Raw genomic sequence first — 57,318 nt, 5'->3', positions numbered from 1 at the left:
CCGCCGCCGAAGCGGGCGGCCCGGACTGGGACGCGCCCGCCGGACCGCTGGAGTGGAGCTGCCGGGACACCGCCGCCCACATCGCCCACGACCTGCTCGCCTATGCCGGACAGCTCGCCGCCCGGCCCGCCGACCGCTATCTGCCGCTGGACCTCACGGTGCGGCCGGACGCCGGACCTGCCGAGGTGCTCACCGTGGTCACGGCCGCCGCGCAGCTGCTGGCCACCGCCCTGGACGCGGCGCCGCCCGGGCTGCGGGCCTGGCACTACGGGCCGTGCGACCCGGCCGGCTTCGCCGCGATGGGTGTCACCGAGACCCTGCTGCACACCCACGACATCACCCTCGGGCTGGGCCTGGACTGGCGGCCCCCGGAGCGGCTCGCGGCGGCGGCGCTCGCCCGGCTCTTCCCCGAAGCGCCCGCCGGGGAGCCGGTGGACGTGCTGCTCTGGTGCACCGGCCGGGGCGAACTCGACGGCCGCCCGCGCCGGACCTCGTGGACCTGGCGGGCGGCCGTCGAATAGCCGACCGGGGCGGCGTGCGGCCGCTCAGGCGGTGACGGCCCGCTCGGCGGCGCCGCGCTCCACGCAGAACTCGTTGCCCTCGATGTCGGTGAGGGTCACCCAGCCCGTGCCGTCGGGTCGGCGGTGGTCCTCGAACGGCTTCGCGCCCAGGGCGACGAGGCGCTCCACCTCCTCGTCCCGGGTGCGGTCCTTCGGCGCGAGGTCGAGGTGGACCCGGTTCTTGACCTCCTTGCCCTCCTCGACCCGGATGAAGAGCAGGGAGACGCTCTCCGAGTTGACCTCGATCTCCGAGTCACCGGGGGCGTCGCCCTCGCCCAGGGCGCCGTCCACCACCTCCGCCCAGAAGACGGCGAGGGCGTGGGGGTCGGCGCAGTCGAACGTCACATGTCGCACAAGAGAAGCCATGCGCCCACTGTGGCTCGTCGGGCCCCTCTCGTCCAACCGGGTTTCGCGGCCGCCGGCGGTGGCCCGGCGGCCGCTCCGGAGCGCCTACTTGAGGCCCTCCCAGCCCCAGCGCGGGGTGGGGCCCGGGTCACCGAGGTCGGTGCCGGCCGGCGAGGCCGAGACGTCCCTGGCGATCCGGGTCCCCCAGTCGAAGTACTCCAGGACACGCCGGCGCAGCAGTTCACCCTCGGGGAGTTCCTTGTGCACGGCCTCGGCCATCAGCTCCATCCAGCGGGTGCGCTGCTCCTCGGTGATGGCGAGGCCGAGGTGGGCGCGGAGCAGGGACTGGTGGCCTCCGAGGTCGGTGGTGAACCGGTCCGGCCCGCCGAAGATCTCGGCCAGCCAGACGGCCACGTGCTCGATGTGGGTGGGCGTGAAGTCGGCGAAGACCGGCGCGAGCAGGGGGTCGGCGAGCACGCCCTGGTAGAAGGTGTCGCTCAGTCTCCGGAGGGCGTCGAGGCCCCCGATCGCGTCGTAGAGGCCGTCGGAACGGTGGTCGGTCATCGGTGTTTCTCCCCGTGCGGATGTCCTTGCGGTCCTGCCGCCCTTCCTAGCAGCGGAACGGAGGCCGCGCCTCCCCCACGGCCCCTGTTCGCCGCCGGCTCAGCAAGAGGAAGTCCCGGCTCCGGCTCGCGCCCACTGCCAGGACCCGTCCTGGACCCCGTCGTTCACGGAACGGCGCTTGACCTTGCCACCGGCGTCAGGGTCGCAGGCTTGCGGGCATGAACGGAACGACGGGAACGGACGAGGCTGTGGCAGGGCGAGGACGGGGGGTGGTGGTCACCGGCGCGGGGACCGGGATCGGGCGGGCGACGGCGTGGGCCTTCGCCGAGCAGGACCCGCGGGCGCGGGTGGTGGCGGTCGGCCGACGGGCCGAACCGCTGGCGGGGACGGCGGAGCGGGCGCCGGGGCGGATCGTGCCGCTGGTCGCCGACGTCACGGCGTCGGACGGCCCGGCGGCGGTCGTCCGGGCCGCGCTGGAACGGTTCGGCCGACTGGACGTCCTGGTCAACAACGCGGGCATCGCCCCGCACGCGACGCTCGGCGGTTACACCCCGGAGGGCATCGGCACGCTGCTGGCGACCAATCTGACGGCGCCCGTCCTGCTGACCCAGGCCGCGCTGCCCGCGCTCACCGCCGGCCGGGGTGTGGTCGTCAACGTCAGCACGGCCGTCGGCCTGCGCGGCTGGCCCGGCAACTCCGTCTACGCCGCGAGCAAGGCCGCCGTCGACACCCTGACCCGCAGCTGGGCGGTGGAACTGGCCCCGCGCGGCATCCGGGTGGTGGCCGTGGCGCCCGGCGCGATCGAGACACCGATCGCCGACCACGCCGGGATCGGCCCCGAGCAGCGGGCCGCGCTGCGCGCCTGGCAGCTCGCGCACACCCCGCTGGGCCGGATCGGCGAGGCCGCCGAGGTGGCCTGGGCCGTCACACAACTCGCCGCGCCCCAGGCCTCCTTCGTCACCGGCGTAGTCTTGCCGGTGGACGGGGGCGCCGTGGTCGGATGAGCGCCGGGGAAGGACGGGGGCCGCGCAGGTGCGGATCGGCGAGCTGGCGCGGGCGACGGGGACCACCGCCCGGGCACTGCGGCACTACGAACAGGCCGGACTGATCGGCTCCGGGCGGGCCGCCAACGGCTACCGAGTGTACGAGGAGTCGGCGGTGACCCGGGTGCGCAACATCCGCTCGCTGCTGGAGGCCGGGTTCACCCTGGAGGACGTCCGGCCGTTCCTCGGATGCCTGGACCAGGAGGCGTTCGGGCCGCCGTCGGCCGGCGCGCTGCGGATCGCCCGGGACCGCCTGGCGGTGCTGGAACGCCGGATCGCCGCCCAGGCCGAGACCCGGGACAGGCTCGCCGCGGCGATCGCCGGCGCCGAGGCCGCCGCGGCCGCTACCGGGGCGGCCCCGGCTCCTTACGGGTGACACCCCCGATCGGGGGTGTGCAGGGGGCGGTGGGCGGAGGACAGTGGGCGCATGCAGATTCCACTCTCCGTGATGGACTTCCTCGACCGGGCCGAGCTGGTCTACGGCGACCGGGTCGGCATCGTCGACGAATCGGCGCAACCGGCCGAGTACTGGGGCGATCTGACGTACCGACGGGTGGCCGAACTGGCCCGGGCGCAGGCGGCCGGGCTGGACCGGCTCGGGGTCGGCCCCGGCGAGCGGGTGGCGGTCGTGTCGCACAACTCGGCGCGGCTGCTCACCTCGATGTTCGGGGTCAGCGGGCACGGCCGGGTGCTGGTGCCGGTGAACTTCCGCCTCAAGGCGGAGGAGGTGTCGTACATCGTCGAACAGAGCGGCGCCTCGGTACTGCTGGTCGACCCGGAGCTGGCCGAACCGCTGGCCGGGGTGGTCGCCAAGCACAAGTTCGTGATCGGCGCGGACAGCGACCGGCTGCTGTACGACTTCGAGCACGCGCCCCGCCGGTACCCGGTCGACGAGAACGACACCGCCACCGTCAACTACACCAGCGGAACCACCGCGCGCCCCAAGGGCGTCCAGCTCACCCACCGCAACATCTGGCTGAACGCGAACCTGATGGCCCTGCACTTCGGGGCGAGCGACCGGGACGTCTACCTGCACACCCTGCCGATGTTCCACGCCAACGGCTGGGGCCTGCCGTTCTCGCTCACCGGACTCGGCGCCCGGCACGTGGTGCTGCGGAAGGTCGACGGCGCGGAGATCCTGCGCCGGGTCGAGCGGCACGGCGTGACCTTCCTGTGCGGCGCGCCGGCCGTGGTGCAGATGGTGCTGGACGCGGCGGCCGAGTGGGAGGGGCCGGTCCCCGGCCGGGACCGGGTCCGGATGGTGGTGGCCGGAGCGCCGCCGCCCACCTCGGTGGTGCAGCGGATGGAGTCCGAACTCGGCTGGGAGTTCATGCAGATCTACGGTCTGACCGAGACCTCGCCGGTGGTGACGGTCAACCGCACCCGGGCCGAATGGGACGAACTGCCCGCCGAGCGGCGGGCCGAGAAGCTGGTGCAGGCCGGCGCCCCGGCGCTCGGCAACCAGGTCCGGGTGGACGAGCAGGGCGAGGTGCTGGTCCGCTCCAACGTCGTCCTGGAGGGCTACTGGCAGCAGCCGGAGGCCACCGCCGAGGCAGTCCGGGACGGCTGGTTCCACACCGGCGACGGCGGCACCCTGACCGACGGCTACCTGACCATCTCGGACCGGAAGAAGGACGTCATCATCAGCGGCGGGGAGAACGTCTCCTCGATCGAGGTGGAGGACTGCCTCTACGACCACCCGGCGGTGGCCGAGGCCGCGGTGATCGGCGTACCGGACGCCAAGTGGGGCGAGACGGTCAAGGCCCTGGTGGTACTGAAGCCGGGCACCGAGGTCGGCGAGGCGGACCTCATCGCGCACTGCAAGCAGCGGCTGGCCGGCTACAAGTCGCCCACCTCGGTGGAGTTCCGGGAGTCCCTGCCGCGCACGACCACCGGGAAGCTGCAGAAGTTCCGGCTCCGCGAGCCCTACTGGGCGGGCCGCGAGCGCCGCGTCAACTGACCGCTCCGGGAGTGGCGTTCAGTGCCGCGTTCAGCACGGCGTTCAGTCCAGCAGCCCGGACAGCCGGGCGGCGAGCGCGAGTTCGGTGCGGTTGCGGACGCCGAGCTTGTGCATCGCGCTCTTCAGGTAGCCCGTCACCGTGTTGCGGGTGAGGCCGAGCTGGGCGGCGATCTCCGGGTTGGTCCGGCCGGTCGCCGCCCAGCGGAGCACCTCGTGCTCGCGCCGGGTGAGCGGCGGGGCGGGGTTCGGGGCGCGCCCCGGGGCGGGCGGGGCCGGCCGGGCGGGCGGTCCCGGTCTTCGCGGCGCGGGATCGGCGGCCGGCGCTCCGCACCAGGCGGCGGCCCCGGCCAGGGCGCGGGTGGCGGCCTCGGCGAGCCTGGCCACCGCGCCGATCCGGACGTCCCCGAACGACACCACCGCGCGCAGCGAGGCGTACACCACGCCGTGCACCGCGCCGTGGTGGAGCAGCGGCACGGTGAGCATCGCGTAGAGGTCCTCGGCGGTGACGGCGGCGTCGTAGTGGTGCGAGATGGTGGTGGCCGCGCGGTAGTCGGGCACCCAGTTGGGCGCCCGCTCGGCCAGCGCCAGGCCGCCGAGGCCGGTCCCGGCCGGCACGGCGAGGCCGTGCAGCAGTTCCGCCCGGGTGCCGTACCAGTGCCGCAGCACCATCCCCTCGGTGCCCGGCCCGGCCCCTCCCCGGTCCGGTACGCCGACCAGGCCGACGTCGGCGCCGCAGTCGGCGACCACCCGGCGGGCGAGGTCGCCGAGCACGGCGGCCCGGACCAACTCGGCGGCCCGGGCGGCGAGGTCGTCCGGCGCGGCGAGGTCGTCCGGCGCGGCGGGGCCGTCCGGCGCGGGCACGCCGTTCCTCGGTGCACCGTTCTTCGGTGCACTGCTCGTCGGCGGGCCGCTCGTCGGCGGACCACTCGTCGGCGGACCACTCGTCGGCGGGCCCGGGGCGGTCGGGGCGGTCGTCACCGCGCGATTGTCACACGGGCTCCCGCCCGTGGGGAGGGGTGCGGAGCGCTGGTCCGGTGGAGTACCGGGCACGGGCGCGCCGGGCGGCGTAGGGTGCGGGCCCGAGGTTACCGGCGGGTCACCAGGGGTGGCGCGCCGCAGTGTGTTCCAGGTTTCCGAACTCGCGAGAGGGAGATCCATGACGGACCCGAACGTTCCCGGGAAGTCGTCCGTGCTGACCGGACTGCTGGCCGACCTGCGCGCCGAGAGCGAGGTGCTGGACGGGCTCGTCGCCGCTCTGGCGCCGGACGGCTGGGCGCTGGACACGCCCGCGGCGGGCTGGACGGTGGCCCATCAGATCGCCCACCTGGCCTGGACGGACGACTGGTCCGAGCTGGCCGCGCGCGACCCCGGGGCCTTCGTCGCGGACTCCCGCCGGATCTTCGGCGAACTGCTGGCGGCCGGCACGGACCCGGTCGAGGACGGTGCGGCGCACGGGGCCGCCGAGCAGCCGGCCGCACTGCTGACCCGCTGGCGGACCGGCCGGGAGCGGCTCGCGACGGCTCTCGCGGCGGTGCCGCCGGGGACCAGCCTGCCGTGGCTGGGCCCGCCGATGAAGGCCGCGTCGATGGCCACCGCCCGGCTGATGGAGACCTGGGCGCACGGGCAGGACGTCGCGGACGCGCTCGGCGCCGTCCGGGAGCCGAGTGCCCGGCTGCGGCACGTCGCGCACCTGGGCGTGCGGACCCTGGGGTTCGCGTTCACGGTGCACGGACTGCCCGCTCCGCAGGCCCCCGTGCGGGTCGAACTGACGGCACCGGACGGCGGGTTGTGGACCTGGGGCCCGGAGGGGGCGACGGACCGGGTGGGCGGTCCGGCGCTGGACTTCTGCCTGCTGGTCACCCAGCGCCGGCACCGGGACGACCTCGCACTGACCGCCGTCGGCGAGGTGGCGACGGCCTGGCTGCCGATCGCCCAGGCCTTCGCGGGCCCGCCCGGGAAGGGACGGCGGAGCGGATTCTCCCTTTAGCAGATCAATCGTCAAATACCCTCGCCAGAACGGTAAACCACACGTTCCAGCGATATACAGAGTTCGTCGGCGAATGATGGAATCCGGCTATGAAGCGAATGAACCCGAGGCGCACCGCCCTGGCCGGCTCCGTCGCCCTGCTCGCCGTCGGCGGTCTCCTGGCCGCCTCCGCCCAGGCCGCGTTCGCGCTGCCCCCGGGACCGGCCGCGGCGGTCGCGGCGGCCCAGGTCCGGGCGGGGACGCCGGCCGCGCATCAGGTGGTCACCTTCTTCGAGGAGTACCGGCGGGCGGTCCTGGGTACCAGCGGCGAGCAGCCGTCCGAGGTACGCAAGCGTTTCCTCCTCCCGGCCCTCGACCACCGGCTGGACGTCTGGGCGCAGGAGCACGACGCCGATCCGGTGTTCCGCGCCCAGAACGTCCCGGTGGACTGGTCCGTCCAGCAAGTGAAGGAGGAGTACGGGTACGCCTCCGTCCGGCTCACCGAGTTCTGGGGCGGGGGCGGCAGCCAGGAGGTCTGGTTCACCGTGCGGGTGCGTGATCTGAGGATCGTCGAGCTCAACGACCAGCCCGCCTTCTGAGCAGGCCGCCTTCTGATCAGGCCATCTTCTGATCAGGCCATCTTCTGAGCAGGCCATCCAGTGACCAGGCCGCTTTCTGACCGGCTCGCCTTCTGACCGGTCGGATCCGGTCACCGGTCCCCCATGAACTCCGGCGCGGCGCAGGCACCCCCACGACTGCGCCGCGCCGGTCATCCGCGCGCGGTCATCTGGACCAGGGGGCGACGCCGAGCCGGCCGGTGGTGCCGAGGTCGAGATCGGCCGGGACGGTCAGCCGGGGGCGGCCCGGCAGCGGGGCCACGTCGAGGTAGCGGCCGTTGCCGGGAGCCTGGTTGCCCGCCGCCACGGTGTTGCGCCAGACCAGCTGGAACTCGGCGTACTCGAGGGGCTGCAGGGTCAGCGGCTTCGGGGCCGCGTCGAAGTTCGCCAGGGTGGCGATGCCCGCCGAACCGCGCTTGACGGTGACGGCGAGCGGGGCGCGTTCGGCGTCCAGGACCCGGACGGCGGGGTGGCCGTTGAGGCTGTAGGGGCGGGTGCCGCAGTTGGTCAGCCGGACCGGCATCACCCGCAGGCCCGACGCGGCATCGGCCTCGCCGACGGTCAGGGCGACGCCTTCGGGCGAACAGGTACCCACCGGGGCGGCGGTCGGCGCGGTGCCCGCGCCCGGCCTGGGAACCGGCGCGACGGGCCCGGGGTCGATCCCGGCGACCGTGGGTGGAACGGGGGTGGGTACCACCGGGAGGGGCGCGTCGCCGATGCTGCGCGCGGGGACCGGCGCTCCCCCGCCCGCCCCGGTCGCCGGGGTGCTGCCGCATCCGGCCGTCACGAGCACACCCGCCACGAGCAGCAGCCCCACCCGGACGGAGGTCCGGGTGGCGACGGTGCGCGGGGGTGGGGTCGGCGACGGCGTCGATTCCATGGGGACGATCATGGCACGAGCCGATCCGGCGCCGTCACAGCCCGATCCGCAGCGGGGCGAGCCGGGTGGCGACCAGATTGGTGGCGCCCCGGTCCCGTTCGATGTGCCCGTGGACCAGCAGTCCGGCCCGGTCGAGGGCGGTGCGGCGCTGGGACTCCCAGACCGGCCGGCTGCAGATCACGTTGATCAGCCCGGTCTCGTCCTCCAGGCTGAGGAAGAGCACTCCGCCCGCCGTCGGCGGCCGCTGCCGGTGGGTGACCAGGCCGCCGACCACCACCGCCGCCCCGTCCGGCAGGTCCGGGAGCCGCTCCGCCGGGAGCGCGCCGCCGCGGTCCAGATGGGCGCGCAGGTGCTGGAGCGGGTGGCTGGTCGCGGACGTCCCGGTGGCCCAGAGGTCGGCGATGGTCTCCTCGATCGGGGTCATCGCGGGCAGGTCCGGCGCCTCGGTGCCGGGCGTCGTGCCCGGGATGAGGTCCGCCGAGACGCCCGCGAACGCGCCCGCCGCCCAGAGCGCCTGCCGCCGTCCGAGCCCGAAGCAGCCGAACGCGCCCGCCGCGGCCAGCGCCTCCAGGCCCGGCGCCGGCAGGCCGGTCCGGCGGGCGAAGTCCTCCAGGTCCGCGTACGGGCGCCCGGCCGCGATCGCCTCGGCCTGCGCGCTGCCGATGCCGCGCACGGTGTCCAGGCCGAGCCGGATCGCGGGCTGCGGCAGGCCCGCGGTCAGCGGCGGCGCGGGCGTAGGCCCCCGGTACGGCTCCAGGGTGGGCGCGGGGCCACTGGCGTTGACGTCCACCCCGCGCACCCGCACGCCGTGCCGCCGGGCGTCCGAGATCAGGCTGAGCGGCGAGTAGAAGCCCATCGGCTGGTTGGCCAGCAGGGCGCAGGTGAAGGCCGCCGGATAGTAGTACTTGAGCCAGGCGCTGGCGTACACCAGGTAGGCGAAGCTGATCGCGTGGCTCTCCGGGAAGCCGTAGTTGGAGAAGGCCTCGATCTTCAGATAGACGTCCTCCGCCACCTCCTGCGGGATGCCCCGCTCGGCCATGCCGCCCAGCAGCCGTTCCCGCAGCCGGGCGACCCGTTCGTGGGAGCGCTTGGCGCCCATCGCCTGGCGCAGCCGGTCCGCCTCGGCGGGGGTGAACCCGGCGCAGTCGATGGCGAGTTGCATCATCTGCTCCTGGAACAGCGGCACCCCCAGAGTCTTGCCGAGCGCGTTCTCCATCAGCGGGTGCGGGCAGCCGGCCGGCTCCACCCCGGCCCGGCGGCGCAGGTAGGGGTGGACGGAGCCGCCCTGGATCGGGCCGGGTCGGATCAGCGCGACCTCCACCACCAGGTCGTAGAAGTGGTCCGGCTTGAGGCGGGGCAGGGTGGCCATCTGGGCACGCGACTCGACCTGGAAGACCCCGACCGTGTCGGCCCGCCGCAGCATCGCGTACACGCCCGCGTCGTCGTCCGGGATGGTCGCCAGGTCGTAGTGCCGACCGTGGTGGCGCGCGACCAGGTCGCAGGTGTCGTGCAGCGCGGCGAGCATGCCGAGGCCGAGCAGGTCGATCTTGACGAGTCCGGCGCCGGCCACCGACTCCTTGTCCCACTGCAGCACGGACCGCCCCGGCATCCGGGCCCACTCGGTCGGGCAGATCTCGGCGATCGGCTCCCGGGTGAGCACCATGCCGCCCGAGTGGATGCCCAGGTGGCGCGGCAGTCCGTGGAGTTGTCCGGCGAGGGAGAGCACGTCGGCAGGGATGACGGCGTCCTCGCCGGGCGGCGAGCGGAAGTCCGCCTGCCGGCTGAACGCGTCGACCTGCCCCTGCGGGTAGCCGAGCACCCGGGCGGCGTCGCGCAGCGCCAGCCGGGGCCGGTAGGTGATCACATTGGCCACCTGGGCGGCGTGCTCGCGCCCGTACCGGCGGTAGACGTACTGGATGACCTCCTCGCGGCGGCGGTTCTCGATGTCCAGGTCGATGTCCGGCGGCCCGTCCCGGGCGGTGGAGAGAAAGCGTTCGAAGAGCAGCTTGTAGTGCACCGGGTCGACGGCGGTGATCCCGAGCGCGAAGCAGACCGCCGAGTTCGCCGCCGAGCCGCGCCCCTGGCACCAGATGTCCTCGCGGCGGCAGAAGTCGACGATGTCGTGGACGATCAGGAAGTAGCCGGCCAGGTCGAGGTCCTCGATGACGTCCAGCTCGCGGGCGAGTTGGCGGCGGGCCGGACCGTTCGCCGGTCCGAACCGGGCCGGGCCGCCCTCGGCGACCAGCGCGCGGAGATGGCCGATCTCGGTGCGGCCGGGCGGGACGGGGTAGCCGGGCAGCTCCGGGTCCAGGGTCGCGAAGTCGAAGGCGCAGGCGCGGGCGAGGTCCACAGTCGCCTCCCGGACGCCGGGGAAGCGGGCCAGCCGGGCCGCCATCTCCCGGCCGGAGCGCAGGTGGGCGGTACCGGCGGCCCGCGTCCAGCCCGCCGCCCCGGCGAGGGTGCGGCGGTCGTGCAGGGCGGCCAGGCCCTGGGCGAGGCGGCCCTGGGCGGGGCTCGCGTGGTGGGCGTTGGTGGAGGCGACGGCGGTCAGCCGCAGCCGGGCGGCGAGCGCGGCCAGGGCGTCGTTGCGCAGGTCGTCGCCGGGGAGCCACTGGTCGATCAGCTCGACGTGGACGTTGTCGCGGCCGAACGCCTCGGCGAGGGCGCCGAGTTGGCGCTCGGGGTCGAGGCCGGGGGCGGCGGGAGCGCCGTCGTGGTCGACCGCGGTGGCGGCGGCCAGGGCGGCCGGGACGCGGCCGAGGCGGCATCCGGTGAGCACCGCCCAGTGGCCGCCGTGCGCGTCGGCCAGCGCGGCGAAGTCGTAGACCGGACTCCCCTTGGCCCCGCCCGCGAGTTGGGCCGCACCGATGACGGCGGAGAGGCGGCGGTAGCCCTCGGGGTCGCGGGCCAGCACGAGCAGGTGCTCGACACCGCCACCCGTCTCCTGGCGGAGCGTCAGTTCCGCGCCGAAGACAGTCGCCACGCCCGTGCCCCGAGCCGCCTCGGCGAACCTGACCACTCCGTAGAGGCCGTCGTGGTCGGTGAGCGCGAGTGCCTCGACCTCCAGTCGGGCGGCCTCGGCGACCAGCGCCTCGGGGTCGCTGGCGCCGTCCAGGAAGCTGAAGGCGGAGTGGACGTGCAGCTCGGCCCAGGCGGGCCCGGCGGAGGCGGCCGGCTCGGCGGGACGGTCGGGGGCGGCGGGACGGCCGGAATCGGCGGGACGCGCGGGGTCGGCAGGAGGCGTGGGGTCGGCGGCCTCGGCGGTCGGGCCCGGGCGCAGCGGCACGACCTCGCCGCCGGCACCGGCGGCCATGCGCCGGTGCAGCTCGCTCCAGGGGACGGAGGGATGACTGGTGAATCCCATCGGGGTGGTGCCTTCGATCTCTCGTTCGTTCTCCAGTCCCCCCGCTCGGACGGCCGTGTCGTCCGCGCCGCCCCCGCCCGGGTCGTCCGGGCCCTCAGTCGTACCCAGCCTCGACGAACCAGGTGCCCCCCTCCACCGTGAGCAGCAGCGCCCGCCCGCCCGCCACCGTCACCTGGAAGCGGGCCCGGCGGCGGGCCCGGGCCTGGTCCCACCAGTACTCGACCGCCGGCCAGGGCCCGGTCCAGCCCTCCACCGGCAGCTCCCGCCCGCGCACCGCCACGGTGGACGGCCGGGCCGACACCCCCGCCCGGCCGTCCACCGTCACCGGCCGCCCGTCCGCGTCCAGGACCGTCGCCGGCACCGGGACCCGGTGCACGACGGACGGCCAGACGTCCCGCAGCCCGCCGACCCGGCCCGGCCACGGCGCGTCGGCGGGCACCGCCGGGTCGTACGGCTCGCCCCACGGCACCCGGACCGCCTGGTCGTCCGGTCCCCGTCCGCCGGCCGGTTCGATCCGGCGCAGTCCGGCATGCCCGAGCACCGCCTGCACCCGGGCCACCGCACGCTCCACCCGGTCGTCGGCCACCGCCTGGCCCCAGAGGGCGAGTTGGCGGCCCTGGTCGGGGGTGAGGTCGTCGGGGACGAGGCGCAGCGCGGTGAAGCCGCCCGGCTCGGGGCCCGCGCCGGGGTGGTCCGCACCGGAGTGGTCCGCACCGGGGTGGCCCTCCCCGGGGCGACTCTTCCCGGGGCGGTCGAACGTGCCGGTGCTCTGCCAGGCCTGGAGCTGCCAGCGGACCCGTTCGGCGAGCGCCGTCGCCGAGAGCCGGCCCTCGTGCCGCCACAGCCGGGCGACCGTCCGGCCGTCCGCGCACACCACCTCGACGGCGACCCGCTGGCAGGTCAGCCCCGCCCCGGCGAGCCGCTGATGCAGCCGCTCGGCCAGGGTCCGGGCGACGAACACCAGTGGTTCGGCGAGCGGCTCCGGCGGATCGAAGCGCTGCTCGACGGAGAGGTCCGGGCCCTCGGTACGCGGCACCAGCGGGCGCGGTTGCAGCCCCCGGGCCAGCCGGTGCGCCGTCGCACCGGCCGGGCCGAAGCGGTCGGCCACCGACTCGGCGGGCAGCGCGGCGAACGCCCCGACCGTGGGCAGGCCCAGCCGGTCCAGCAGTTCGGCCAGCCCGGCGTCACCGAGCGCGGCCACCGGGTAGGGCGCGAGGAACTCCGCCGTCCGCCCGGCGGGGACCAGCACCCCGGCCCGGGCGGCGAGCACGGCGGCGAACAGGCCGTCGGCCACCCCGACCAGGCCGAGGGGCGGCACGACCGCAGGAGCCGCAGGCGCTCCGGGTACTCCAGGCGCTCCAGGTACTCCGGGTACTCCGGGTACTCCGGGCGCCGGTCCGGAGGGAGGCGCCGACGGATAGACGGGCGGGCGCGCGAAACCGCCCCGGGCGCCGTCCCGGGCGGGCGGCGCGGCGGAGAACAGCTCCTCCGCGCCGGCCGTCCGCCGCCGGGCCCCGGCCCGCTCGGCATCGGCGGGGTGCGCGGGGGCGGTGGGACGCAGGGGAACGACCTCGGCCAGGCCGTCCCCGTCACCGCCACGGTCCCTCGCCGCACCCGCGACAGCCGCCGCCTCCGCGTCCGCCGGCTGCTCCTGGGGCCCGACGACCGCCGCCGTCACGTCCTCCGCGACCGCCGCCGCCGACACCGCCGACACCGCCAGGGCAGCCGTGACCGCCGCCCGGACCTTCGCCGCCAGGGCCTCCTCCCCGCCGAAGTAGCGGGCCGGCCCCTTCACCGGGATCGCGCACAGCCCCGGGCGCAGCACCTCCACCCGAGGGGTGAACGACTCCACCGCGGCGGCCACCGGTTCGAACCGCCGGGCTTCCGCCTCCGGGTCCCGGTCCCGCAGTTCCAGCGCCGGGCAGAGCCGCTGGGCCAGCTTGAGCCGCTGCCCCTGCCGCACCCCGGCCGCCCGGGCCGCCGCCGAACAGGCCAGCACCCGGCCGCCCTCGACCACCGCCACCGGGACGTCCCGGTCCTCCCCCGGACGTTCCACGGCCGCCACCGGCCAGTCCGGACACCACACCACCAGCACCCGGGGGGTGACCGCGCCACTCGCCGCGCCACTCGTCCCGGGGGAGCCGGCGACCTCTCCGCCGGTCAACTCGCACCACTCATCTCGGACCACTCATCTCAGACCACCGCCATACGGTCGAGACCCGTCCCGGGCCCCGCCACCGCGTCCTCCCCCACCACGTCCGCCCCCACCACGTCCACCGTCCCGGCGCCGACCGTCTCCTCCACGGTCCGCACCGCACCGTGCGCGTCCGGCAGCCAGAGCCTGGCCGCCCGCCCGCGCACCGCCGAGCCGCGCCCCTCGGCCACCACCTCCACCTGCCGTCCGGTGAGCTGCCCGTGCCCGTTCCCCAGCCCGAACCAGCGTCCGGCCCGCACCCCCAGCCGCAGTCCGGCCCCCGGCCACGGCCCGGCCACCAGCAGCACACAGCCGCTGCGCCGCAGTACGGCGGCCAGGCGGGCGGCCAGGTTCGGCGGGACCGGGCCGTCCGGGCGCAGCATGACCAGTTCGACGGCGCCCGCCAGCACCGACACCACCTCGGCCCAGTGCGGGCCGGGATCGTCGGCCACCAGCAGCCGTCGCAGGTCCAGCCCGTACCCGGCGGCGGCGGCCAGTCCGAGGTCGGGCAGCCCGACCGCCGCCGCCCATCCGCCGTCGGTCTCCCGCACCCCGGCGGCCAGCGCCAGCAGCAGCCCCGCGTCCCCGTCGGCCACCGACACCGCCGTCCCCCGCCTCAGCCCGCCCTCCGGCAGCACCCCGCGCAGGGCGGGGACCACCGGCAGCAGCCCCCGGCCGGGGGCGGCCGGCGACGCCACCGGTCGGAGCGCGGGCTGACGCTCGACGGTGGATTCGAAAACAGATTCGATAACGGGCACACCCCCAGGATCGAACATCTGTTCGTAAAGATTCAAGTCCGAATCCTCGCCCCACCCGTCACCCTCCGTGTGCCCGGCTCGGGACGGCTGCCACTGGAACAGGCCGGCCGCCCCCGTCCGCGCCGCCGAACTCCCGTCGCCCCACGCCGAGAACAAGCTCACCGAGGACGCGGCCGAGGCGCGGAGCGCCGAGTGTGCAACGTCCGGTTTCCTACTGCGGGCGAGGGCACGCGTCGGCGCTCACACCTCGACGACGGCGGGACACCCGGGGCCGCACCGAGAAGATGCCGGGTTCGGTGGGGTCCGGCCGGCCGCAACGCCCGGGCCCGTAACCGGATGGGTCGAACATATTCGGATTCGCAGGCGCCGAACGTGGTCGCGCTGCTACTTTCCGCTCATGGCAGACTTCAACGGCATCGCTCAGGCCTTCGTGAGCCACTACTTCGGATCCTTCGACGACTACGCCGCGCGGGACCACCTCGCGAGCCTCTACCGGCCGGAGTCGATGCTCACCTGGGAGGGCAGCCAGTCCCAGGGCGCGAACGGCATCCTCGACCAGCTCAAGAAGCCCGAGCTGAAGGTCGTCAAGCACCGGGTCACCTCGGTGGACTCGCAGCCCGGCGCGAACAACAGCGTCGTGGTCCTCGTCACCGGCAGCCTCGTCCTCGACAACGCCTTCGACAGGCCGCTGCAGTTCACCCAGGCTTTCACCCTGGCCCCGATCCCGGGCCAGTCCGGCGGCTACTTCATCTACAACCAGATCTTCCGCCTCCTCCTCGGCTAGCCGACCAGGCCCCGGGTGCCCGCTGCCGCGACCGGCAGCGGGCACCTGCGTCCCCCCACGCCCGGACCGGGCCGGGCCGGATCACGACAAGGACGCGACATGCTGACACTGCGCGAGCTGACCGGTCACGACACCGACGCCGTCCGCCGCGTCTACACCGGCCGAGCGGTCGCCGACCTGTGGTTCGGACAGATGACCTCCGCCCAGGCCCGCGACTACGTGCGCGAAGCCGCCGACAGCAGCCGGAGACACCCCCGCACCCTGCACGTGCTCGGCATCGACCTGGACGGTGACCTGCTCGGCATCGTCCGGCTCCGGAGCACCGGCAGCACCGGCCACCTCGCCTACATCCTGCGCGAGGACGCCTGGGGCCACGGCTACGCCACCGCCGCCGTGCGTCTCCTGCTGACCGGCACCACGGTCCGGCGGATCACCGCCGAGCACCGCGTCGGAAATCCCGCCTCGGGCCGCGTGCTCACCAAGGCCGGCTTCGTCCGGACGAGCACGACCGCCGAGCTCGTGCGCTACGAGATCATCCCCTCGGAGCCGGCCGCCACAAAGTGGAACGGGTCCGTGAGGGCCTCGGTGGCAGTCGTCGGAGGTCACTGAGACGGCTCGAACCTCGGCGGAACGGGACATCCCTCATCGCGGCCGCTACGACGCGGCCGGCCCGGCCTCCGTCCGGCGGCCTGCGTTCAGTGGGCGGCCGCGAAGTGGGCGAGGGTCTCCGCGAGTTGGGAGTGCCGGGGCTCGGGCAGGTCGTCCGGGGCGAACCAGTCGAGGGCGTCGAACTTGTGCGGCTCCCCGATGACGACCCGCGCGGGGTCCACCTCGACGGCGAACAGGACCGCGACCCAGTGCGAGACCGGGTCGCCGCGCAGGATGTTGCGCACACCCAGGGTCTCGATCGCCAGGGCCTCGGTGCCGTACTCCTCCAGGACCTCGCGCCGCACGGCCGACTCGAAGGACTCGCCGTGCTCCAGCGCCCCCGCCCCGGTGTCCCAGGTACCCGGCTCGTCCCGGGCGCCGGCGCTGCGCCGGGCCAGCAGGACGCGGCCGTTGCCGTCGTGGCAGACGAAGACGCAGGACACCGTGGGGGCGGTGAGCGCCCGTTCGGCGGGGCGTCCGGTCGGGGCGGGGTTCATACGGTGGTTCCTCCGGTGTCGGACTCGGGCGGAAGCAGTTGAGAGCGGCCGAGAGCGGCCGAGAACAGTCGAAAGCAGCTCTGCCTGCTCAGAAGTGGTCGAGCAGCTCGCGGAAGGCACGCAGGTGCAGCACCGCCTCGTCGGCCGGGTCCAGCTCGCTGTGCTCGAGCACCCAGGTGTGGTCGTTGGGGATGAAGACGGCGTTCATGCCCGCGGCCCGCGCCGGCAGGATGTCCGACTTCGGCGAGTTGCCGATCATCCAGCTGCCGGCGGGGGTGAGACCGTGCGCCGCCACGAAGCCCCGGTAGGTCGCGGTGTCCTTCTCCTCGACGATCTCGATCGCCCGGAAGTGGTGCGCCAGCCGGGAGGCGTCGATCTTGCGCCGCTGCTCCTCCGGGTTGCCCTTGGTCAGCATCAGCAGGGTGTGCCGGCCGCCGAGGACGGCGAGGGTCTCGGCGACGTCCGGGATGAGCTCCACCCGGTGGTCGGCCAGGACGGCGGCCAGCTCCTCGATCTCGGCGAGCTCCTGGCCGGTGGCGGGCCTGCCGCGCAGCTTCTCGACGCAGTCGCCGAGGCTGCGCAGCAGCATCCGGCTGCCGTAGCCGTGGGTGACGGCGTTGGCCCGCTGGACGTCGTCGAGCACGGCCCGCAGCCCGGCCCGGTCGAGCGTGGGGTGCCGGAGCCAGTCCAGGTAGTCGTGGATGACGCGCTCGAACAGCACGTTGTTCTCCCACAGCGTGTCGTCCGCGTCGAAGACGAGTACCTGCCCGTTGCGCTGCATCGAAGCCCCCGAGGATCACCTGACCGGTCGTCCGCGACCCTAATCGGAACCGCGGCCGCCCGCCTCGGATTTTTCCGGTCCACCGGAAGCCCGCCGGAGGCGCCCGGATGTCCCCGGAGGCCGCCCGTGCCCGCCCGGGGCCTCGCCCTGGTGACATGTCGACAGTACCCCGCGCATAGAGTGGCCACCGTCCGTCCACGGAGGGGTTGACGGACCGTCGGGGTATCCGGAAGGGAGCTTTCGGTGCCCACGCCAAGTCGGTGTTTAGTCCCGACTGGCAGGGTCGGTCGGCGCGACCGAGGCCCGACCCGGGGCCACCTGGCGGCGGACGCGACGACAGAACGAGGTCGAGGAGAATCATGCGTGGCACCACACTCGGTGACCGCTACCGGCTGGGCGAATGGCTCGGCGGTGGCTCGATGGGCGATGTCTGGCTCGCCGAGGACCAGGTGCTCGACCGCCGGGTGGCTGTCAAGGTCCTGAAGCCCGCACTGCTGGACGAACCCGGCTTCGCGGAGCGGTTCCACGACGAGGCCCGGGTGATGGCCCGGTTGCGGCACCCCGGCATCGTCGGCGTGCACGACTTCGGCCCCGGCCGGACGGCCGACGACGTGCCGTCCTGGGGCGCGCCGACGGCTCCCTCCACCCGCCCGGTCGCCTACCTGGTCATGGAACTGATCACCGGCGAGCCGCTCAGCACGGTACTGGAGCGGCGCGGCCCGCTGACCGTCCTGGAGACCCTGGGCCTGGCGCTGGAGGTACTGGCCGCGCTGCAGGCGGCGCACGAGGCCGGCATCGTCCACCGGGACATCAAGCCGGCCAACCTGATGGTCCGGGACGGCCATGTGGTCATCACCGACTTCGGCATCGCCCGGCCCGGCTGCGACGCCCGGCTCACCGTGCCCGGGATGGTGCTCGGCACCGCCGCCTACCAGGCCCCGGAACAGGCCTCCACCGGCACGGTCACCGCCTCCGCGGACCTGTACGCGCTCGGGGTCGTCCTCTACGAGTGCCTGACCGGGCGGCTGCCGTTCGAGGGCGAGACCGCCCTCGAACTGATCCTCAAGCACCTGACCGACCCGGTGCCGCCGCTGCCGGCGGACGTCCCGGCCCCGGTCCGGGCCGTGGTCGAGGGGGCCATGGCGAAGGACCCCGCCCTGCGCTGGCCGAACGCCGACGCGATGGCCTCCGCCGTCCGGGCGGCACTGGCCGGGGAGCCGGTCGCGGGTCCGCCGCCCACCGGAACCCTGGGCGGCGCGGCGGCCGGAGCACTGGCCGGAGCGGCGGCGGTACTCCGAGCCACGGGAACGGGAACAGGAACGGGTGCCCGGGCGGGAACCGGTAGGGGGACCGGCAGGGGAACCGGAACGACGACGCTCGGCCGGGTGGTGCTCGACCCCGCCGGGTCGATCGGCACCGGGTCGCTCCTGGCCGGGACGGGGTCCCATCCGCTCGGGACCGCGGCGCGCGAACTGCTCCTGGTCGAGACCGTCGCCCCGCCGGGGCGCGCGGCCGGATGGCGGGCCGCGCTCTTCGGCAGCCGCCGCCGGACCCTGCTCGTGGTGGGCGCGGCCGTACTGTGCTGCGCCGTCACCGCCGGCACGGCCGTCGTGCTGCACCCGGACGGGAAGCGGGCCGGCGTCGTCGCGGGGGCCGCCGCCGGATCGGCCGGCGACCCCGCCCGGGCGGACCTGCCGCCGGCGGCCTCGGCCGGGCCGGGGACCGACCCGGGCACGGCCTCGCCGTCCCCGTCCGCCTCGCCCGCCGCCTCCCTCCCGCCCGGGACGCCGGGCGCCCCGCTCGCCGAGACCGGGGCCGGGGCCGGGGCGGGAGCTGTCGGCGGGACGGGTGTCGGAGCTGTCGGCGGCGCCGGGGGCCCGGCGACCGGGTCGACGGGCGGTTCCACGGGCGGTTCCGCGGGCCTGGACCCCGCGCCGAACGCCTCCGGCGCGACGGCCCCCCGAGCGTCCGGCAGCCCCGCCGCCCCCCAGGCCCCGGGCTCCGCGGGCGGACCGGGCGCACCCGGTGCCGCCACCACGAACCCGCCCGAGCGGCCGTCGACACCGTCCGACCCCGTCTACACGGCCGCCCCGCCGCCGGGCGACCCGGCGTACACCGCCGCACCGCGCCGGACCGTCCCCCCGGTGTACGCGACCTCCTCGTTGCCGCCCGCCCCGGTGTACACGCCGCCGGCGCCGTACACACCGCCGCCGTACACCGCGGGCCCGCCCTCGCCGCCGCCGCCCGGGACCATCCCGACCGATCCGCCGATCAAGCCGCCGACCCAGCCGGGCGGCCCGCTGCCCGCGCGCGCCCGGGTGTCCAACGCCGGGTCCGTGCTCTACGACCAGGGGTCCCTCGACCGGGACGGCAACCCGGTGGTGGTGGCTCCGGACGACGGCGGCCCCGGCGGCGTGTGGCAGTTGATCACGCGGGCCGGAGGCGGGTACTCCCTTTCCAACGCCGCCAGCCAGTACAGCAGGGTCCTGGACCTGGAGGAGAGCCGTTCCCAGACCAGGCTGTGGCAGTCGGTGCCCGACCGGACGAACCAGGCCTGGACGTTCCTCCCGGTGTCCGGCGGCTATCTGCTGGGTGTCCGGGGGGACGCGCTGCGCTGCCTGTCCGCCGCCGGTCCGAACACGCCCGCCACGCTCCGTTCCTGTGTGGCCTCCGCCGACCAGATCTGGACGGTCACCGCGGCCTGACAGCCTCTGGCGGCGCCGGTCCTTCTGACTTCGCGCTCCTGGCTTCCCGCTCCTGGCTTCCCGCTCCTGGCTTCCCGCTCCTGGCCCGACGGCTCAGGCCGGGAGCCAGGAGGGCCAGCGCCGTCGGGGCAGCCCGGTCGGGTGGTCCTGGCCGAGCAGGGGCACCAGGCGTTCGGCCTCGGGCGAGCCGATCGGGGCCAGGATGTCGTGCGCCTCGGCCCAGCAGGCCCGGGCCCGCGCCCGGACGTCGGCCGACCCCGGATCGTCGGCCGACATCCGCTTGCCGGCCGACACCCGATCCCCGGCCGCGGCCGGGGAGCCGGCCGCTCCTGGGGAGTCGGTGGCCGCCGGACCGCCGGCCAGCGCGTCGCCGAGAGCGGCCAGGGCCAGGCCGCGGCCCCGGTGGTCGCCGTCGAGGGTCAGCGCCTCGAGCGCGCGTTCAGCCGCCTCGACCGCCTCCGGGGCACGCCCGGCCGCGCGCAGCGACTCGACCAGCCGCAGCAGGATCCGGCCGGTGCGCCGGTGGTCGGCCGGGTCGGTCAGGGCGAGCGCGGCCCGCCGGTGGGAGACCGCCCCGTCGTGCCGGCCCAGGTCGTGGGCGATCGATCCCAGCGCCTCCCGGGCCCGGGCCTCCAACGCGTGGTCGGCCAGTTCGTGACTGACCAGCAATGACTGGTCGATCACCCGGCCCGCCGCGTCGTAGCGCCCCTGCCGGGCGAACGCCCCGGCCAGGTCGAGCAGTTCGGCGGCCAGCGCCCGCCGGTCCCCGGACCGCTCCCGGACGGCGACCGCCGCCGAGAAGCCGGCCACCGCCTCCTCCGCGCGGCCGAGCTGGACGAAGCAGGCCGCGAGCGAGCCGTGCGCGAGAGCGAGCAACGGCTCCGGCAGCCCGTGCGCGGTGCACAGGTCGCGGGCCCGGAGCAGCTCGGAGAGCGCCGAGGACGCGGAGCCGACCTCGGTCAGCAACCGGCCGAGCACCAGCCTGGCCCGGGCCTCGGCGGTGCGGTCACCCTGCTCCAGGGCCGAGCACAGGAGGGCGTTGGCGGCGTGTCCGAGCGGCCGGGTGGCGCGGCCGGATTCCGCCGACAGGCAGACGCCCAGGAGGAGTTCGGCGAGGCGGTCGAGCGCGGGCGCCGCCCCGGCGACCGGGCGCGGCAGCTTCGCGCACTGGCTCACCAGCGCGCCGACGGCCACGTAGTCCCCGCCGACGGCCGCGCGGCCCCCGGCGCGGGCCGGAGGAGCGTCGGGGGCGGCCGTCACCCTCGCGTGGTGGTGGTCCACCAGCCGGGTCAGCACGCCCACCCGCTCCGCCTCCGCCTCCGCAGCGGTCCCCTCCGTCTGTGCCTGCGCCTGCGCCCCCGCGCCGTCACCGCCGCTCCGCCCGTCCCCGGACACCGGGCCGCCCCCGTGACCGAGCCGCTGGGCGAACGCCCGCAGCAGATCGTGGTAGCGGTAGCGGTCCGGGTTCGCCGTGACCTCCAGCATCGAACAGTCCACCAGGGACTCGGCGAGCTCCTCGGCGACGGCCGTCGGCCGGTCCAGCACCGCGGCCACCTCCCCGGCCGACAGGTCCGGCACCTCCGGCACCGCCAACAGCCGGAAGGCGCGCGCCTGTTCGGCGTCCAGCTGGTCGAAGCCGAACCGGAACGAGGACTCCACGGCGAGATCCCCGGCGCGCAGCGCGTCCAAGCGGTAGCGGTCGCCGCCGAGTTGCTCCACCAGTCGGGCGATGCTCCAGCCCGGCCGGCAGGCCAGGCGGGCCGCGAGGATCCGCACCGCGAGCGGCAACTGCCCGCAGAGCCGGACGAGTTCGCAGGCCGACTCGGGTTCGGCCGCGACCCGCTCGCCGCCCACCGTCCGGGTCAGCAGGGTGACGGCCTCGTCGGCGGACAGGACCGCCAGTTCGGTGAAGCGGGCGTTGGGCAGCGCCCCGATCCGGGTCCGGCCGGTGACCAGGACGGCGCAGCCCGGGCTGCCGGGCAGCAGCGGACGGACCTGTTCCGCGTCGCGCGCGTTGTCGAGCAGCACCAGGACCCGCCGCCCGGAAAGCAACGAGCGGTAGCGGGCGGCGCGTTCGGCCAGGCTCGTCGGGATCGCCCCGCCGACCACGCCGAACGAGCGCAGGAAGACCGCCAACGCCTCCTCGGGCCGGGTCGGGCGGCCGTCGGTGCCGTGCAGGTCGAGGTGGAGCCGGCCGTCCGGGAACTCCCCGGCGAGGTCGTGCGCCACCTGCACGGCGAGCGCGGTCTTGCCGACCCCGCCCATGCCCGCGACCGCCGCCACGGGCACGCAGCCCGGCTCCCGAAGGGCGGCCCGCAGCGCTTCGGACTCCGCTTCCCGCCCGGTGAAATCGGCCACCGCCGCCGGGAGTTGGTCGGGGACGAGCAGAGCGGCCGGGTCCGCCTCGGCCGGCCCGGTGGCCGGGCCCGGGGGCGTCGGCGCGACCGGCCGGGCGGCGGGTACCGTGAGCGTCCGGTCCGCCGCGAGGATCCGCCCGTGCAGCTCGCGCAGACCCGGGCCGGGCGCGACGCCCAGCTCGGTGCGCAGCCGGCGGTCCGCCGCGCGGTACGCCTCCAGCGCGTCCGCCTGCCGGCCGGAGCGGTACAGCGCGAGCATCAGCAGTTCGGAGAGGCGCTCGCGCAGCGGGTGCTCCTCGACCAGGGCCGTCAGTTCGGCCACCGACCCGGTCCAGCGGCCGCCCACGGTCCCACGCCCGGCCCCGGCCTCCGCCTCGGCCTCCAGGCGTGCTTCCAGGACGGCGAGCCGCCGTTCCTCCCACTCCCGGCGCCGGCGCCGCACATAGGCCCCGGGCACCCCCGACATCGGTTCGCCCCGCCAGAGCGCCAGCGCCGCCCGCAGGGCGGTGGCGGCCTCGGCGGGCCGCCCGTCGGCGCGCAGCATCCGCGCCCGGGACACCAGGGTCTCGCACCGGGCGGTGTCGAGGCCGTCGTGGTCGGCGACGAGCAGGTAGCCGCCGCCGAGCGAGGTCAGCACGTCCGGCCCGAGGACCCGGCGCAGCCGGTGCACATATGTCCGGATGACGCCGTGGGCGCTGGCCGGCGGCTCGTCGCCCCACAGGTCGTCGATCAACTGGCCGCCCGACACCTGCCGGCCCGACCGGAACAGCAGGGACAGCAGCAGACCCTGCTGCTGTGGCGAACCGAGCGGCAGTTCCTCCCCGTCCCGCAGCGCGCGCACCGGCCCGAGCACCTCGAACCTCAGCCCGCCGGACCATCCGTCCTGGCCCACCGACCGACTCCCCCCGCACCGGAACGACTCCCCCGTCCGCATGATAACCGTCCGCATTCGTCCTGATCGGATCCGCGGAAGCCGCCGGCCCGCCGCGGTGGCGGAGATGGTTGACCTTGAGTGCACTCCAAGTCGTACGGTCGGCAGCACCGCGCACCGAGGACCACCAGGGAACGGAGACCCCCATGAGCACCGACAGCACCGACAGCACGAACGGCAACAGCGCCGACAGCAGCACCGGGACCGGCGGCACCAGGGAGGAGCGGTTCGAGCGGGGACTGGCCGTCCTCACCGCCGTCGACGGCGAGGCCGGGCAACGGGTGGTCGACGCGCTCGCCGACGTGCACCCCGAACTCGCCCACCAGATCGTCGCCTGGGGCTTCGGCGAGATCTACAGCCGCCCCGGGCTGAAGCCCCGCGACCGGCAGTTGGTGACCCTGGGCATGCTCACCGCGCTCGGCGGTTGCGAGCCGCAGTTGGAGGTCCACCTCAACGCCGCCCTCAATGTCGGCCTCACACCCGCCGAGATCACCGAGGTACTGCTGCACTCCGCCGCCTACTGCGGCTTCCCGAAGGCCCTGAACGCCACGTTCGTCGCCAAGAAGGTCTTCGGCGAGCGCGGCCTGCTGCCCGTCGCGGCGCAGTGAGGGCGGCCCGGTCCCACAGCCGGAAAATCCGGTGAACGGACCGGGCGGCGACGGAAGACTGGCCGCCATGACCGAGACCATGACCGAGAGCGCGACCGAGAACGCCGCCGGAACCGACACCAGCACCGGAACTGACACCGACACCGACACCGACCGTCCCGGGACGTCCTCCGGACCGGCGGCGTTCAAGAAGGATCTGCGGACCTATCTGCAGGACGCCAGGGACGCCCTGCTGTGGAAGCTCGAAGGGCTGTCCGAGTACGACGTCCGCCGCCCGCTGACACCGACCGGGACCAATCTGCTGGGGCTGGTCAAGCACGCGACGGCGGCGGAGGCCCTCTACTTCGGAGAGACCTTCGGTCGGCCCTTCGAGGCCCCCCGGCCGTGGATCACCGGGGACGCCGAACCGAACGCGGACTTCTGGGCGACCCCGGAGGAGAGCCGGGAGCTGATCGTCGGACAGTACCGCGCGGCCTGCGCGCACGCGGACGAGACCATCGCCGCGCTGCCGCTGGACGCCGTCGGCCGGGTGCCGTGGGGCGACCGCAGTGCGGTGACGCTGCACCACGGCCTCGTCCACATGACCGCCGAGACCCAGCGGCACGCCGGGCACGCCGACATCGTGCGGGAGCTGGTCGACGGCGCGACCGGGCAGCGCCGGGGCGGCGAGAACACGGCCCCGGGCGACGAAACCTGGTGGGCCGCCCACCGGGCCCGGGTCGAGCGGGCCGCCCGGACGGCGGCGGACGGGGTTGCGGCGGACGGAGCGGCGTCGGACGGGATTGCGGCGGACGGGATTGCGGGGCGCCCCTGACGCCCGGGCCACGCGGTCCGGCCGGGCCCGCCACTCCCGTGAGCGGGCCCGGCCGGGCTGTGTTCACGCCTCGGCGCTCACACCTCGACGGGCGGCTCCGACATGATCCGGCGCACCTCGACCGGCATGCCGAGCGGCTTCCCCTCCGGCCCGGGGGCGGCCGAGACCTTGGCCGCGACCTCGATCGCCCGCTGCTGAGTACCGCAGTCCACGATCCACCAGCCGGCCACCCACTCCTTGCTCTCCGCGAACGGCCCGTCGGTCACCACCGGCACGCCGCCGCCCTGGGCGCGGACGATCCTGGCGGTCTCCGGCATGTCCAGGCCCTGGGCGTCGACGAGTTCGCCGGTACCGGCCAGTTCCGCGTTCAGGTCCCGCATGTACTGGACGTGGACCCGGACATCCTCCAGCGGCCAGTCCTCGACCTTCGGGAAGTCGACGTCGTTCTTGCTGAACTGCATCAGCAGCATGTACTTCATGGTCGCGCTCCTCGTTCGTGATGGGCCCGCACCGAGTACCTGGCGGGCCTGCACCGAGGGGTCGGAGCCGGCCGCACGGTCTCGACATCGCCGACCGGAATTCCGGGAAAATTCTTTCGCGGCCCCCGACGACCCCGGCGGGACCGACACGACCGCACGACCGGCACGACCGACACGACCGGCGGGGGCGCCGTTGACCCGGCCCTGACCAGGACCCTAGGGTCGGGGCCCGTGCAGCGATACGACTGGCTGAAGAAGATTCAGCAGATGGACCCGGAGACCGAGTTCACCGAGATCTACCGGATCAGCAGCTGGTACGAGTTCCCGTGGGACTACACCCAATCGCTCAGCTTCGCGCTCTACCGCACCTACGCGGTGCCCAGCATCGGCCGGCTGCTGGCCGGGACCGGCGAGTTCACCCGGCGCACGCAGAAGCGCTACGACGACACGGTGCTGATCCTGGAGGCGGTGATCGAGCACGGTTTCGACTCCTCGGAGGGCCGCGAGGCGATCCGCCGGATGAACGGGATGCACCGCCGGTACGACATATCCGACGCCGACTACCGCTACGTGCTGTCCACTTTCGTGGTAACGCCCAAGCGCTGGATGGACGACTACGGCTGGCGGCGGCTCTCCCCGCACGAGATCCGGGCGAGCGTCAACTACTACCGCGAGCTGGGTCGGCACATGGGGCTGGCCGACCTCCCGGAGACCTACGAGGAGTTCGAGCGGCTGCTCGACGACTACGAGCGCGAGCACTTCGCCTTCGACGAGGGCGGCCGGGCGGTCTCCGACTCGACGCTCGGCCTGATGGCCTCCTGGTACCCGGCGCCGCTGCGGCCCTCCATGCGGCTGTCCTCGCTCTGCCTGCTCGACGACCCGCTGCGCGCGGCCTTCGGCTACCCGGCCCCGTCGGCGCCGCTGCGGCGCGCCGTGCGGGCGGGGATGCGGCTGCGGGGCCGCTTCGTCCGCCTGCTCCCGCCGCGCCGCCGACCGCACCTGGGCCGGGACAGCCGGCAGGTCCGCAGCTACCCCGGGTACCCGTACGGCTATCGGATCAGCGAACTGGGCACCTTCGCGGACCAGCCGCCCTCCAGCGGCTGCCCCTTCCCGCACGCACCGGCGGACGGAAAGGGACCCCGGCCGGACACGCCCTGACACGTCCGCCGGGCCGGGCCGGTCAGACCTCGGTGAGGTGGCGCAGCAGGCGGCCCGGGTCGGTGGTGCCGCAGGCGGTACGGACGGCCGCGTCGTGGGCGGCGGCGAGGGCGTCGAGGCGTTCCAGGCGGACCAGGCCGCGCCGGGAGAGGTGGGCGGTGATCCGGCGGCGGTCCTGCTCGTCCTGCCGGCGGTAGGCGAGGCCGGCCTCGGTGAGGGCGTCGACGATGCGGCTGAGGCTGGCCTGCGGGATGAGCAGCGCCTGGGCGAGGTCGCCCATCGAGCGGCCGGCGTCGTCGGTGAGGCAGCGCATGACCCGCCACTGGTCCAGCGTGCAGCCCTCGGCCTCCAGGCGGGCGGCCAGGTCGCGGGCCAGTCGGCGCTGGGCGAGGGTGAGGAGTTCGATCAGCAGCGGCTCGCCGACGGCGGCGGCGCCCCCGCTCGGGACGGTGCCCGGGGTCGGGGCGGCACCTCCGGTCGGGACGGTGCCCGGGATCGGGGTGCCGGGGGTTGCCGGTGGTGTCATGGCCGTCTCGCTCTCCCCGTCGTCCGCCCCGTGGCCGGTCCCCTCGGACCTCCCCGGGAGCCGCCCGCCCGCGCCCGCTTGGCCGGACCGGCTGCCATGACGATACTCGCAAGCCATGGGCGCCGACGTGAAGCTGCTGGAGCCACTCGACGCGCTGTACCTCCCCCGCGAGGCACCGGCGCTGAGGGTGGGCCTGGTCGTGCCGCAGTCCGGCCCGCTCGGCCTGACCGGGCCCTCGGCCCTGGACGGCGCGCTGCTGGCCGCGCACGAGGTGAACGCCGGCGGCGGCGTGCGCGGGCGGCCGCTGGAACTGGTGCTGGTCGACGGCGGCGGCCCGCCGGACGCGGTGGCCCGGGAGGTGGCGCTGCTGCTGGACGCCGGGGCGGTGGACACGGTGGCGGGCTGCCATTCCAGTGATGTGCACCGGGCCGTGGAGGCGGTGACCACCGGGCGGGCGGCGTACGTGTTCACCCCGCCGCACGAGGGCGGGACGCGGCTGCCGGGCGTCGTCTGCACCGGGGCGGAGCCGGCCCGCCAACTGGCCGGGGTGGTCGAACGGCTCACCGGGCAGCACCGGCTGCGCCGGTGGGCGCTGGTCGGCAACGACTACATCTGGCCCCGCGCCGTGCACCGGGCGGCCGGGGCGGCGGTGGCCCGGTCCGGGGCGCGGGTGGTGCTGGAGCGGCACCTGCCGTTCGGGACCACCGAACGGGCGCTGGAGCCGCTGGTGGACGCGCTGCGGACGCTGCGGGCGGACGCGCTGCTGCTGAGCCTGATCGGCGCCGACCTGGTGCGGTTCAACCGGGCACTGCGCCGCACCGGCCTGGACCGGCGGCTGGTGCGGCTGTCCGGCGCGCTGGAGGAGAACAGCCTGCTCGCCTACGGCGGGGACACCACCGGCACCCTGTACGCCGCGATGCCGTCGTTCGCGAGCCTCGGGGAGGAGCGGCGGGTGCGGCTGGCCGAGCGGCACCGGGCGGTGTTCGGCCCGTACGCGCCGGTGCTGGACGCCTACGCGGTGGGCCTCTACGACGGGCTGCACCTGGTGGCGGCACTGGCGGCGCGCGGGGAGCTGGTCGCGGACGGGGGGCTCGCGCGGGCGGCTGCGCGCCTGCTGCGCGGGGAGGGCCCGGCGATGCGGCGGGCGTGGGCGCGGGCTCCGCTGGGACCGCCCCGGGAAGGGGTGCACCTGGCGCGGGCGGAGGGGCTGGGGTTCACGGTCCTGCCGTGAACGGCGGAGTCCCCCGGCGGAGCCGCCCGGCGGCCTCCCCGGCGGCCTCCCGCAAAACCCTTCCATTTGGAAATAACTGCCTCTAGTGTCTCCCACCACCACCCCGGGTCGTCACGGAAGCGAGCCCCCCATGTCCGAAGCACCCGCCCCGCCCGCCGGCCCGCCCTCCGGCCCGTCCGACCGACCCGGCCCCGCCGGCATCGAGAGCTACGGCTACCGGCAGGAGCTGCGCCGCTCCCTGCGCTTCACCGACCTGCTGGTCTACGGCCTGGTCTTCATGGTGCCGATCGCCCCCTTCGGCATCTTCGGCAGCGTCTTCCAGGGCTCGGGCGGCATGGTCGCCCTGGCCTACGGGCTCGGGATGGTGGCGATGATGTTCACCGCCCTCTCCTACGCCCAGATGTCGCGGGCCTTCCCGATGGCCGGCTCGGTGTACACCTACGCCGGGCGCGGCATCGCGGCGCCGGTCGGCTTCCTGGCCGGCTGGATGATCCTGCTGGACTACGTCCTCGTCCCCGGCCTGCTGTACCTGATCGCCGGTGTGGCGATGAACTCCCTGGCGCCGGCCGTCCCGGTCTGGCTGTGGCTGGTCGGCTTCGTGCTGCTCAACACCGCCGTCAACTACCTGGGCGTCGAGATGACCTCGAAGGTCAACAAGGTCATGCTGGTGGGCGAGCTGCTGGTGCTACTGGTCTTCATCGGCTTCGGCCTGGCGGCGCTGGCCGCCGGCAAGGGCCGGGGCTTCGACTTCACCCCCGTCTACAACTCGCAGACCTTCTCCTGGAGTCTGGTGTTCGGGGCGGTCTCGGTCGCGGTGCTGAGCTTCCTCGGCTTCGACGGGATCTCCACCCTCTCCGAGGAGAACCGGGACTCCACCCGGGCCATCGGCCGCTCGATGATCGCCGCCCTGCTGCTCGCCGGTTCGCTGTTCATCGCCCAGACCTGGATCGCCTCCCTGCTCGTCCCGGACCCGAACGCGCTGATCGCCGACGGCGATCCGGACGGCACCGCCTTCTACGACGCCGCCCGCGTCGCCGCCGGCGGCTGGCTCGCCACCGTGACGGCCGCCGCCACCGCCGTCGCCTGGGGCTTCGCCAACTCCCTGGTCGCCCAGGCCGCCACCTCCCGGCTGCTGTACGCGATGGCCCGGGACCGGCAGCTGCCCGCCTTCCTCGCCAAGATCCACCCGAGCCGCCGCGTCCCGGTGAACGCCACCCTGCTGACGGCGGGCGTCTCGCTCGTCCTCGGCCTCTGGACGGCCTCGCGTGAGGACGGCATCACCCTGCTGTCCACGCTGGTGAACTTCGGCGCGCTGACCACCTTCCTGGTCCTGCACGTGTCCGTGGTGGTGCACTACCTGGTACGGCGGCGCAGCCGGGACTGGTGGCGCCATCTCCTCGCCCCGGCCGCCGGATTCGCCATCCTGGCGTACGTGGTCGTGAACGCGGACATCGCCGCCCAGCGGCTCGGCTTCGTCTGGCTGGCGATCGGCGGGCTGGTCCTGGCCGGACTGATGCTCTCCGGCCGCCGGCCGAACCTGACGGCGGTCGCCACCGACCAGCCGTCGGCCGACTCGCCCTCCCCCGACTCGCCCTCCGCCGACTCCCCTTCCCTCGACTCGCCCTCCGCCGCCTCGCCCCTCAGCAAGGAGAACCAGTGAGCCTGCCCGACGTCGTCACGCTCTCCCCGACCCCCGACGAGTACGCCTACACCTTCGGCGGACGCGCCCCGCTGGTGACCGTCCGCCCGGGCACGATCGTCGAGTTGACCACCGAGGACTGCTTCGGCGGCCGGGTCCGCGGCATCGGCGACCTGCCGAGCGAGGTCTGCGAGTTCCCCTACCTCAACCCGGTCACCGGACCGATCGCCGTCGCCGGTGCCGAGCCCGGCGACACCCTCGCGGTGCACTTCGTGGAGATCACCCCGGCCCGGGACTGGGGGATCTCCAGCACCTTCCCGCACTTCGGCGCGCTCACCGCGACCCACAGCACCGCGATGCTGCACGCCCCGCTGGAGGAGCGGGTCTGGGTGTACGAGCTGGACCGGGCGGCCGGGATCTGCCGGTTCCGGGCCCGGGTCGGCGACTTCACCGCGGACCTGCCGCTCGACCCGATGCACGGCACGGTCGGGGTCGCCCCGGCCGGCGGCGAGACCCTGATGTCGATCACGCCCGGCGCGCACGGCGGCAACCTCGACACCCCCGAGATGCGGGCCGGCGCCACCGCCTACTTCCGGGTCAACGTGCCCGGCGGCCTGCTCGCCGTCGGCGACGGCCACGCCCGCCAGGGCGAGGGCGAGGTGTGCGGAACGGCGGTCGAGACGGCGATGCGCACCACGGTGGTGGTCGACCTCGTCAAGGGCGGCGGGCCCGCCTGGCCCCGGCTGGAGGACGACCGCTATCTGATCTCCACCGGTTCGGCCCGGCCGCTGGAGGACGCCTTCCGGATCAGCCAGCACGATCTCGTCGGCTGGACCGGGGAGTTGCTCGGCCTGGACACCCTGGACGCCTACCAGCTGGTCAGCCAGGCCGGCCTGGCCCCGGCGGCCAATGTGTGCGACACCAACTACACCATGGCCGCCAAGCTGCCCAAGTCACTGCTGGGCCGCACCCGGGCGTACGACGGACTGCACGACCGGCTCCGCGCTACCGCGGCCTCCTACCTCCGCCACCGGTAGCCTCGCTACCCTGCGGCCACCAGGGTGTTCTGATTGGCCGTCAGCAGCCAGCGGCCGTCCTCCTTGGCCATCACGTACAGCGGGCTGCCCTCGTCGCCGACCTGCTCGCCGGCGGCGTCGAGGTACCGCTGGCGGACCTTGACGGCGGCGACGTCGGGGCGGACGAAGAACACGTGCGCCACCTCGTAGCTCGCGGTCCGGCCGGTGCCGGCGAAGGCCCCGGGGAGCACCTCGCGGGTGAACTCGGCGATCGCGTCCCGGCCGAGGAGGACCTTGCCGTGCCCGGTGGTCCAGATCGCGTCGGCCCGGAAGAGGTCGATGAACACCTCCGGGAGTTCGTTGACCTGAGCGTGCTGGACGGTGGCGACAACCTGCTGGATGGCGGCGATCTCGGCCTCGACGGAACCGGCGTTCATGAGTGCGTTGGTCATGCGGACAATCATGGAACTTCAAGCTCGCTTGAGGTCAAGCCCCACCGGGACAGGAGGAAAGGGTCCGGCGGCGGGATTCCCGGCACCCGACCCCTTGCCGGGGCGGCACGGCGGGAGGACCATCTCGGCATGCCCATGCCATGAAAGCCTCCCCCAGCGCCACCACCCGAACGGTTGATCTAGGCTGGTGACGTGCCCATACTCGTTCGCCGTCGCCACGTGGACCTGCTCCGCGTGACCAGCATGTCCTGTCGACGCTCCAGCTGAACCTCGCACCCCACCCTCAGCGCGGCCCCACCGGCCGCGTCCCCCCTCCCGGCCCCGGGGCACATCCGCCGCACCAGGCGCGCCCCCGGCATTCCCGGTCACCACCGGAGCCGGCCGGGACGAGACCCAGCGGATGTCATCCATGTCGCAGCAGCACTCCACCACCACCACCACCACCTCGGCCAGCTCTCCGGTCACCTCTTCGGCCGCCTCCCCGGCTGCCTCCTCGGCCGCCTCCTCGGCCACCGGCGACGCCCTCCCGGTGATCGACCTCTCGCTCGCCCATGGCAGCCCGGCGGACCGCACCCGGCTGCACGACGCGCTCCGGGCCGCCGCCACCGGTGTCGGCTTCTTCCAGCTCGTCGGCCACGGGGTCACCCCGGCCGAGACGGACGCCCTCACCGACGCCATGCGGGCCTTCTTCACCCTCCCCGAGACCGACCGGCTCGCCGTCGCCAACCTCAACTCGCCGCACTACCGCGGTTACACCCGCACCGGCGACGAGCGCACCGGCGGCAGCCAGGACTGGCGCGACCAGCTCGACATCGGCGCCGAGCTGCCCCCGCACGTCCCCGGCCCGGGTGAGCCCGCCTACTGGTGGCTGGAGGGCCCCAACCAGTGGCCGACGGCCCTGCCGGAACTGCGCGAGGCCGCCCTGAACTGGATCGACCGGCTCGGCGCCGTCGCCCGCACGCTGCTGCACGAACTCCTCAGCGCGATCGGCGCCCGGCCGGAGTTCTACGACTACGCCTTCGCCGGCCACCCGCACCTGCGGCTCAAGCTGGTCCGCTACCCGGGCACCGCCCCGGACGGCGCCGGCCAGGGCGTCGGCGCCCACAAGGACTACGGCTTCATCACCCTGCTCCTCCAGGACACCGTGGGCGGCCTCCAGGTGCAGCGCGCCGACGGCTCCTTCCTGGACGTCCCGCCGATGCCGGGCGCCTTCGTGGTCAACCTCGGCGAACTGCTGGAAGTCGCCACCGACGGCTATCTGAAGGCCACCAGCCACCGCGTGGTCAGCCCGCCCGGCGCCCGCGAGCGCTATTCCGTCCCGTTCTTCTACAACCCGCGCCTGGACGCCCACATCGAGCCGCTGGACTTCCCGCTCGCCCACCACGCCCCCGGCGCCACCCAGGACCCGGCCAACCCGCTCTACGCCGACTTCGGCTTCAACGAGTGGAAGGGCTACACCCGCGCCCACCCCGAGGTCACCCGCCGCCACCACCCCGACCTCGCCGCCTGATCCCGGGCCCCTTCCGACCTCGGTCCGTCCTCGGTCCACCCTGTTCGACCCCGGCGCGCGCCCACCCCCACGGGCGCGCGCCGAAGCATATTCAAATACCATGCAATAAATAATCTCGGGCCATTTTTTGAATTCATAAATCGCTGGCTTTTCGATCCCGGGGCTCCCTAGACTCCGTCCCGAAGCAGCGCCCGAAGGATTTCGGCGCGACAGGGGGGGATGTCATGACGGGGAACGATCCGGGCTACGACTACTGGTTCCGCCTGGAGATCGAGGTGAGCGGATCACCGGGCGGCCGAAGCCGGCTGAAGGACCTCCTCGCCGCGCGCGGCTGGATCGTTTCCGCCCCGTCCGGGCCGGACACCGGGAACGCGCCCGAGACCTGGATCGTCGAGGCCGGGGTCGGCGGCTCCCGCTGGGGCGCGGCCCAAGTCGTCAAGACCGTGCTGGAGCGCACCCGCCGCCAGACCCCGGTGTCGGTGGACCTCATGGTCCTGGAGCCGGTCGTCGCCTCCGATCCGCCCCGCACCCGGTGGCTCGCCCACCTTCCGCTCTCCCCGACCGTGCGGCCGGACTGGCTCCGCCGCTCGCTGCTGCAGAGCGGCCTCCTCGACACCGGCCGGGAGGTCTTCCTGCCCGCCGGACCGGGCGTCCGCCGGGCGGCCGAGCTGGCGACCGTCCGCTCCCTGACGGAGACCGACGCTCCCCCGCACAACGCCCTCCCGCGGCTGCTCGCCCCGACCTTCCGGGCCGAGCAGCCGAGCCGACGCCGGCAGCACGTCGTACCGGAGCGGATCGGCCTGCCGATCGCCCTCACGGCGGCCGTCGTCCTGCTGATCCTCGGGACCTGCCTCAACGCGGCCCAACTCCGTCCCCTCGCCACAGGGATCGCCGCCCTCCTCCTCGCCCTGCTGCTCGGCGCCCCGGCGGGCCTGCTCATGGCCCAGTACGGCACCCGTCCCGAACGCACCCGGCCGTTGCCGGCCGCGGCCGTCGGCTGGGCGGCCGGCCTGGCCACGACCGGGGCCGGACTGGTCCTGCCCTTCGCGGCGCCTTCGCGACAGGGCGCGGCGGTACTCACGGTCGCCCTGTGCGCCGCGCTCCTGGCCGGGAACGGCCTGCGCCTGCTGTTCCGCAATCTGTCGCGGAAGGCGACGGTCGCCTGGCTCGTCCCGGCGCTCCTCCCGCTCGCGCTCCCCGTCCTGCCGGTCCCGGGATTCTCCCTGCACACCTACTACCTCGACTATTTCGACGCCAGCCGCGAGGAGGTGTTCATCCCCGTCAGCTGGCAGCTCATCGCCGACACCAAGGGGATGGTGATCGTCGTGGGCCCGCTCGTCGCGCTCGCGCTCCTGGGCTACGCCCGGCACTTCCACGCCATCCGCGGCGCCGAGGGAATCCCGCTCTGGGGCGGCCTGCTCTGCGTCGCCCTCATGGCCACCGTCGCGGTGTTCTGGGTGCAGGTCCTCACCCCGGCGACCGAGGCCGCCGCCGCCGCGGCCAACCGGGCCGAGGCCGGCGGCCAACCCGGCCAGTACTTCGGCATCGCACCGCAGCGCGTCTGTGTGCGCCCGGCCGCGGGCTCCACCGCGCCACCGTTCCAGGGCAGCGCCGTCAGCCCCGATCACCCGTACCTCGCGTTCCCGTCCTCGGCGGACTGGATCAGGCTCTGGGACTTGGCCGATCACAGCTCGGTCGTCGTGAAGCGGGAGCACTGGCAGATCGTCAAGTCCAGCGATCCGAGCTGTCCGGTGGGCTGAGCGGACGTGGACCGGGTGGGACAGTGGTGTCACACTCGTGGTGTCACAGTGGTGGTGGCGTGGGAGTCGAGGAACGGGAGGCGGGGGTGGAGGTGCGGCTGACGGTGGACGAGTTGGCGGCGCGGGCGGGGGTGACGGTACGGACGGTGCGGTTCTACGGGACGAAGGGGCTGCTGCCGCCGCCGGTGCTCGGGGCCCGGCGGGTGGGGTGGTACGGGGCCGAGCACCTGGACCGGCTGGGGCTGATCGAGGAGTTGCAGCGGCAGGGGCTGACGCTGGCCGCGATCGAGCGGTACCTGGCGCGGCTGCCGCAGGACTCCACCCCGCTGGACCTGGCGATCCACCGGGCGCTGGTGGCCTCGTGGACGCCGGAGGCACCGGAGGAGGCCGAGCGGGGGCAGCTGGAGCGGCGGGCCGGGCGGCGGCTGTCGGAGGAGCAGTTGGACCGGCTCGCGGCGATGGGGGCGCTGGAGCGCACGGCGGACCCGGAGGTGTTCCGGGTGGACCCGGGGCTGCTGCCGCTGGGAGTGCGCATCCTGGACGTGCCGATCCCGCTGGAGACGCTGCTGGCGGCGCGCGCCGTGGTGGTGGAGCACAGCCGGGCCACGGCGCGGGAGTTGCAGCGGCTGTTCCGGGAGACGGTGTGGCGGCCGTTCCGGGAGAGCGAGCCGGAGCCGGACGACGTGGAGCGGATGAAGGCGCTCACCGACCACATCCAGCCGATGGTGGCGCAGGCGCTGGTGACCGCGTTCCAGAAGTCCCTGCGCGAGGAACTGGGCGAGGAGGCGGAAGGGGACCCGGACGAGGACGCGGGCGAGGGCCCGGGCGGGGCAGCGCCGTAGCCGCCCCGCCCGGGCGGCGGTCAGTCGGTGAAGGTGCGCCCCTCGGCGGCGATCCGCTCCAGCAGCGCGGGCGGTGCGAACCGCTCCCCGTACGCGGCGGCGAGCTCGCGGGCACGCTCCGCGAAGCCGGCCGGGCCGCCCGGGTAGCCGTTGACGTACTGGAGCACGCCGCCGGTCCAGGCCGGGAAGCCGATACCCAGGATCGAGCCGACGTTGGCGTCCGCGACGGAGGTGAGCACGCCCTCCTCCAGGCAGCGGACGGAGTCCAGTGCCTCGCTGAAGAGCATCCGCTCCTTGAGGTCCTCGAACGGGATGTCCACGGCCGCGCGGGTGAAGTGCTCACGCAGGCCCGGCCAGAGCCGGCCCCTGGCGCCGTTCTCGTCGTAGTCGTAGAAGCCTGCGCCCCCGCTGCGGCCGGGCCGGCCGAACTCGTCCACCATCCGGTCCACCACCGCGTCCGCCGGGTGGGCGGTCCACTCGCCACCGGCCGCCTCCACGGCGCGCCGGTACTCGTCGCGGATCCGGCGCGGCAGGGTGAGGGTCAGCTCGTCGAGCAGCGAGAGCACCTTCGCCGGGTAGCCGGCCTGGGCGGCGGCCTGCTCGACACTGGCCGGCTCGACGCCCTCGCCGATCATGGCGACGCCCTCGTTGATGAACTGGCCGATCACCCGCGAAGTGAAGAAGCCGCGCGAGTCGTTGACCACGATCGGGGTCCGGCCGATCTGCCGGACCAGGTCGAAGGCGCGGGCCAGCGCCTCGTCCCCGGTCTGCGGCCCGCGGATGATCTCCACCAGCCGCATCCTGTCGACCGGCGAGAAGAAGTGCAGCCCGATGAAGTCGGCGGTGCGCTGCACGCCCTCGGCGAGCAGGCCGATCGGCAGGGTGGAGGTGTTGGAGCAGAGCAGCGCGTCGGGGGCGACGATCCCCTCGATCTCCTGGAACACCTTGTGCTTGAGCTCCGGGTTCTCGAAGACCGCCTCGATCACCGCGTCGCAGCCGGCCAGGTCGGCGGCGTCGGCGGTGGGGGTGATCCGGGCGAGCACCTCGTCGCGCTGCTCCTCGGTGCGCCTGCCCCGGGCCACCGCCTTCGCCAGCAGGCCCTCGGAGTACGCCTTCCCCTGCTCGGCGGCCTCCACGGTGACGTCCTTGAGCAGCACCTCGATACCGGCCTCGGCACAGGTGTGGGCGATGCCGGCGCCCATCATCCCGGCGCCGAGCACGGCGACCCTGCGGACCGTCCGCTTCGCCACCGACGCGGGCCGCCCGGCACCGGAGTTGACCGCCTGGAGGTCGAAGAAGAGGGCCTGGATCATGTTCTTGCTGGTCTGCCCGCAGGCCAGCTCGGTGAAGTAGCGGGCCTCGATCGCCATCGCCGTGTCGACGTCCACCTGGGCGCTCTCCACCGCCGCGGCGAGCACATTGCGCGGCGCCGGGTAGGGGGCGCCGGCCAGCTGCTTGCGCAGGTTGGCGGGGAAGGCGGGCAGGTTGGCGGCGAAGGCCGGAGTGCTCGGGGTGCCACCGGGGATCTTGTAGCCCTTGACGTCCCAGGGCTGGACGGGGGCCGGGTTCGCCGCGATCCAGGCCCGCGCCCGGTCGGCCAACTCCTCCGGCGCGGCGACCAGTTCGTGGACCAGGCCGTGCTGGAGGGCCTGCGCCGGGCGGTACTGGCGGCCCTCCAGCAGGAACTTGAGCAGGGCGTCGGTGATGCCGAACAGCCGCACCGTGCGGACGATCCCGCCGCCGCCGGGGAGCAGACCGAGGGTGACCTCGGGCAGGCCGATCCGACAGGCCGGGGTGTCCAGGGCGATCCGGTGGTGGCAGGCGAGGGCCAGCTCCAGGCCGCCGCCGAGCGCGCTGCCGTTGATCGCGGCGACGACCGGCAGTCCGAGCGTCTCCAGGGTGCGCAGGGCGCGCTTGATCCGCATCGACTTCTCGAAGACGGCGGCGGCGTCCTCCGGGCGGGCGGCGGAGAGCATTTTCAGGTCGCCGCCGGCGAAGAAGGTCTTCTTGGCGGAGGTGATCACCACACCGCGCAGCCCGCCGGCGGCGCCGAGGCCGGCCAGCCGGGCGACGACGGTCTCGAAGTCGGCGGTGAACGCCTCGTTCATGGTGTTGACGGACTGGGTGGGGTCGTCGAGGACGAGGGTGACCACGCCGTCCTCGGCCTGCTCCCAGCGAATGGTGGTGGTGTCGCCGGTGTCGCTCATGGGGTTCTGGTCTCCTGAAGGGGCCGGAAGGGGAGGAGGTCTCTGGGGCGCGGGTCAGACGCGCTCGATGACGGTGGCGATGCCCATGCCGCCGCCCACGCAGAGGGTGGCCAGGCCGTAGCGGAGGTCGCGCCGCTCCAGTTCGTCGATCAGGGTGCCGATGAGCATCGCGCCGGTGGCGCCCAGCGGGTGGCCGAGGGCGATCGCGCCGCCGTTGACGTTCACCTGCTCGGCGGAGAAGCCCATCTCCCGGACGAAGCGCAGCGCGACGGCGGCGAAGGCCTCGTTGATCTCGACCAGGTCGATGTCGGCGGCGGTCAGTCCGGCCTTGGCGAGCGCCTTGCGGGTGGCGGGGGCGGGGCCGGTGAGCATGATGGTCGGCTCCGAACCGGAGACGGCGGCGGAGACGATCCGGGCGCGCGGCCGCAGCCCGTAGCGCTCGCCGATCTCGCGGCTGCCGATCGCGACCAGGGCAGCGCCGTCCACGATGCCGGAGGAGTTGCCGGCGTGGTGGACGTGGTCGATGGCCTCCACCCAGTGGTACTTCTGGAGGGCGACGGCGTCGAACCCGCCGGCCTCGCCGATCGCGGCGAACGAGGGCTTGAGCGCGGACAGGGTCTCGACGGTGGTGCCGGGGCGGATGAACTCGTCCCGGTCCAGGACGACCAGGCCGTTGCGGTCGCGGACCGGGACCACCGACCGGTCGAACAGGCCGTCGGCCTGGGCCTTGGCGGCGCGGGCCTGGGACTCGGCGGCGAAGGCGTCGACGTCGGTACGGGAGAAGCCCTCGATGGTGGCGATCAGATCGGCGCCGATGCCCTGCGGGGCGAAGTTGGTCTCGTAGGCCGTCATCGGGTCGGCGAACCAGGCGCCGCCGTCCGAGGCCATCTTCACCCGGGACATCGACTCGACGCCGCCGGCCAGGACGAGGTCCTCCCAGCCGGAACGGACCTTGGCGGCGGCCATGTTGACGGCCTCCAGGCCGGAGGCGCAGAAGCGGTTCTCCTGGACGCCGGCCACCGTGTCGGGCAGGCCGGCCGCGACGGCGGCGATCCGGGCGATGTCGGAGCCCTGGTCGCCGACGGGGCTGACCACGCCGAGCACGATGTCGTCGATCGCCGCCGGGTCCAGCCCGGGGAAGCGGCGGCGGATCTCGTGGATCAGGCCGACGACGAGGTCGATCGGCTTGGTGCCGTGCAGCGAGCCGGTGGCCTTGCCCCGGCCGCGCGGGGTGCGGATCGCGTCGTAGACGTACGCTTCGGTGGTCACGGTGGGCTGCCTTTCGGGGCGGGGTGCAGGGTGCTGTGAGCTGGGGGGCAGGGGGCAGGGGGCAGGGGGCCGGACGGGCCGGGGTTCAGCCGAGGATGGAGCGGCCCACGATCTCCTTCATGATCTCGGTGGTGCCGCCGTAGATGGTCTGGATGCGACCGTCGGTGAACGCCCTGGCCACCGGGTACTCGGTCATGTAACCGTAGCCGCCGTGGAGTTGGAGGCAGCGGTCGGCGGTCCGCTTCTGCAGTTCGGTGGCCCACCACTTGGCCATCGAGGCGTCGGCCGGAGTGAGCGCGTAGCGGTTGTGCTCGGTGATGCAGCGGTCCACGAAGGCGCGGGTGACGGCGCACTCGGTGGCCAGTTCGGCGATCTCGAAGCGGACGTGCTGGAGCTTCGCCAGCGGCCGGCCGAACGCCTCGCGCCCCTTGACGTACTCGGTGGTGATCTCGACCAGGTACTCCGCGCCGGCGATCGCGGCGGCGGCGATGGTGAGCCGCTCCTGGGCGAGGTTGCGCATCAGGTACAGGAAGCCCTGGTCGGGCTCGCCGAGCAGGTTCTCCTTCGGGACGCGGACGTCCTCGAAGAACAACTCGGCGGTGTCCTGGGCCTTCTGGCCGATCTTGTCGAGGTTGCGGCCGCGCTCGAAGCCGGGCATGCCCCGTTCGACGACCAGCAGGCCGAGCCCGTGGGCGCCGCCCTCGGCGGTGGTGCGGGCGGCCACGATCACCAGGTCCGCGAGGATGCCGTTGGAGATGAAGGTCTTGGCACCGTTGAGGAGGAAGTGGTCCCCCCGGTCCTCGGCCCTGGTGCGGATGCCCTGGAGGTCGGAGCCGGTCCCGGGCTCGGTCATCGCGATGGCCGTGACGAGTTCGCCGGAGCAGAATCCGGGCAGCCAGCGGCGCCGCTGCTCCTCGGTGGCGAGCGAGGTGAGGTACGGGCCGATGATGTCGTTGTGCAGCCCGATCGCCAGTCCGGACGCCCCGGCCCGGGCGAACTCCTCGGCCAGCACCGCGGCGTAGCGGAAGTCGGTGTTCCCCCCGCCGCCGTACTCCTCGGCGACGGCGAGGCCGAGCAGCCCCTGCCGGCCGGCCGCCAGCCAGGCATCGCGGTCCACGATGCCTGCCTTCTCCCAGCGGTCGTAGTGCGGCAGCACCTCCTTGGCGAGGAACGCTCGGACGGTGCCGCGGAAGTCCTCGTGCTCGTCGGTGAAGAGGTCGCGTTGCACGGCAAACTCCTTGGGAGGGTGGCTGGTTCAGGCGGTCGGCGATGCGGGGGCGGGCGCGGGGCCGGCTGGCCCGGACGGAACGGTCGGCTCGGTCGGTTCGGCCGACTCGGCCGACTCGGAAGCGAGCGAGGGCACGCCCCAGTCGCGGGCGACCTCGGCGGCGTCGGCGCCCGGCCGGGCCGGCGGGCGGCGCAGCGCGCCGGGGGTGGCGGAGAACCTCGGCGCCGGGGCCGGCTGGGTGACGCCGTCCACCTCGACATAGGTCCCCCGGCTCGCCAGGTGCTCGTGCGCGTGCGCCTGCCGCATGGTCAGCACCGGTTCCACGCAGGCGTCCGACCCGGCGAAGACGGCCTCCCAGGCGGCCCGGGTACGGGTGGCGAAGCGCGCGGCGATCCAGGCCCGCAGCTCGGGCCAGCGGGCGGTGTCCCACTGTCCGGGCGCGTCCGGGCCGAGCCCGAGCAGCCGGGCGAACTCGGCGTAGAACTGCGGCTCCAGCGCGCCGACCGCGAGGTGGCCGCCGTCGGCGGCCGGGTAGACGGCGTAGAACGGCGCGCCGCCGTCGAGCAGGTTGACGCCGCGCCGGTCCTGCCACCGGCCGCCGGCCAGCAGGCCCTGGAGGACGGCGGTGAGGTGGGCGGCGCCGTCGACGATGGCCGCGTCCACCACCTGGCCGGCACCGGTGGCGCGGGAGTGGTGGAGCGCCGCGAGCAGGCCGACGACCAGGTAGAGCGAGCCGCCTGCGTAGTCGCCGAGCAGGTTGGCGGGGAGGGCGGGCGGCCCGTCGGGGCCACTCGGGGCGGCGGCCGGGGAGACGGCTGGGGCGGCAGCGGCCGGGGAGACGGCGGCTGGAACGGCGGCGGCCGTCGGGGCGACGAGGCCGAGGACGCCGGCCACCGCCGTGTACCCGATGTCGTGCCCGGCCCGGGCGGCCAGCGGCCCGTGCTGCCCCCAGCCGGTCATCCGCCCGTAGACCAGCGCCGGATTGCGGGCCAGGCAGGCTTCCGGCCCGACCCCGAGCCGCTCGGCGACCCCCGGCCGGTACCCCTCGATCAGCAGGTCGGCGCGGGCGACCAGGTCGAGCACCCGGCCCGGCCCGTCGGGGGCCTTGAGGTCGACGACCACCGAACGCTTGTTGCGGTTGGCGATGTCGTACGTCGGCTCGATGCCGAGCGGGGAGGACTCGGGGCGGTCCACCCGGACCACGTCGGCGCCGAGGTCGCCCAGCAGCATCGCGGCGAACGGTCCGGGCCCGATCCCGGCGAGTTCGACCACCCGGACCCCGGCCAGCGGCCCGCCCGCGCCACCGCCGCGCACACCGCTGTCACCCACGGGCGCCACGGCCCCTCCGAGGATCGACGAAGTCTGACAGTAAAGCTGTAACACTCGCGATGATAGGTAAGCGACTCGCCGGTAACAAGACCTTCGGCCCTCCTCCGCCGGAACGGCCACGGCCGTTCCGGGTCCCCCCGGCGGGGGAGGCGGATCCGGTCCCCGGAGGACGCGCGGGCCGCCCGGCCCGCGGGACCGTGGGGCCCATGACCTCGATGCTCCCGCCCCGCGCACCGGCCCCGGCCCCGACGACCGCCGGGGCGCCCGCTCCGGCCCCGAACGGCGTACCGGACCCCGCGCCTCGCCCCGCCGCACCGGTCGGCCGGGCCCGGACCGTGGCGGCCGCGACGGCCGTCGCGGCGACCGTGCCCTACCTCGGTCTCAAGCTGCTCTGGCTCACCGGCCACCCGGTCGGGGCCGGCGACGCCGACGCCATGGACGACCTGTGGCTCGTCAACCTGCTGACCTTCGGCATGGATGCCGTCGCCGTCCTGCTCGCCCTCTCCTTCGTCCGACCGTGGGGCCGCCGGGCGCCGGCCGGCCTGGTGGCCTTCCCCATGTGGGTCGCGACCGGACTGCTCGGGACCATCCTGGTCGCCCTGCCGCTGTTCCTGCTCTCCACCGTGCTGCTCGGCCCGGACCAGGCGCCGCCCGGCACCGACGACGGGCCGAGCGGCTGGGTGTTCCCGGTGGTGTACGGCGGGTTCGCCGTCCAGGGAATCGCGCTGATCACCGGCTTCCTGCTGTACGCGCGGGAACGCTGGGCCGGGCTGCTGCGCCACGACCGGATCCGCGACCTGCCCCGCTCCCCCACCCTCACCACCCAGCGGGCCTTCGCGTGCGTCGCCGCTCCGCTCGCCGCCGGGGTCGCGGCGGCCCGGGGGTACTGGGCCTGCGGGGGGACGACCGGGCTGCCGCTGGAGTGGCAGGAGTACCACGGCCGGGGCGTGGCGGTGATGGACGGGGTGACGGCCCTGATGGCGGTGGCCGCCGGCGCGACGCTGCTGCTGCTGGTGTTCCGGGGCCGTCCGGGATGGCGGCTGCGCGGACCGCTGGCCCTGGTATGGACGGCGGCCGGGTCGCTGTTCGGCTGGGGGTCCTGGCAGTTGGTGGCGTTCGGGACGTTCACGGCGGCCCCCGACGCCCGGCGGGCGGTACCGGGCCTGATGACCCTGGTGGAGGCCGCGCAGGTGGTGACCGGGCTGCTGGTGCTGGCGGTGGGCGCGATCGCCCTGGCCGAGCGGTCCGCGGCCCGCGCCGTCCCGGACACCGCGTGGGCCCCGGCGGTCCCGCGGTCCGGCCGGGCCGCTGACGTAGAGTCTGCGCAATGATCACGGGGGCGGGGGCCGACCGGCACACGGACGCGGGCACGGGCACAGGCGCGGACACAGGCGCGGGCACGGGCACAGGCGCGGGCACGGACACAGGCGCGGGCGCGGGCGCGGGCGCGGGCGCGGGCGCGGAGAAGGGTCTGGACACGGGCCCCGTCCGCCGCGCGGTGGCCGCCCTGTTCGGGCGGCAGGCCCGGCTGCGGTGGGTGCACCTGGTGCTCGGCGGCGCGCTGCTGATGCCGTACTGGCTGCTGTCGACGGTCCTGCTGGGCTCGCTCGACCCGCAGAAGGGGCCCCTGCTCCAGGTCCTGCTCTACTTCGCCGCGCTCGCCACCTCGCTCCCGATGGCCGCCGCCACCGCGCTGGTACCGACCGTACGGGCCCTGGAGGGGGCGGCCGCCCTGGCGCTCTGCGCGCCCGCCCGGGCGGGCGAGGTGGTCACCGGACCGGCCCGGTCCTGGGCGGCCCGGCGGCGCACGGCCGGCTGGTTCGTCCTGCACCTGGCGTTCGGCGGGATCGTCAGCGGGATGACGCTGACCGGCACGCCGTTCGCGGTGATGCTGATCCTCCGGCCTACCGTCTTCGAGGAGTTGGCGCGGTTCTGGGCGGACCGCGGCCTGCTGGGCCTGCTCCCCGGCCCGGTGCTGGGCCTCGCCCTGCTCGCGCTGATCGTCGGCACCAGCGCCGGTCTCGGCGGCCTGCTGGCCCGCTGGGCACCCGTCCTGCTCGGCCCGACCCCGGACGAGCGCCTGGCCGCCGCCGAACGGCGCGCCACCGTACTGGCCCAGCGCAACCGGCTGGCCCGCGAACTGCACGACTCGGTCGGCCACGCGCTGAGCGCCGTCGGCATCCAGGCCTCGGCCGCCGCCCGGGTACTGCGCACCGACCCGGAGTTCGCGGCGGAGGCGCTGGCCGCCATCGAGGAGACCGCGCGGGGCGCCGTCGCCGAACTGGACGCGGTGCTGGGCCTGCTCCGCGAGGAGGAGCGCGGCGATGCCGCGACGGCCGGGCCGACCCTCGCCGGACTGGGCGACCTGCTGCGGCAACTCACCAGGACCGGGGTGACGGTGGACGCCGAACTGGCGCCGGGCCTGGACCGGCTGCCGCCCGGGTTCTCCCGCGAGGCGTACCGGATCGTGCAGGAGGGGCTCACCAATGTATTGCGGCACGCCGGGCCCGCACCCGCCCGGCTGCGGGTCTCCCTGGCCGAGGAGTGGGTACGGATCGAGCTGACCAATCCGCTCGACCGGCTCCGGCCCGGCCGCCCCGGCGGCGGACGCGGACTGCGCGGGATCGGCGAACGGGCGGCGGCGCTGCACGGCCGCTGCGAGGCCGGGCCGACGGAGGACGGAACGATGTGGCGGCTGGCCGTCCGGCTGCCGGTGGGAACGGGAGGAGAGCAGTGGTGAACGGTTCGAGGGACGCGGCAGGGGTCGAGCGGGCGGCGACGGGCGGCACCGGCCCGGTGCGGGTGGTGATCGCCGACGACGAGCGGCTGGTGCGGACGGGCCTGCGGGTGGTCATCGACGCCGAACCGGACCTCACCGTGGTCGGCGAGGCGGCCGACGGCGCCGAGGTGGTGCCGCTGGTGCGCGAACTGCGTCCGGACGTGGTGCTGATGGACGTCCGGATGCCCGGGATCGACGGCATCCGGGCCACCGAGCAGCTGATCGGCGGGATGGCCGAGCCGCCCCGGATCCTGGTGGTCACCACCTTCGAGCACGACGACCACGTGTACGACGCGCTGCGGGCGGGGGCGGCCGGCTTCCTGCTGAAGCGGGCGCGGGCGGAGGAGATGGTGCAGGCGGTGCGGCTGATCGCGCGCGGCGACTCGCTGCTGTTCCCGGCGGCCGTCCGCGAGCTGGCCCTCCGGTACGGGGCGGCGTCCGCCCGGGACGCCCGTCCGGCGCCCGGTCGGGGTTCGGCCGCGGGCCGGAGCCGTACGCCGATCGAGCGGCTGACCGAGCGTGAGGGCCAGGTGCTGCGACTGGTGGCGGCGGGGCTGAGCAACGGGGAGATCGCCGCGAAGCTCGCACTCAGCCAGGAGACGATCAAGACGCATGTAGGCAGCGTGCTCGCCAAACTGGGCGCGCGGGACCGCACCCAGGCGGTCATCGCGGCCTACGAGTCGGGCTTCGTCCTGCCGGGCTGAGTCCGGCGCCCGCGGCCACCCGTCGAGGTGTCGGCCGAATGTCTCAGGGGCATCCACAGGGAATCCGGCAGGTGGAGGAAACGTTTTTCCCTGATCTCCCGACCCCCCGGTAGAGTGCGATCTTCCCCTTCGACGTCCGATACCTCCGGTATCGCCCGAAAAGAACTGGTGGCCGCATGTCAGTCCGGACCAGCCCGGCGCTCTGGTGGCGCGCCGGCATCGTGCTCTCGACGGGCCTCGGCCTGAGCCTCCAGACCGCGCCGCTGGTGTACTTCACCATCCAGAGCAATGTGATCGTGCTCGGCTACTTCATCGGCGCCGTCCACTGGATGCTGAAGCGCGGGACCACCGACGCCCCCGCGCCCCGGCTGCGCGGCGCCGCCACCCTGTACATCCTGATCACCGGGCTGGTCTCGCACATCCTGCTGGAGCACGGCGCCAACCCGCTGCCCGGCCTGTTCGACGGGCCGGACAAGCTCCAGCACTGGTCGTCGTTCTTCGTGCACTACGTCACCCCGGTGCTGGTGATCGTCGACTGGCTGGTGTTCCGGCCCCGCAACGCCTCCTCCTGGCGGGACATCCCGCTCTGGCTGGCCTTCCCGCTCGGCTACGCGGCGCTCGTACTGGTCCGCAACGCGCTGTTCTCCAACTACCCGCTGCCGTACCCGTACTTCTTCTTCGACCCGACCACGAAGGGGTACGGCTACGTCTGGGGCCAGATCGCCCTGCTGACGGTCGAGTTCGTCGCCCTGGCCGCCGTCGTGGTCGGCCTCGACCGGCTGGGCACCCTGGTCCGCGCCCGGCTGGGGCGCGACGGCACGGCCCCGGCCGACACCACCCCGGCCGGGGTCTGACGGCCGGTCCGGCGTCGGATCCGGGCCGGTCCCGGATCCGCCAGCCAGGAACCGGTCGGCCGCCGCGAACACGACCGCCCGCCGCTCCCGTGACGGCGCCGCTCAGGCGGCGGGCGCGTCCTCCGGGAACGCCCGGTCGAACTCCTCGCGGTGCTCGTTCCAGAACGCCACCGCGTGGGAGACGAACACCCGGCGCTGCTGCTCCCGCACACTCAGATCGTGCACATACGCCTTGACACTCTTTCCGTCGGCCGCGGCGGCCTCGCGGATGGCGGCGAGTTCGTGCTCCGTGTACTCGATGCTGAGTGCTGGCATGGCGCCGATGGTACTGGAGCCCACAGGAGTTGGGCACTGGGCCGACAACCCTGAGAGCACTCCGGGGAGCGTCTGGTCCGCAGGTCGGAGCCGGGTGGTCCGGAGCGTACCTCCGGGGTCCAGGTGGGGACCGGTCGGCAGGCTGACGTGCCGGAACCGGTCGGGCCCGTACCGTCGGCCCTGGGGCGGCGGAGAGGTTCCGTGGGGGAAGCCCGGGACCGGGAACGGCAGGGGACGACATGGGGATCGGGCGACGGAGGCCGACGGCCGGAGCGGCGGGGACGGCGGCGGCTGCAGGGGCTCCGAGGGCCGTGGGGGCGGCCAGGGCGAGCGGCGCGGCCAGGGCGGCCGGGGTCGCGGCGCTCGCGCTCGCGGTCACGGCGGGGACCATCGGCACGGCGGGCGCCGTCGGCGCCGCGCCGGACGGGGACGGCGACGCACGGCGGCCGGGCGTCAACCGGCTGGAGGGCGTCTGGCGGACGGACGGGTACGGCACCGTCGTCGAGATCCACGGGACGGCCTTCACCACCTACGACGTGACCCGGATCAGCTGCACCCCGGGCTTCTACTCCGGCGCGCAGGTCGGTGCGCCCGGACGCGACGGCACCGTCCGGTACGGCCAGTCCGGCAAGGCGTACGCCTCGTTCTCGCTCACGCCCCGGGGACACGACCGGGCCGTGTACAAGGAGGACGGCGCCGCCTCCGCCAGGGACCTCACCCGGCTGCCCGGCGGCCTCCCGGCCCAGTGCCGGCAGCCCGCCCCGCAGGACGCGCTCGCGGCCTTCGACCGGTTCTGGGCGACCTTCGACGAGAACTACCCCTTCTTCGCCGCCAAGGGCGTCGACTGGCGTGCGAAGGGCGCGCAGGCGCGAGCCGGCATCACCCCGCGGACCAGCCCCGACGACCTGCAGAAGATCCTCGTGGGCCTGCTGGAACCGCTCGGCGACGGGCACACCGCGCTGGGCCGCAAGCGCCCCGGCGGCGGGTACGACGGCGTCTTCGCCGGGCTGCGCCCGGGCACCGCGGAGCCCACCGACGAAGTCCGGGAGCAGGCGGCCCGGGCGGTCGCCGCCCAGCTCCTCGGCCCCGAGCAGCTCTTCGGCCGGGGCCTGCTCGGGGTCGGCGAACTCCCGGGCGGCATCGGCTACCTGCGGGTCAGCGCCTTCGACGGCTATGTCGAGGACGGCCCCTACCAGGAGCACGCCGCCGAGCTGGACAAGGCACTGGACCTCCTGCTGGCACACCCCGAGCGGCTGAACGGCGTGGTGGTCGACCTGCGGCTGAACGGTGGCGGTTCGGACGAGTTGGGGCTGCGGATCGCCTCCCGGCTCACCGACCGGCCCTTCCTCGCCTACCGCAAGGTGGCCCGCAACGACCCGGCCGACCCGGCCCGGTTCACCCGGCCCCAGCCGAGCGTGGTCCGCCCCGCCGCCGGCACGACCCGGTACACCGGACCGGTCGCCCTGCTGACCGCGGGCTCGACCGTCAGCGCGGGCGAGACCTTCACCCAGGCGATGGCGGAGCGGCGGCCGGCGCCCGTCCGGATCGGCGAGAACACCCAGGGCGTGTTCTCCGACACCATGTTCAAGCCCGTCTCGGCCGACTTCGTGGCCGTCCTGCCGAACGAGAAGTTCCTCACCCGCTCCGGCAGCACCTACGACGGCCCGGGCATCCCGCCGAACGTCCGCACCCCGGTGTTCACCCCGGAGGAGCTGGCCCAGGGCCGCGACTCCGCCCTGACCGAGGCCCGCGGACTCCTCGCCGCCGGGAGCACCGGAGCCACGGACGCGACCGATGCGGCCGACGCGGCCGACGCGACCGGAGTTACCGCCGCGACCGAAGCTACCGACGCCGCCGAAGCCACCCGCACCGCCGTCAGCACCGCCGCCGCCGGGGCCGGCGCCCGCTGACCGTCACATCGGATCCACCGTCCTCAACTCGCCGTCCAGCTCCAGCCAGCGGGTGATCCCGAGGCCCCGCAGGAACGGCAGGTCGTGGCTGGCGACGATCAGCGCGCCCTGGTAGGCGGCGAGCGCCTGGGTGAGCTGGCGCACGCTGGCCAGGTCGAGGTTGTTGGTCGGCTCGTCGAGCAGCAGCAGCTGCGGCGGCGGGTCGGCCAGCAGCAGCGCGGCCAGGGTGGCCCGGAACCGCTCGCCGCCGGAGAGCGTGCCGGCCGGCTGGTCCGCCCGTCCGCCGCGGAACAGGAACCGGGCCAGCCGGGCCCGGATCGCGTTGTCCCCCGCGTTCGGCGCGAACAGCTTGACGTTGCCCGCGACGGTCAGCTTGTCGTCCAGCAGGTCCAGCCGCTGCGGCAGGTGCCGCAGCGACACCGGGGCGGTGATGGTGCCGGAGAGCGGGGCGAGCTCACCGGTGATGGTGCGCAGCAGGGTGGTCTTGCCCGCGCCGTTGCGGCCGACCAGGGCGATCCGCTCGGGTCCGCGCAGGTCGAGGTCCGCGGTGATGCCGTTCGGCAGTCGCACCCGCTCCAGGGTGAGCACGGTGCGCCCGGCCGGGACGGCGGTGCGGGGCAGGTCGATCCGGATCTCGGCGTCGTCCCGCACGGCCTCCTCCGCCGCGGTGAGCTTGCGCCTGGCCTCCTCCAGTCGCTCGGTGTGCATGCCCTGGAGGCGGCCGGCGGTCTCCTGGCCCTGGCGTTTGAGCTTGCCGGCGACGATGTGCGGATCGTTGCGGGTGACCGAGCGCTTCTTCCCGTAGCTGGCGCTGCGCTCCAGCCTGGTCCTGGCGTCGACCAAGTCCCGTTTCTGGCGCTGGACATCGGCCTCGGCGTGGCGCAGCAGCCGCTCGGCGGTCTCCTGCTGGGCGGCGACGGTGCGCTCGTAGTCGGCGAAGTTGCCCCCGTACCAGGTGACCTGGCCGTCCCTCAGTTCGGCGATCTGGTCGACGTGCTGGAGCAGCTCGCGGTCGTGGCTGACGATCACCATCACCCCGCCCCAGCCGGCCACCGTCTCGTAGAGCCGCTCGCGGGCGGCCCGGTCGAGGTTGTTGGTCGGCTCGTCGAGCAGCAGGACGTCGGGGCGGCGCAGCAGCAGGGCGGCCAGCCGCAGTAGGACGGCCTCGCCGCCGGAGAGTTCGCCGGTGGTGCGGTCGAGGCCGAGCCGGCGCAGGCCGAGCCGGTCGAGCAGGGCGCGGGCGCGCTCCTCGACGTCCCAGTCGTCGCCGATCGCGTCGAAGTGTCGCTGGTCGGTGGATCCGGCCTCGACGGCGTGCAGGGCCTCGCGCGCGGCCCGGACGCCGAGCGCCTCGTCGACCCGCAGGCCGGTGTCCAGGGTGAGTCCCTGCGGGAGGTGGCCGAGCTCGCCGGCCACCTTCACGGTGCCGGAGGTGGGCGTGAGTTCCCCCGCGAGCAGGCGGAGCAGGGTGGACTTGCCCGCCCCGTTGAGCCCGATCAGCCCGGTGCGGCCGGGGCCGACGGCGAGGTGGAAGCCGTCGAGGACGGGCCTGCCGTCCGGCCAGTCGAAGGAGAGGTCGGTGCAGAGGAGCGAGGTGGTGGGTTGTGCCATGGAGGCCTCCCGAGGGTCTGCCGGACGCGGCCGGTCACCGGACGTGGTCGTGGGACGGCACGGGGAGACACCGCGGGTGCGGGCGGGACCGGGAAGGGGGCCGGGACGGGGCTCGGGTCGTCAGAGCGACGGGGGACGCCGGGCCGGCTCACCACTGAGGTCGGGCACTCGCACACTCACGGACCGCGCGGGCAGCACTGGGGCTGCGGCAGGGCAGCGAAAGGGCTGCGGCGCGGCGGGGGCGGTGTCTCGGGACCTCAGTAGAGCAACGGCCTTCTCCTGTTCTGGCGGGTGGCACGGATCACGCTACGGAGGCCCCCGGTGGTGTGCAACCGGTTTTTTCGGTGCCGATCGCGTGCCGATCCGGTGACAGCCCCGCCCCGGAACGGCCGACGGCCGGAAGCCGTCCGCCGCACATGGCAGACTCCTCCCCTGCCACTCCCGCCACACCTGCGGCCAGTCGCCGCACGGTCCGTGGCGGGTACTCACATCCGTGGCGTGCATTCACAGGGGGAACCGAACATCATGTCATCGATATCCCGGGCGACGCGTGCCGCGCTGGGCGCCTCCGTCGTCGCTCTGACGATGGTCGTCGCGACCGCGTGCGGCCCGGACAACGACCCGGCCGCCGACCCGGCCGCCGCCCCGACCGGCGGAACGACCGCCGCGGCCACCGCGGGCGCCACCGACAAGCCGGGCGGTCTGCCGCCGATCAAGCTGCCGACGGCCGACGAGCTGAAGAAGTGGAGCTTCGACGACTGGGACAAGTGGGCCCAGCAGAACGTCGTCTCCCCGGCCGTCAAGGGCTTCTGGGACCTGCAGAAGATCCTCAAGGCCAAGCCCTACAAGCCGGGCCCGGGCAACCAGCCGACCGCGCAGCCGACCAGTGCCGCGCCGGCCCAGCCCACCGCCCAGCCGACCACCCAGCCGCCGGCGCAGCCCACCGCGCAGCCGACGGCGGCCCAGCCCACCAGCGCCGCCCCCACCCAGCCGGGCGGCACCGGTGGCGGCACCGGTGGCAACGGCGGCGGCAGCCAGAACGACCCGCAGCCGAAGCTGGTCGAGATGAAGCCCCTCCCGCACCCGTTCGCCAAGCCGGCCCACGTCAACGGCAAGCTGTTCTTCCAGGACGGCAAGCAGGACTACGTCTGCTCCGGCACGGTCGTCTCCGACCCCGCCAACCCGGGGAAGAGCAACCTCGTCTGGACCGCCAGCCACTGCCTGCACGGCGGCAAGGGCGGCAAGTACCACACCAACATCACCTTCGCCCCGGCCTTCAACAGCGGCGGCGCGGTGAGCGCCGGCAAGCAGGGCACGCTCGCCGACGCCGAGCCGTACGGCGAGTGGGGCGCCGTCGCGGGCATGGTCTCCCCGCAGTGGACGGCCGAGGCCGACCCGGAGAACGGCGGCCCGTGGAGCCAGTACGACTTCGGCATCCTCAAGGTCGCCAACCCGGACGGCAGCGCGAAGTCCCTGGAGGAGGTCGTCGGCGGCTCGGTGCCGGTCTGGTTCAACGCCCCGCGTGAGCAGATCGCCTCGGTCAGCACCTACGGCTACCCGGCCGCCAAGCCGTTCGACGGCATGGAGCTGGAGCACTGCGAGGCCGGCAAGCCGGCCCGCCGCTCGATGGACCCGTCCCGCCCGACCATGCTGATGACCGGCTGCAACGGCAGCGGCGGCGACAGCGGCGGCGGCTGGTTCACCACCAAGGACGGCAAGCAGGTGCTGGTGTCGGACACCTCCATCGGCGGCGCCGACAACACCTGGGAGGCCGGACCGTACCTGGACGACGTCGCCCAGCACGCGCTGGAGTACTTCTCCAAGAAGAGCAAGTGACCCCGGTCACCCGCTGAACTCCCCCGCCGGGGGCGGTGGCACCCCGCGTGCCGCCGCCCCCGGCGGCTTCTCCGGCGGCGTCTCCGGCGGCGTCTCGGCAGCATCTCCGGTCCGCGCACCCGGCCCGCGCCCCCGCCCGCTCCCCGGCCCGCCTAGAATCGACGACATCATGAGCGCCACACTCGTCGTCAAGGACCTCGCCGCCGGCCACGGCGAGCGCACCCTCTTCTCCGGCCTGGACCTGGTCGTCGCCCCCGGCGACGTGATCGGCCTGGTCGGCGTGAACGGGGCCGGCAAGTCGACCCTGCTGCGCCTGCTGGCCGGCCTGGACACCCCGGAGGGCGGTTCGCGGCGGCTCAGCCCCGCCTCCGCCAACGTCGGCCACCTACCGCAGGAGCCGGAGCGCCGCGCCGACGAGTCGGTCCGCGACTTCCTGGCCCGCCGCACCGGCGTGTCCGCCGCGCAGGCGGCGCTGGACGAGGCCACCCAGGGCCTGGTGGACGGCGTTCCCGGTGCCGACGACGCCTACGCGGAGAACCTGGACCGCTGGCTGGAGCTGGGCGGCGCCGACCTGGAGGACCGCGCCGAGGAGGTCGCCGACTCGCTCGGCCTCAAGATCTCCCTGGACCTGCCGATGACCGCGCTCTCGGGCGGCCAGGCCGCCCGGGCCGGCCTCGCCTCGCTACTGCTCTCCCGCTACGACGTCTTCCTCCTCGACGAGCCCACCAACGACCTCGACCTGGACGGCCTGGAGCGGCTGGAGTCCTTCGTCAAGGGCCTGCGCGCCGGCACCGTGGTGATCAGCCACGACCGCGAGTTCCTGGCCCGCACCGTCACCAAGGTGCTGGAGCTGGACCTGCACCAGCAGCAGGTCAACCTGTACGGCGGCGGCTACGACGCGTACCTGGAGGAGCGCGAGACGTCCCGCCGGCACGCCCGCGAGGACTACGAGGAGTACGCCGACACCAAGGCGGGCCTGGAGGCCCGGGCCCGGATGCAGCGCGGCTGGATGGAGAACGGCGTCCGCAACGCCCGCCGCAAGTCCAGCGACAACGACAAGATCGGGCGCGCGATGCGCACCGAGTCCACCGAGAAGCAGGCTTCCAAGGCCCGGCAGACCCAGCGGATGATCGAGCGGCTGGACGTGGTCGACGAGCCCCGCAAGGAGTGGGAGCTGCGGATGGAGATCGCCGCCGCGCCGCGCTCCGGCTCGGTGGTCGCCACCCTGCGCGGCGCCACCGTCCGGCGCGGCGACTTCGTGCTCGGCCCGGTGGACCTGCAGATCGACTGGGCGGACCGGGTCGCCATCACCGGCGCCAACGGCACGGGCAAGTCCACGCTGCTGGCCGCCCTGCTGGGCCGGCTCGAACTCGACTCCGGCAGCTCGGTGCTGGGCTCCGGCGTGGTCGTCGGCGAGGTGGACCAGGCGCGCGGGCTGTTCCTCGGCGGGGAACCCCTGCTGGAGGCGTTCGCCGCCGCCGTCCCGGAGCTCGCGCCGGACGAGGTCCGCACCCTGCTGGCGAAGTTCGGGCTGAAGGCGGTGCACGTACTGCGCCCCGCGGGCACCCTCTCCCCCGGCGAGCGGACCAGGGCGGCGCTCGCGCTGCTCCAGGCGCGCGGGGTGAACCTGCTGGTGCTGGACGAGCCCACCAACCACCTGGACCTGGTGGCCATCGAGCAGTTGGAGTCGGCGCTGGCCTCGTACACCGGCACCCTGCTGCTGGTCACCCACGACCGGAGGATGCTGGACACGGTGGCGGTGAACCGGCGGATCGAGGTCGGCGGCGGGCGGGTCGGCGAGCTGTAGCCCGGAGTCCGTGCGTACCGCGGGCCGGGGAGAAGGTCCAGACCTCTTCCCCGGCCCGCCGTCATGTGCTGTGCTGTCGCCCATGGTTGACAGCACAGCGCTCGAAAGCGCGGTGGCGGGGACGCCCTACCCGAGTGTCCCGCTCACCCCCATGACCGTGCCCGCCCACGAGGCGGAGGCACGCAGCAGGTCCTTCCACGACGTGATGGCGCAGCGCCGGACCGTCCGCGACTACTCGACCCGGCCACTTCCGGACGGCGTGGTGGAGTGGGCGATCCGCACCGCCAACACCGCGCCGAGCGGCGCGCACGTGCAGCCCTGGCGGTTCGTGGTGATCACCGATCCGGACCGCAAGCGCCGGCTGCGGGAGGCCGCCGAGGCCGAGGAGCGCGAGTTCTACGCGCACCGGGCCTCCGAGGAGTGGCTGGCCGCGCTGGCGCCGATCGGCACCGACTGGGAGAAGCCCTTCCTGGAGGACGCCCCGGCCGTGATCGTGGTCTTCGAGGTGCACAAGGGCCCGCACTCGCCGCGCCCGTACTACACCAAGGAGTCGGTGGGCATCGCGGTCGGCCTGCTGCTGGCCACGCTGCACCAGGCGGGGCTGGCCACGCTCACCCACACGCCGAGCCCGATGAAGTTCCTCAACGAGGTGTGCGAACGGCCGCAGGAGGAACGGGCCGCGTACGTCATCCCGGTCGGGTATCCGGCGGACGGTGCGCGCGTACCGGACCTGCGGCGCAAGGAACTCGACGAGGTGCTGATCCGCCTCTGACGCACCCCCGGACAGCCCGGTAAGCGGCGACGGGCGGTGGTGACGAGTACAGGACGTCGACATAATCGCTGTCATGAACCTCGTCATGCCACCGCCGTGCGGGGACGTACCCACCCCCGGCCTCACCCCCGGCGCTGTCCCTGCTGTCCCCGCCACCCCCGGCCGGCCGCCCGAACTGCTGCGCCCGGCCGGGGCCTCGGGGATCACCCTGCGGCGCCGCTCCCCGGTCCAGAGCCTCGCCCTCAACGCCGCCGTCCGGGCCGACCTGGACCACCTCCGCCCCTGGCTGGAGTGGGCCGCCGTGGCGCCCACCCCGGCCCGCACCGCCGAGCTGACCGAGGCCGGCGTGGCCGCCTGGGAGGCCGGCACCGACTTCATCTACCTGGTCGGACTGGACGCCGAACCCGGCCGGGTGATCGGCTCGTTCGGGCTGCACCGCCGGATCGGCCCCGGCGCGCTGGAGATCGGCTACTGGATCGCCACCGACCACCTCGGCCGAGGCATCGCCACCACCGCCGCCCGGGCCCTCACCGAGGCGGCGTTCGCCCTGCCCGGCGTCCACCGGGTCGAGATCCACTGCGACCCGGCGAACACCGCGAGCGCCGCGGTCGCCCGACGGCTCGGCTTCCGGCTCCACCTCGAGGTCGACGCGCCGGTGCGGGCCCCGGGCGAGACGGGGCGCAAGCAGGTATGGGTCCTGGAGCGCCACCCCATGCCGTAGCGCCCCGCTCAGTGGCGGCCCCTCAGTACCGCTCGCCCGACGGCGCCGGCAGCGCGTCCAGTTCCGCGAGGTCCGCCGGCGACAGCACCAGATCGGCCGCCGCCGCGTTCTCCGCCAGGTACTTGGGCGTCTTCGTGCCCGGGATCGGCAGCACGTACCGCCCCTGCGCGACCACCCAGGCGAGCGCCACCTGCGCGGGCGTCGCGCCGACCCGGGCCGCGACCTCCTTCACCCGCTCCACCAGCGCCAGGTTCGCCTTCAGCGCGTCCTGCTGGAAGCGCGGCAGCTGGCGGCGGAAGTCGTCGGCCGGCAGTTCGTCGAAGGAGGCGATGCCGCCGGTCAGGAAGCCCCGGCCGAGCGGCGAGAACGGCAGGAACGCGATCCCGTGCTCCTCGGTGTACGGCAGCACCTCGGCCAGCGAGTCCCTGGTCCACAGCGACAGTTCGTTCTGCACCGAGGCCACCGGGTGGACGGCCCGGGCCCGCTCGATCTCCTCGACACCCACCTCGGACAGCCCGATCCGGCGCGCCTTCCCGGCCGCCACCACCTCGGCGAGCGCGCCCCAGGACTCCTCGATCGGCACCTCCGGGTCGACCCGGTGCAGCTGGTACAGGTCGACGTGGTCGGTGCCGAGCCGGTGCAGACTGTCGTCGATCGCCCGCCGGATGTGCTCGGGCCGGCCGTTGCGCAGCACCCGCTCCTCACCGTTGCCCGGCACCAGACCGACCTTGGTGGCGAGCACCGCGCGCTCCCGGTGGGGACCGGCCAGGGCGGCGCCGACCACCTCCTCGTTGCTGTACGGGCCGTAGATGTCGGAGGTGTCGATCAACGTGACCCCGAGGTCGAGCGCCTGCCGGATCACCCGGACCGAGGTCTCGTCGTCCCGGTTGTGGACGTCGTAGGCCCAGGTCATCCCCATGCAGCCGAGGCCGACGACCCCGACCTCGGGACCCTCGGCGCCGAGCGTGGCGTTGCGCATGACGGTACTCCTCACTGGTGTCGGCCCCCGTGGCGCCGACATGCGGTCGGATCAACGGGCACCAGCCTGCCCCTTCGAGTGCACTCCAGGTCAAGCGGCACCACCGAGCCCGACCCACCGCAGCCGGCCGGCAGCGGATCGATGCGGCGCTCATGGGCGTCCCGCCGTGCTCGACGTAGTGCCGCAGCAGCACCGCGAGCGGGAACGGGTCTCGCCGGAACCTTAACGTCCGCGTAAGGCGTACCGACAGGCCGTTCTGATGCCCCGAAGGTTCTTGACGTGCCCAGGTGGTCTAGTCCAGCTTGGTCCTCAGCACCGCGCACCTCCCCCACCCGGACCACCCTCCGCCGTCACCCGCCCCCGCGCCCCTCCCCACCGCGCGAGGCCGGTGGCAGGCCTCGTTCCCGAGAGGCACCCCCATGCCACGCGCGCCCCACGACGCCCCTGTCCGGCACCGCCGCCGCCCGGCGGTCCGCACCAAGCTGCTCGGCCTCACCGCCGCCGTCGTCCTCGCCGGCGGCGGCCTGGCCACGGTCGCCGGGAACGCCGGCGCCGCCGACGGCAACCTGCTCGGCAACCCCGGGTTCGAGAGCGGCTCGCTCGGGCCGTGGAGCTGTTCCGGCGCGACCGGGAGTGTGGTCAACTCCGGCGCGCACGGCGGCTCCTACGCGCTGAGCGGCGCCGTCGGCAGTTCCGACACCGCGCAGTGCGGCCAGAGCGTCGCCGTGAGGCCCAACACCACCTACACGCTGAGCGCCTGGGTCAAGGGCCAGTACGTGTACCTCGGCGCGACCGGCAGCGGCGTCACCGATCCGGCCGTCTGGACGCCCGGCGGCGGCGGCTGGCAGCAGCTGACCGCCACCTTCACCACCGGCGCGGCCACCACCAGCGTCAACGTCTACCTGCACGGCTGGTACGGCCAGGGCGCCTACCTCGCCGACGACGTGACCCTGTCCGGCCCCGGCGGCAACCCGAGCACCCCGCCACCCACCACCACCCCGCCGACCACGACGCCCCCGACCACCGCCCCGCCCACGACCACGCCGCCCACCACCCCCGCGCCCAACGTGGCGCTCCCGGTGGCCCCGTACATCGACATGGGAGCCTGGCCCACCCCCTCGCTGCCCGCGATGGCCGAGTCCGGCAACCTCAAGGCCTTCACCATGGGCTTCGTCACCGCCGTCGGCTGCAAGGCCAGCTGGTTCAACGCCTACGACCCGCGCACCGGCTGGGCCAAGGACCAGATCGACGCGCTGCGCGCGGCCGGCGGCGACGTCAAGCTCTCCTTCGGCGGCGCCAGCGGCACCGAACTCGCCGCCGCCTGCACCACCGTCGACTCGCTGTTCGCCGAGTACGACGCGGTCGTGAAGGCCTACAGCCTGCGCTACGTGGACTTCGACATCGAGGGCGCCGCGATCGCCGACACCGCCGCCAACGAGCGCCGCTCCGCCGCACTCGCCAAACTGCAGAAGGCCAACCCGGGACTGAAGGTCTCCTTCACCCTGCCCGTGCTCCCCGAGGGCCTCACCAGCGAGGGCGTCGCCATCGTCCGCTCGGCCCGCGACGCGGGCGTGGACGTCGACCTCGTCAACGTCATGGCGATGGACTACTACCGCTCCGGCGCGGACTACGGCGACGCCGCCGTCCAGGCCGCGCAGTCCCTCTACGGCCAGCTCAAGGCCCTGTACCCGGCCAGGAGCGACGCCCAGCTGTGGTCGGCGGTCGGCGTCACCCCGATGATCGGCGAGAACGACGACCACCAGGTCTACAACCAGGCCGACGCGCAGCAGCTGGTCGCCTTCGCCCGTCAGCACCACCTCGGTGAGCTGGCCTTCTGGGACGCCACCCGGGACGCCAACGCCTGCACCGGCGGCCTCTTCAAGTGCACCAACATCCCGCAGCAGCCCTACGAGTTCGCCAGGATCTTCGCCCAGTACACCGGCTGAGCGGCCCCCACCCGCACCCGCGCCGACGGCCCGAACCCCCCCGGCCGGCCGCGCGGGGGTAT

Annotated in this window: 48 protein-coding genes (1 of these 48 only partly in view); 28 read left to right on the top strand and 20 right to left on the bottom strand. The window is 74.5% G+C overall.

All coding sequences use genetic code 11. From position 1 onward, the window contains the following. A protein-coding gene (locus SM793_RS19885) for a maleylpyruvate isomerase N-terminal domain-containing protein (protein WP_320439566.1) crosses the window boundary here: on the top strand, positions 1-521 show its 3' portion. 70 nt of this gene lie to the left of the window's left edge; 521 of the gene's 591 nt are visible here — the last part of the coding sequence; its start codon lies beyond the left edge, outside the window; it ends in the stop codon at positions 519-521. 24 nt (positions 522-545) lie between these two features. On the opposite strand, the gene SM793_RS19880 is transcribed toward SM793_RS19885, so the two are convergent. Beyond that, positions 546-926, bottom strand: a complete 381-nt coding sequence (locus tag SM793_RS19880; RefSeq protein WP_320439565.1) for a VOC family protein — start codon at positions 924-926, stop codon at positions 546-548. Positions 927-1,010: 84 nt separating this feature from the next. Next, a complete protein-coding gene (locus tag SM793_RS19875) occupies positions 1,011-1,469 on the bottom strand; it encodes a group II truncated hemoglobin (protein WP_320439564.1) in 459 nt (152 codons plus the stop codon). A 218-nt stretch (positions 1,470-1,687) separates the two neighbouring features. On the opposite strand from SM793_RS19875, the gene SM793_RS19870 reads away from it, so the two are divergent. From SM793_RS19870 to SM793_RS19860, 3 genes are read left to right on the top strand one after another with little or no spacing between them, the layout of a single operon-like run. Further along, positions 1,688-2,473, top strand: coding sequence for an SDR family oxidoreductase (locus tag SM793_RS19870; protein ID WP_320439563.1), 786 nt, complete (start codon positions 1,688-1,690; stop codon positions 2,471-2,473). A 28-nt stretch (positions 2,474-2,501) separates the two neighbouring features. Next, positions 2,502-2,888: a MerR family transcriptional regulator gene (locus SM793_RS19865; protein ID WP_320439562.1), complete on the top strand. Its 387-nt coding sequence runs from the start codon at positions 2,502-2,504 to the stop codon at positions 2,886-2,888. A gap of 51 nt (positions 2,889-2,939) precedes the next feature. Then, on the top strand, positions 2,940-4,472 hold the full coding sequence (locus tag SM793_RS19860) for an AMP-binding protein (RefSeq protein WP_320439561.1): 1,533 nt from the start codon (positions 2,940-2,942) through the stop codon (positions 4,470-4,472). A 42-nt stretch (positions 4,473-4,514) separates the two neighbouring features. On the opposite strand, the gene SM793_RS19855 is transcribed toward SM793_RS19860, so the two are convergent. Next, positions 4,515-5,333: a helix-turn-helix transcriptional regulator gene (locus SM793_RS19855; protein WP_320439560.1), complete on the bottom strand. Its 819-nt coding sequence runs from the start codon at positions 5,331-5,333 to the stop codon at positions 4,515-4,517. Positions 5,334-5,628: 295 nt separating this feature from the next. On the opposite strand from SM793_RS19855, the gene SM793_RS19850 reads away from it, so the two are divergent. Together SM793_RS19850 and SM793_RS19845 are read left to right on the top strand one after the other, a co-directional pair. After that, positions 5,629-6,459 (top strand): TIGR03084 family metal-binding protein, encoded by an 831-nt coding sequence (locus tag SM793_RS19850; RefSeq protein WP_320439559.1) that lies wholly within the window; start codon positions 5,629-5,631, stop codon positions 6,457-6,459. An 89-nt stretch (positions 6,460-6,548) separates the two neighbouring features. Then, positions 6,549-7,037 (top strand): hypothetical protein, encoded by a 489-nt coding sequence (locus SM793_RS19845; RefSeq protein ID WP_320439558.1) that lies wholly within the window; start codon positions 6,549-6,551, stop codon positions 7,035-7,037. Between the two features lie 184 nt (positions 7,038-7,221). Here SM793_RS19845 and SM793_RS19840 read toward each other — a convergent pair whose 3' ends face one another. From SM793_RS19840 to SM793_RS19825, 4 genes are all read right to left on the bottom strand, one after another. After that, positions 7,222-7,935: a DUF4232 domain-containing protein gene (locus tag SM793_RS19840; RefSeq protein WP_320439557.1), complete on the bottom strand. Its 714-nt coding sequence runs from the start codon at positions 7,933-7,935 to the stop codon at positions 7,222-7,224. Between the two features lie 34 nt (positions 7,936-7,969). Next, entirely contained in the window at positions 7,970-11,299 is a 3,330-nt protein-coding gene (locus tag SM793_RS19835) for an error-prone DNA polymerase (RefSeq protein ID WP_320439556.1), read from the bottom strand. 94 nt (positions 11,300-11,393) lie between these two features. Continuing rightward, entirely contained in the window at positions 11,394-13,463 is a 2,070-nt protein-coding gene (locus tag SM793_RS19830) for a DNA polymerase Y family protein (RefSeq protein WP_320439555.1), read from the bottom strand. 29 nt (positions 13,464-13,492) lie between these two features. Next, the gene (locus tag SM793_RS19825; protein ID WP_320439554.1) at positions 13,493-14,251 is read right to left on the bottom strand and encodes a hypothetical protein; all 759 of its coding nucleotides are present in this window, start codon (positions 14,249-14,251) and stop codon (positions 13,493-13,495) included. A 397-nt stretch (positions 14,252-14,648) separates the two neighbouring features. Between SM793_RS19825 and SM793_RS19820 the strand changes: the two genes are divergently transcribed. Continuing rightward, a complete protein-coding gene (locus tag SM793_RS19820; protein ID WP_320439553.1) occupies positions 14,649-15,035 on the top strand; it encodes a nuclear transport factor 2 family protein in 387 nt (128 codons plus the stop codon). A gap of 99 nt (positions 15,036-15,134) precedes the next feature. Continuing rightward, positions 15,135-15,644: a GNAT family N-acetyltransferase gene (locus SM793_RS19815; RefSeq protein ID WP_320439552.1), complete on the top strand. Its 510-nt coding sequence runs from the start codon at positions 15,135-15,137 to the stop codon at positions 15,642-15,644. 86 nt (positions 15,645-15,730) lie between these two features. Here SM793_RS19815 and SM793_RS19810 read toward each other — a convergent pair whose 3' ends face one another. Together SM793_RS19810 and SM793_RS19805 are read right to left on the bottom strand one after the other, a co-directional pair. Then, positions 15,731-16,180 carry an NUDIX domain-containing protein gene (locus SM793_RS19810; RefSeq protein ID WP_320439551.1) on the bottom strand — a complete coding sequence of 150 codons (450 nt, stop codon included), beginning with the start codon at positions 16,178-16,180 and terminating at the stop codon, positions 15,731-15,733. A gap of 88 nt (positions 16,181-16,268) precedes the next feature. Further along, a complete protein-coding gene (locus SM793_RS19805) occupies positions 16,269-16,961 on the bottom strand; it encodes an HAD family hydrolase (protein ID WP_320439550.1) in 693 nt (230 codons plus the stop codon). Between the two features lie 359 nt (positions 16,962-17,320). Here SM793_RS19805 and SM793_RS19800 point away from each other — a divergent pair, with 359 nt between their 5' ends. Beyond that, complete coding sequence (locus tag SM793_RS19800; protein WP_320439549.1) at positions 17,321-19,666, top strand: serine/threonine-protein kinase; 2,346 nt, start codon at positions 17,321-17,323, stop codon at positions 19,664-19,666. Between the two features lie 93 nt (positions 19,667-19,759). Here SM793_RS19800 and SM793_RS19795 read toward each other — a convergent pair whose 3' ends face one another. Beyond that, a complete protein-coding gene (locus tag SM793_RS19795; RefSeq protein WP_320439548.1) occupies positions 19,760-22,915 on the bottom strand; it encodes an AfsR/SARP family transcriptional regulator in 3,156 nt (1,051 codons plus the stop codon). Between the two features lie 185 nt (positions 22,916-23,100). Between SM793_RS19795 and SM793_RS19790 the strand changes: the two genes are divergently transcribed. Then, positions 23,101-23,562 carry a carboxymuconolactone decarboxylase family protein gene (locus SM793_RS19790; RefSeq protein WP_320439547.1) on the top strand — a complete coding sequence of 154 codons (462 nt, stop codon included), beginning with the start codon at positions 23,101-23,103 and terminating at the stop codon, positions 23,560-23,562. A gap of 67 nt (positions 23,563-23,629) precedes the next feature. Next, positions 23,630-24,376 carry a DinB family protein gene (locus tag SM793_RS19785; RefSeq protein WP_320439546.1) on the top strand — a complete coding sequence of 249 codons (747 nt, stop codon included), beginning with the start codon at positions 23,630-23,632 and terminating at the stop codon, positions 24,374-24,376. 77 nt (positions 24,377-24,453) lie between these two features. Here SM793_RS19785 and SM793_RS19780 read toward each other — a convergent pair whose 3' ends face one another. Further along, entirely contained in the window at positions 24,454-24,855 is a 402-nt protein-coding gene (locus SM793_RS19780; RefSeq protein ID WP_320439545.1) for a YciI family protein, read from the bottom strand. Positions 24,856-25,086: 231 nt separating this feature from the next. On the opposite strand from SM793_RS19780, the gene SM793_RS19775 reads away from it, so the two are divergent. Then, positions 25,087-26,013, top strand: a complete 927-nt coding sequence (locus SM793_RS19775; protein ID WP_320439544.1) for an oxygenase MpaB family protein — start codon at positions 25,087-25,089, stop codon at positions 26,011-26,013. A 22-nt stretch (positions 26,014-26,035) separates the two neighbouring features. On the opposite strand, the gene SM793_RS19770 is transcribed toward SM793_RS19775, so the two are convergent. Then, the gene (locus SM793_RS19770) at positions 26,036-26,539 is read right to left on the bottom strand and encodes a MarR family winged helix-turn-helix transcriptional regulator (RefSeq protein ID WP_320439543.1); all 504 of its coding nucleotides are present in this window, start codon (positions 26,537-26,539) and stop codon (positions 26,036-26,038) included. A 115-nt stretch (positions 26,540-26,654) separates the two neighbouring features. Here SM793_RS19770 and SM793_RS19765 point away from each other — a divergent pair, with 115 nt between their 5' ends. The 3 genes from SM793_RS19765 to SM793_RS19755 all read left to right on the top strand — a co-directional run bounded on the left by SM793_RS19765 (position 26,655) and on the right by SM793_RS19755 (position 30,446). Further along, the gene (locus SM793_RS19765) at positions 26,655-27,770 is read left to right on the top strand and encodes a substrate-binding domain-containing protein (protein WP_320439542.1); all 1,116 of its coding nucleotides are present in this window, start codon (positions 26,655-26,657) and stop codon (positions 27,768-27,770) included. 130 nt (positions 27,771-27,900) lie between these two features. Then, positions 27,901-29,430 carry an APC family permease gene (locus tag SM793_RS19760; protein WP_320439541.1) on the top strand — a complete coding sequence of 510 codons (1,530 nt, stop codon included), beginning with the start codon at positions 27,901-27,903 and terminating at the stop codon, positions 29,428-29,430. Continuing rightward, on the top strand, positions 29,427-30,446 hold the full coding sequence (locus tag SM793_RS19755; protein WP_320439540.1) for an acetamidase/formamidase family protein: 1,020 nt from the start codon (positions 29,427-29,429) through the stop codon (positions 30,444-30,446). Before SM793_RS19760 ends, SM793_RS19755 begins: the two co-directional genes overlap by 4 nt. Positions 30,447-30,451: 5 nt before the next feature. Here the strand turns inward: SM793_RS19755 and SM793_RS19750 are convergent, their stop codons facing one another. After that, entirely contained in the window at positions 30,452-30,877 is a 426-nt protein-coding gene (locus SM793_RS19750) for an SgcJ/EcaC family oxidoreductase (RefSeq protein ID WP_320439539.1), read from the bottom strand. A 409-nt stretch (positions 30,878-31,286) separates the two neighbouring features. On the opposite strand from SM793_RS19750, the gene SM793_RS19745 reads away from it, so the two are divergent. The 3 genes from SM793_RS19745 (at position 31,287) to SM793_RS19735 (ending at position 34,989) form a co-directional block, all read left to right on the top strand. After that, complete coding sequence (locus SM793_RS19745; RefSeq protein WP_320439538.1) at positions 31,287-32,387, top strand: isopenicillin N synthase family dioxygenase; 1,101 nt, start codon at positions 31,287-31,289, stop codon at positions 32,385-32,387. A gap of 224 nt (positions 32,388-32,611) precedes the next feature. Then, positions 32,612-34,147, top strand: a complete 1,536-nt coding sequence (locus SM793_RS19740) for a hypothetical protein (RefSeq protein ID WP_320439537.1) — start codon at positions 32,612-32,614, stop codon at positions 34,145-34,147. Between the two features lie 59 nt (positions 34,148-34,206). Next, a complete protein-coding gene (locus tag SM793_RS19735) occupies positions 34,207-34,989 on the top strand; it encodes a MerR family transcriptional regulator (RefSeq protein ID WP_320439536.1) in 783 nt (260 codons plus the stop codon). Between the two features lie 20 nt (positions 34,990-35,009). On the opposite strand, the gene SM793_RS19730 is transcribed toward SM793_RS19735, so the two are convergent. The 4 genes from SM793_RS19730 to SM793_RS19715 form a co-directional block, all read right to left on the bottom strand. After that, the gene (locus SM793_RS19730; RefSeq protein ID WP_320439535.1) at positions 35,010-37,196 is read right to left on the bottom strand and encodes a 3-hydroxyacyl-CoA dehydrogenase NAD-binding domain-containing protein; all 2,187 of its coding nucleotides are present in this window, start codon (positions 37,194-37,196) and stop codon (positions 35,010-35,012) included. Between the two features lie 54 nt (positions 37,197-37,250). Then, positions 37,251-38,465 carry an acetyl-CoA C-acetyltransferase gene (locus SM793_RS19725; RefSeq protein WP_320439534.1) on the bottom strand — a complete coding sequence of 405 codons (1,215 nt, stop codon included), beginning with the start codon at positions 38,463-38,465 and terminating at the stop codon, positions 37,251-37,253. A gap of 85 nt (positions 38,466-38,550) precedes the next feature. Then, positions 38,551-39,693, bottom strand: coding sequence for an acyl-CoA dehydrogenase family protein (locus tag SM793_RS19720; protein ID WP_320439533.1), 1,143 nt, complete (start codon positions 39,691-39,693; stop codon positions 38,551-38,553). A 27-nt stretch (positions 39,694-39,720) separates the two neighbouring features. Then, positions 39,721-41,022 carry a CaiB/BaiF CoA-transferase family protein gene (locus tag SM793_RS19715; protein ID WP_320439532.1) on the bottom strand — a complete coding sequence of 434 codons (1,302 nt, stop codon included), beginning with the start codon at positions 41,020-41,022 and terminating at the stop codon, positions 39,721-39,723. Between the two features lie 206 nt (positions 41,023-41,228). Here SM793_RS19715 and SM793_RS19710 point away from each other — a divergent pair, with 206 nt between their 5' ends. The 4 genes from SM793_RS19710 to SM793_RS19695 all read left to right on the top strand — a co-directional run bounded on the left by SM793_RS19710 (position 41,229) and on the right by SM793_RS19695 (position 45,359). Further along, positions 41,229-42,353 (top strand): hypothetical protein, encoded by a 1,125-nt coding sequence (locus SM793_RS19710; protein ID WP_320439531.1) that lies wholly within the window; start codon positions 41,229-41,231, stop codon positions 42,351-42,353. Beyond that, positions 42,350-43,762: a sensor histidine kinase gene (locus tag SM793_RS19705; protein WP_320439530.1), complete on the top strand. Its 1,413-nt coding sequence runs from the start codon at positions 42,350-42,352 to the stop codon at positions 43,760-43,762. Before SM793_RS19710 ends, SM793_RS19705 begins: the two co-directional genes overlap by 4 nt. Then, positions 43,759-44,505, top strand: a complete 747-nt coding sequence (locus SM793_RS19700; protein WP_320439529.1) for a response regulator transcription factor — start codon at positions 43,759-43,761, stop codon at positions 44,503-44,505. The genes SM793_RS19705 and SM793_RS19700 overlap by 4 nt, the downstream gene beginning before the upstream one ends. Positions 44,506-44,681: 176 nt before the next feature. Then, entirely contained in the window at positions 44,682-45,359 is a 678-nt protein-coding gene (locus tag SM793_RS19695) for a Pr6Pr family membrane protein (protein ID WP_320439528.1), read from the top strand. Between the two features lie 102 nt (positions 45,360-45,461). Here SM793_RS19695 and SM793_RS19690 read toward each other — a convergent pair whose 3' ends face one another. Continuing rightward, complete coding sequence (locus SM793_RS19690; protein ID WP_093865213.1) at positions 45,462-45,674, bottom strand: hypothetical protein; 213 nt, start codon at positions 45,672-45,674, stop codon at positions 45,462-45,464. Positions 45,675-45,985: 311 nt separating this feature from the next. On the opposite strand from SM793_RS19690, the gene SM793_RS19685 reads away from it, so the two are divergent. Next, positions 45,986-47,584, top strand: a complete 1,599-nt coding sequence (locus SM793_RS19685; protein ID WP_320439527.1) for a S41 family peptidase — start codon at positions 45,986-45,988, stop codon at positions 47,582-47,584. A gap of 3 nt (positions 47,585-47,587) precedes the next feature. Here the strand turns inward: SM793_RS19685 and SM793_RS19680 are convergent, their stop codons facing one another. After that, the gene (locus SM793_RS19680) at positions 47,588-49,195 is read right to left on the bottom strand and encodes an ABC-F family ATP-binding cassette domain-containing protein (RefSeq protein ID WP_320439526.1); all 1,608 of its coding nucleotides are present in this window, start codon (positions 49,193-49,195) and stop codon (positions 47,588-47,590) included. 525 nt (positions 49,196-49,720) lie between these two features. Between SM793_RS19680 and SM793_RS19675 the strand changes: the two genes are divergently transcribed. The 4 genes from SM793_RS19675 to SM793_RS19660 all read left to right on the top strand — a co-directional run bounded on the left by SM793_RS19675 (position 49,721) and on the right by SM793_RS19660 (position 54,331). Continuing rightward, a complete protein-coding gene (locus SM793_RS19675; RefSeq protein WP_320439525.1) occupies positions 49,721-51,031 on the top strand; it encodes a hypothetical protein in 1,311 nt (436 codons plus the stop codon). 169 nt (positions 51,032-51,200) lie between these two features. After that, positions 51,201-52,838, top strand: coding sequence for an ABC-F family ATP-binding cassette domain-containing protein (locus tag SM793_RS19670; protein WP_320439524.1), 1,638 nt, complete (start codon positions 51,201-51,203; stop codon positions 52,836-52,838). 82 nt (positions 52,839-52,920) lie between these two features. Continuing rightward, on the top strand, positions 52,921-53,610 hold the full coding sequence (locus SM793_RS19665; protein ID WP_320439523.1) for a nitroreductase family protein: 690 nt from the start codon (positions 52,921-52,923) through the stop codon (positions 53,608-53,610). 73 nt (positions 53,611-53,683) lie between these two features. Beyond that, positions 53,684-54,331: a GNAT family N-acetyltransferase gene (locus SM793_RS19660; RefSeq protein WP_320439522.1), complete on the top strand. Its 648-nt coding sequence runs from the start codon at positions 53,684-53,686 to the stop codon at positions 54,329-54,331. 22 nt (positions 54,332-54,353) lie between these two features. On the opposite strand, the gene SM793_RS19655 is transcribed toward SM793_RS19660, so the two are convergent. Beyond that, entirely contained in the window at positions 54,354-55,310 is a 957-nt protein-coding gene (locus SM793_RS19655) for an aldo/keto reductase (protein ID WP_320439521.1), read from the bottom strand. Positions 55,311-55,729: 419 nt separating this feature from the next. Here SM793_RS19655 and SM793_RS19650 point away from each other — a divergent pair, with 419 nt between their 5' ends. Next, positions 55,730-57,256 carry a carbohydrate binding domain-containing protein gene (locus SM793_RS19650; protein ID WP_320439520.1) on the top strand — a complete coding sequence of 509 codons (1,527 nt, stop codon included), beginning with the start codon at positions 55,730-55,732 and terminating at the stop codon, positions 57,254-57,256. Positions 57,257-57,318: the final 62 nt, after the last annotated feature.

The organism is Kitasatospora purpeofusca (assembly GCF_034043715.1).
In the GTDB taxonomy this organism is placed as follows: Bacteria; Actinomycetota; Actinomycetes; order Streptomycetales; family Streptomycetaceae; genus Kitasatospora; species Kitasatospora purpeofusca_A.
The sequence above is the reverse complement of the archived record's forward strand: the minus strand, read 5'-3'. Positions and strand labels throughout refer to the sequence as shown.

Bases quoted from the DNA above. Each gene is read 5' to 3' on its own strand.
- SM793_RS19770 (WP_320439543.1), bottom strand. From the start codon at position 26,539: ATGACACCACCGGCAACCCCCGGCACCCCGATCCCGGGCACCGTCCCG.
- SM793_RS19870 (WP_320439563.1), top strand. From the start codon at position 1,688: ATGAACGGAACGACGGGAACGGACGAGGCTGTGGCAGGGCGAGGACGG.
- SM793_RS19695 (WP_320439528.1), top strand. From the start codon at position 44,682: ATGTCAGTCCGGACCAGCCCGGCGCTCTGGTGGCGCGCCGGCATCGTG.
- SM793_RS19835 (WP_320439556.1), bottom strand. From the start codon at position 11,299: ATGGGATTCACCAGTCATCCCTCCGTCCCCTGGAGCGAGCTGCACCGG.
- SM793_RS19740 (WP_320439537.1), top strand. From the start codon at position 32,612: ATGACGGGGAACGATCCGGGCTACGACTACTGGTTCCGCCTGGAGATC.
- SM793_RS19760 (WP_320439541.1), top strand. From the start codon at position 27,901: ATGTCCGAAGCACCCGCCCCGCCCGCCGGCCCGCCCTCCGGCCCGTCC.
- SM793_RS19765 (WP_320439542.1), top strand. From the start codon at position 26,655: ATGGGCGCCGACGTGAAGCTGCTGGAGCCACTCGACGCGCTGTACCTC.
- SM793_RS19820 (WP_320439553.1), top strand. From the start codon at position 14,649: ATGGCAGACTTCAACGGCATCGCTCAGGCCTTCGTGAGCCACTACTTC.
- SM793_RS19745 (WP_320439538.1), top strand. From the start codon at position 31,287: ATGTCGCAGCAGCACTCCACCACCACCACCACCACCTCGGCCAGCTCT.
- SM793_RS19710 (WP_320439531.1), top strand. From the start codon at position 41,229: ATGACCTCGATGCTCCCGCCCCGCGCACCGGCCCCGGCCCCGACGACC.
- SM793_RS19880 (WP_320439565.1), bottom strand. From the start codon at position 926: ATGGCTTCTCTTGTGCGACATGTGACGTTCGACTGCGCCGACCCCCAC.
- SM793_RS19815 (WP_320439552.1), top strand. From the start codon at position 15,135: ATGCTGACACTGCGCGAGCTGACCGGTCACGACACCGACGCCGTCCGC.
- SM793_RS19790 (WP_320439547.1), top strand. From the start codon at position 23,101: ATGAGCACCGACAGCACCGACAGCACGAACGGCAACAGCGCCGACAGC.
- SM793_RS19750 (WP_320439539.1), bottom strand. From the start codon at position 30,877: ATGACCAACGCACTCATGAACGCCGGTTCCGTCGAGGCCGAGATCGCC.
- SM793_RS19650 (WP_320439520.1), top strand. From the start codon at position 55,730: ATGCCACGCGCGCCCCACGACGCCCCTGTCCGGCACCGCCGCCGCCCG.
- SM793_RS19785 (WP_320439546.1), top strand. From the start codon at position 23,630: ATGACCGAGACCATGACCGAGAGCGCGACCGAGAACGCCGCCGGAACC.
- SM793_RS19840 (WP_320439557.1), bottom strand. From the start codon at position 7,935: ATGGAATCGACGCCGTCGCCGACCCCACCCCCGCGCACCGTCGCCACC.
- SM793_RS19705 (WP_320439530.1), top strand. From the start codon at position 42,350: ATGATCACGGGGGCGGGGGCCGACCGGCACACGGACGCGGGCACGGGC.
- SM793_RS19660 (WP_320439522.1), top strand. From the start codon at position 53,684: ATGAACCTCGTCATGCCACCGCCGTGCGGGGACGTACCCACCCCCGGC.
- SM793_RS19860 (WP_320439561.1), top strand. From the start codon at position 2,940: ATGCAGATTCCACTCTCCGTGATGGACTTCCTCGACCGGGCCGAGCTG.
- SM793_RS19675 (WP_320439525.1), top strand. From the start codon at position 49,721: ATGTCATCGATATCCCGGGCGACGCGTGCCGCGCTGGGCGCCTCCGTC.
- SM793_RS19810 (WP_320439551.1), bottom strand. From the start codon at position 16,180: ATGAACCCCGCCCCGACCGGACGCCCCGCCGAACGGGCGCTCACCGCC.
- SM793_RS19780 (WP_320439545.1), bottom strand. From the start codon at position 24,855: ATGAAGTACATGCTGCTGATGCAGTTCAGCAAGAACGACGTCGACTTC.
- SM793_RS19665 (WP_320439523.1), top strand. From the start codon at position 52,921: ATGGTTGACAGCACAGCGCTCGAAAGCGCGGTGGCGGGGACGCCCTAC.
- SM793_RS19850 (WP_320439559.1), top strand. From the start codon at position 5,629: ATGACGGACCCGAACGTTCCCGGGAAGTCGTCCGTGCTGACCGGACTG.
- SM793_RS19690 (WP_093865213.1), bottom strand. From the start codon at position 45,674: ATGCCAGCACTCAGCATCGAGTACACGGAGCACGAACTCGCCGCCATC.
- SM793_RS19800 (WP_320439549.1), top strand. From the start codon at position 17,321: ATGCGTGGCACCACACTCGGTGACCGCTACCGGCTGGGCGAATGGCTC.
- SM793_RS19845 (WP_320439558.1), top strand. From the start codon at position 6,549: ATGAAGCGAATGAACCCGAGGCGCACCGCCCTGGCCGGCTCCGTCGCC.
- SM793_RS19805 (WP_320439550.1), bottom strand. From the start codon at position 16,961: ATGCAGCGCAACGGGCAGGTACTCGTCTTCGACGCGGACGACACGCTG.
- SM793_RS19730 (WP_320439535.1), bottom strand. From the start codon at position 37,196: ATGAGCGACACCGGCGACACCACCACCATTCGCTGGGAGCAGGCCGAG.
- SM793_RS19670 (WP_320439524.1), top strand. From the start codon at position 51,201: ATGAGCGCCACACTCGTCGTCAAGGACCTCGCCGCCGGCCACGGCGAG.
- SM793_RS19655 (WP_320439521.1), bottom strand. From the start codon at position 55,310: ATGCGCAACGCCACGCTCGGCGCCGAGGGTCCCGAGGTCGGGGTCGTC.
- SM793_RS19875 (WP_320439564.1), bottom strand. From the start codon at position 1,469: ATGACCGACCACCGTTCCGACGGCCTCTACGACGCGATCGGGGGCCTC.
- SM793_RS19680 (WP_320439526.1), bottom strand. From the start codon at position 49,195: ATGGCACAACCCACCACCTCGCTCCTCTGCACCGACCTCTCCTTCGAC.